50 protein-coding genes (1 of these 50 only partly in view) are annotated in these 57,671 nt (G+C 60.1%); 17 read left to right on the top strand and 33 right to left on the bottom strand.

The features are described from left to right. The 9 genes from bamA to rpsB all read right to left on the bottom strand — a co-directional run. Nucleotides 1-1,460 carry the 5' portion of an outer membrane protein assembly factor BamA gene (gene bamA, locus AC1RPZ_RS09710; protein ID WP_493136826.1) on the bottom strand. It extends 931 nt beyond the left edge of the window, so 1,460 of the gene's 2,391 nt are visible here — the first part of the coding sequence; its start codon is at nt 1,458-1,460; the stop codon falls past the left edge of the window. Nucleotides 1,461-1,534: 74 nt separating this feature from the next. Continuing rightward, a complete protein-coding gene (gene rseP, locus AC1RPZ_RS09705; protein ID WP_493136825.1) occupies nt 1,535-2,887 on the bottom strand; it encodes a sigma E protease regulator RseP in 1,353 nt (450 codons plus the stop codon). A gap of 54 nt (nt 2,888-2,941) precedes the next feature. After that, complete coding sequence (gene ispC / locus AC1RPZ_RS09700) at nt 2,942-4,132, bottom strand: 1-deoxy-D-xylulose-5-phosphate reductoisomerase (protein WP_493136824.1); 1,191 nt, start codon at nt 4,130-4,132, stop codon at nt 2,942-2,944. After that, nucleotides 4,129-4,935: a phosphatidate cytidylyltransferase gene (locus tag AC1RPZ_RS09695; protein WP_493136823.1), complete on the bottom strand. Its 807-nt coding sequence runs from the start codon at nt 4,933-4,935 to the stop codon at nt 4,129-4,131. Before AC1RPZ_RS09695 ends, ispC begins: the two co-directional genes overlap by 4 nt. Next, nucleotides 4,935-5,690 (bottom strand): polyprenyl diphosphate synthase, encoded by a 756-nt coding sequence (gene uppS, locus AC1RPZ_RS09690; RefSeq protein WP_493136822.1) that lies wholly within the window; start codon nt 5,688-5,690, stop codon nt 4,935-4,937. Before uppS ends, AC1RPZ_RS09695 begins: the two co-directional genes overlap by 1 nt. Nucleotides 5,691-5,703: 13 nt before the next feature. After that, complete coding sequence (gene frr / locus AC1RPZ_RS09685) at nt 5,704-6,261, bottom strand: ribosome recycling factor (RefSeq protein WP_305385744.1); 558 nt, start codon at nt 6,259-6,261, stop codon at nt 5,704-5,706. Next, entirely contained in the window at nt 6,258-7,001 is a 744-nt protein-coding gene (pyrH, locus tag AC1RPZ_RS09680; protein WP_489376591.1) for a UMP kinase, read from the bottom strand. The genes frr and pyrH overlap by 4 nt, the downstream gene beginning before the upstream one ends. A 210-nt stretch (nt 7,002-7,211) precedes the next feature. Continuing rightward, entirely contained in the window at nt 7,212-8,075 is an 864-nt protein-coding gene (gene tsf / locus AC1RPZ_RS09675) for a translation elongation factor Ts (protein ID WP_493136821.1), read from the bottom strand. A gap of 205 nt (nt 8,076-8,280) precedes the next feature. Continuing rightward, the gene (gene rpsB / locus AC1RPZ_RS09670) at nt 8,281-9,018 is read right to left on the bottom strand and encodes a 30S ribosomal protein S2 (RefSeq protein ID WP_003219330.1); all 738 of its coding nucleotides are present in this window, start codon (nt 9,016-9,018) and stop codon (nt 8,281-8,283) included. Between the two features lie 372 nt (nt 9,019-9,390). Here rpsB and map point away from each other — a divergent pair, with 372 nt between their 5' ends. The 7 genes from map (at nt 9,391) to AC1RPZ_RS09635 (ending at nt 17,695) form a co-directional block, all read left to right on the top strand. Next, nucleotides 9,391-10,173, top strand: a complete 783-nt coding sequence (gene map / locus AC1RPZ_RS09665) for a type I methionyl aminopeptidase (RefSeq protein ID WP_493136820.1) — start codon at nt 9,391-9,393, stop codon at nt 10,171-10,173. Between the two features lie 44 nt (nt 10,174-10,217). Beyond that, entirely contained in the window at nt 10,218-12,920 is a 2,703-nt protein-coding gene (locus tag AC1RPZ_RS09660; protein ID WP_493136819.1) for a [protein-PII] uridylyltransferase, read from the top strand. A 127-nt stretch (nt 12,921-13,047) separates the two neighbouring features. After that, complete coding sequence (gene dapC, locus AC1RPZ_RS09655) at nt 13,048-14,247, top strand: succinyldiaminopimelate transaminase (protein WP_493136818.1); 1,200 nt, start codon at nt 13,048-13,050, stop codon at nt 14,245-14,247. Between the two features lie 331 nt (nt 14,248-14,578). Next, nucleotides 14,579-14,887 carry an arsenate reductase gene (locus AC1RPZ_RS09650; RefSeq protein ID WP_493136844.1) on the top strand — a complete coding sequence of 103 codons (309 nt, stop codon included), beginning with the start codon at nt 14,579-14,581 and terminating at the stop codon, nt 14,885-14,887. A gap of 33 nt (nt 14,888-14,920) precedes the next feature. Then, nucleotides 14,921-15,955, top strand: a complete 1,035-nt coding sequence (dapD, locus tag AC1RPZ_RS09645; protein ID WP_493136817.1) for a 2,3,4,5-tetrahydropyridine-2,6-dicarboxylate N-succinyltransferase — start codon at nt 14,921-14,923, stop codon at nt 15,953-15,955. Nucleotides 15,956-16,082: 127 nt separating this feature from the next. Then, nucleotides 16,083-17,288, top strand: coding sequence for an aminotransferase class V-fold PLP-dependent enzyme (locus tag AC1RPZ_RS09640; protein WP_493136816.1), 1,206 nt, complete (start codon nt 16,083-16,085; stop codon nt 17,286-17,288). After that, on the top strand, nt 17,285-17,695 hold the full coding sequence (locus AC1RPZ_RS09635; protein WP_493136815.1) for a SufE family protein: 411 nt from the start codon (nt 17,285-17,287) through the stop codon (nt 17,693-17,695). The genes AC1RPZ_RS09640 and AC1RPZ_RS09635 overlap by 4 nt, the downstream gene beginning before the upstream one ends. A gap of 104 nt (nt 17,696-17,799) precedes the next feature. Here the strand turns inward: AC1RPZ_RS09635 and tcdA are convergent, their stop codons facing one another. Beyond that, on the bottom strand, nt 17,800-18,618 hold the full coding sequence (tcdA, locus tag AC1RPZ_RS09630) for a tRNA cyclic N6-threonylcarbamoyladenosine(37) synthase TcdA (RefSeq protein ID WP_493136814.1): 819 nt from the start codon (nt 18,616-18,618) through the stop codon (nt 17,800-17,802). Nucleotides 18,619-18,885: 267 nt separating this feature from the next. Here tcdA and AC1RPZ_RS09625 point away from each other — a divergent pair, with 267 nt between their 5' ends. From AC1RPZ_RS09625 to AC1RPZ_RS09610, 4 genes are all read left to right on the top strand, one after another. Next, nucleotides 18,886-21,477: a glycosyltransferase gene (locus AC1RPZ_RS09625; protein WP_493136813.1), complete on the top strand. Its 2,592-nt coding sequence runs from the start codon at nt 18,886-18,888 to the stop codon at nt 21,475-21,477. A gap of 199 nt (nt 21,478-21,676) precedes the next feature. Beyond that, a complete protein-coding gene (gene dapE / locus AC1RPZ_RS09620; RefSeq protein WP_493136812.1) occupies nt 21,677-22,828 on the top strand; it encodes a succinyl-diaminopimelate desuccinylase in 1,152 nt (383 codons plus the stop codon). Beyond that, complete coding sequence (locus tag AC1RPZ_RS09615) at nt 22,828-23,637, top strand: putative RNA methyltransferase (RefSeq protein ID WP_493136811.1); 810 nt, start codon at nt 22,828-22,830, stop codon at nt 23,635-23,637. The genes dapE and AC1RPZ_RS09615 overlap by 1 nt, the downstream gene beginning before the upstream one ends. Before the next feature lie 99 nt (nt 23,638-23,736). Further along, nucleotides 23,737-24,114: a hypothetical protein gene (locus AC1RPZ_RS09610; RefSeq protein ID WP_054595899.1), complete on the top strand. Its 378-nt coding sequence runs from the start codon at nt 23,737-23,739 to the stop codon at nt 24,112-24,114. Between the two features lie 167 nt (nt 24,115-24,281). Here the strand turns inward: AC1RPZ_RS09610 and AC1RPZ_RS09605 are convergent, their stop codons facing one another. Further along, nucleotides 24,282-24,491: a cold shock domain-containing protein gene (locus tag AC1RPZ_RS09605; RefSeq protein WP_054595898.1), complete on the bottom strand. Its 210-nt coding sequence runs from the start codon at nt 24,489-24,491 to the stop codon at nt 24,282-24,284. Between the two features lie 247 nt (nt 24,492-24,738). Here AC1RPZ_RS09605 and plsB point away from each other — a divergent pair, with 247 nt between their 5' ends. The 3 genes from plsB (at nt 24,739) to AC1RPZ_RS09590 (ending at nt 28,891) form a co-directional block, all read left to right on the top strand. After that, on the top strand, nt 24,739-27,243 hold the full coding sequence (gene plsB / locus AC1RPZ_RS09600; RefSeq protein WP_493136810.1) for a glycerol-3-phosphate 1-O-acyltransferase PlsB: 2,505 nt from the start codon (nt 24,739-24,741) through the stop codon (nt 27,241-27,243). Nucleotides 27,244-27,301: 58 nt separating this feature from the next. Beyond that, nucleotides 27,302-27,991, top strand: coding sequence for a DUF4197 domain-containing protein (locus tag AC1RPZ_RS09595; RefSeq protein ID WP_493136809.1), 690 nt, complete (start codon nt 27,302-27,304; stop codon nt 27,989-27,991). A 528-nt stretch (nt 27,992-28,519) separates the two neighbouring features. Next, nucleotides 28,520-28,891 (top strand): DUF6124 family protein, encoded by a 372-nt coding sequence (locus AC1RPZ_RS09590; protein ID WP_493136808.1) that lies wholly within the window; start codon nt 28,520-28,522, stop codon nt 28,889-28,891. 129 nt (nt 28,892-29,020) lie between these two features. Here AC1RPZ_RS09590 and AC1RPZ_RS09585 read toward each other — a convergent pair whose 3' ends face one another. Together AC1RPZ_RS09585 and AC1RPZ_RS09580 are read right to left on the bottom strand one after the other, a co-directional pair. Then, nucleotides 29,021-32,086, bottom strand: a complete 3,066-nt coding sequence (locus tag AC1RPZ_RS09585) for an efflux RND transporter permease subunit (RefSeq protein WP_493136807.1) — start codon at nt 32,084-32,086, stop codon at nt 29,021-29,023. A gap of 6 nt (nt 32,087-32,092) precedes the next feature. After that, nucleotides 32,093-33,193 carry an efflux RND transporter periplasmic adaptor subunit gene (locus AC1RPZ_RS09580; protein WP_493136806.1) on the bottom strand — a complete coding sequence of 367 codons (1,101 nt, stop codon included), beginning with the start codon at nt 33,191-33,193 and terminating at the stop codon, nt 32,093-32,095. 93 nt (nt 33,194-33,286) lie between these two features. On the opposite strand from AC1RPZ_RS09580, the gene AC1RPZ_RS09575 reads away from it, so the two are divergent. Continuing rightward, complete coding sequence (locus tag AC1RPZ_RS09575; protein WP_493136805.1) at nt 33,287-33,931, top strand: TetR/AcrR family transcriptional regulator; 645 nt, start codon at nt 33,287-33,289, stop codon at nt 33,929-33,931. A gap of 148 nt (nt 33,932-34,079) precedes the next feature. Here AC1RPZ_RS09575 and AC1RPZ_RS09570 read toward each other — a convergent pair whose 3' ends face one another. After that, nucleotides 34,080-34,862 carry a class I SAM-dependent methyltransferase gene (locus AC1RPZ_RS09570; protein WP_493136804.1) on the bottom strand — a complete coding sequence of 261 codons (783 nt, stop codon included), beginning with the start codon at nt 34,860-34,862 and terminating at the stop codon, nt 34,080-34,082. Nucleotides 34,863-34,955: 93 nt separating this feature from the next. Between AC1RPZ_RS09570 and AC1RPZ_RS09565 the strand changes: the two genes are divergently transcribed. After that, complete coding sequence (locus AC1RPZ_RS09565) at nt 34,956-35,576, top strand: energy transducer TonB (RefSeq protein WP_493136803.1); 621 nt, start codon at nt 34,956-34,958, stop codon at nt 35,574-35,576. An 84-nt stretch (nt 35,577-35,660) separates the two neighbouring features. Here the strand turns inward: AC1RPZ_RS09565 and AC1RPZ_RS09560 are convergent, their stop codons facing one another. The 6 genes from AC1RPZ_RS09560 to ppc form a co-directional block, all read right to left on the bottom strand. Beyond that, the gene (locus tag AC1RPZ_RS09560; RefSeq protein ID WP_493136802.1) at nt 35,661-36,482 is read right to left on the bottom strand and encodes an isocitrate lyase/PEP mutase family protein; all 822 of its coding nucleotides are present in this window, start codon (nt 36,480-36,482) and stop codon (nt 35,661-35,663) included. Between the two features lie 33 nt (nt 36,483-36,515). Continuing rightward, the gene (locus AC1RPZ_RS09555; protein WP_493136801.1) at nt 36,516-37,376 is read right to left on the bottom strand and encodes a DUF72 domain-containing protein; all 861 of its coding nucleotides are present in this window, start codon (nt 37,374-37,376) and stop codon (nt 36,516-36,518) included. Further along, entirely contained in the window at nt 37,376-37,684 is a 309-nt protein-coding gene (locus AC1RPZ_RS09550) for a hypothetical protein (RefSeq protein WP_493136800.1), read from the bottom strand. Before AC1RPZ_RS09550 ends, AC1RPZ_RS09555 begins: the two co-directional genes overlap by 1 nt. Nucleotides 37,685-37,900: 216 nt before the next feature. Further along, nucleotides 37,901-38,575 (bottom strand): tRNA (adenosine(37)-N6)-threonylcarbamoyltransferase complex dimerization subunit type 1 TsaB, encoded by a 675-nt coding sequence (tsaB, locus tag AC1RPZ_RS09545; RefSeq protein ID WP_493136799.1) that lies wholly within the window; start codon nt 38,573-38,575, stop codon nt 37,901-37,903. 93 nt (nt 38,576-38,668) lie between these two features. Further along, nucleotides 38,669-39,316 (bottom strand): adenylate kinase, encoded by a 648-nt coding sequence (gene adk, locus AC1RPZ_RS09540; protein ID WP_493136798.1) that lies wholly within the window; start codon nt 39,314-39,316, stop codon nt 38,669-38,671. A gap of 288 nt (nt 39,317-39,604) precedes the next feature. Beyond that, nucleotides 39,605-42,235 (bottom strand): phosphoenolpyruvate carboxylase, encoded by a 2,631-nt coding sequence (gene ppc, locus AC1RPZ_RS09535; protein WP_493136797.1) that lies wholly within the window; start codon nt 42,233-42,235, stop codon nt 39,605-39,607. 195 nt (nt 42,236-42,430) lie between these two features. Here ppc and AC1RPZ_RS09530 point away from each other — a divergent pair, with 195 nt between their 5' ends. Next, complete coding sequence (locus AC1RPZ_RS09530) at nt 42,431-42,775, top strand: pilin assembly protein (RefSeq protein ID WP_493136796.1); 345 nt, start codon at nt 42,431-42,433, stop codon at nt 42,773-42,775. Between the two features lie 54 nt (nt 42,776-42,829). Here the strand turns inward: AC1RPZ_RS09530 and AC1RPZ_RS09525 are convergent, their stop codons facing one another. The 13 genes from AC1RPZ_RS09525 to AC1RPZ_RS09465 all read right to left on the bottom strand — a co-directional run bounded on the left by AC1RPZ_RS09525 (nt 42,830) and on the right by AC1RPZ_RS09465 (nt 57,666). After that, nucleotides 42,830-43,156: a PA3694 family proteiin gene (locus tag AC1RPZ_RS09525; protein ID WP_262114862.1), complete on the bottom strand. Its 327-nt coding sequence runs from the start codon at nt 43,154-43,156 to the stop codon at nt 42,830-42,832. Further along, complete coding sequence (locus AC1RPZ_RS09520; RefSeq protein ID WP_493136795.1) at nt 43,153-44,067, bottom strand: alpha/beta hydrolase; 915 nt, start codon at nt 44,065-44,067, stop codon at nt 43,153-43,155. Before AC1RPZ_RS09520 ends, AC1RPZ_RS09525 begins: the two co-directional genes overlap by 4 nt. Before the next feature lie 148 nt (nt 44,068-44,215). Continuing rightward, complete coding sequence (locus tag AC1RPZ_RS09515) at nt 44,216-45,493, bottom strand: flavohemoglobin expression-modulating QEGLA motif protein (protein ID WP_493136794.1); 1,278 nt, start codon at nt 45,491-45,493, stop codon at nt 44,216-44,218. Between the two features lie 46 nt (nt 45,494-45,539). Continuing rightward, nucleotides 45,540-46,256 (bottom strand): TetR/AcrR family transcriptional regulator, encoded by a 717-nt coding sequence (locus AC1RPZ_RS09510; RefSeq protein ID WP_493136793.1) that lies wholly within the window; start codon nt 46,254-46,256, stop codon nt 45,540-45,542. Nucleotides 46,257-46,358: 102 nt separating this feature from the next. Continuing rightward, nucleotides 46,359-47,861 (bottom strand): lysine--tRNA ligase, encoded by a 1,503-nt coding sequence (gene lysS, locus AC1RPZ_RS09505; protein ID WP_493136792.1) that lies wholly within the window; start codon nt 47,859-47,861, stop codon nt 46,359-46,361. Nucleotides 47,862-47,932: 71 nt separating this feature from the next. After that, nucleotides 47,933-49,028, bottom strand: a protein-coding gene (gene prfB / locus AC1RPZ_RS09500) for a peptide chain release factor 2 (protein WP_493136791.1) whose coding sequence is annotated in 2 segments (ribosomal slippage) — nt 47,933-48,955 and nt 48,957-49,028 — 1,095 coding nt in all. Because the reading frame shifts where the segments join, the coding sequence is not laid out codon by codon here. A 237-nt stretch (nt 49,029-49,265) separates the two neighbouring features. Further along, nucleotides 49,266-50,267, bottom strand: coding sequence for a diguanylate cyclase domain-containing protein (locus AC1RPZ_RS09495; protein WP_493136790.1), 1,002 nt, complete (start codon nt 50,265-50,267; stop codon nt 49,266-49,268). A 42-nt stretch (nt 50,268-50,309) separates the two neighbouring features. Continuing rightward, entirely contained in the window at nt 50,310-51,320 is a 1,011-nt protein-coding gene (locus AC1RPZ_RS09490; RefSeq protein ID WP_493136789.1) for a chemotaxis response regulator protein-glutamate methylesterase, read from the bottom strand. Continuing rightward, nucleotides 51,317-53,620, bottom strand: coding sequence for a hybrid sensor histidine kinase/response regulator (locus tag AC1RPZ_RS09485; protein WP_493136788.1), 2,304 nt, complete (start codon nt 53,618-53,620; stop codon nt 51,317-51,319). Before AC1RPZ_RS09485 ends, AC1RPZ_RS09490 begins: the two co-directional genes overlap by 4 nt. After that, nucleotides 53,617-54,300, bottom strand: a complete 684-nt coding sequence (locus tag AC1RPZ_RS09480) for a chemotaxis protein CheW (RefSeq protein ID WP_493136787.1) — start codon at nt 54,298-54,300, stop codon at nt 53,617-53,619. Before AC1RPZ_RS09480 ends, AC1RPZ_RS09485 begins: the two co-directional genes overlap by 4 nt. Beyond that, entirely contained in the window at nt 54,297-55,571 is a 1,275-nt protein-coding gene (locus tag AC1RPZ_RS09475; protein ID WP_493136786.1) for a CheR family methyltransferase, read from the bottom strand. The genes AC1RPZ_RS09480 and AC1RPZ_RS09475 overlap by 4 nt, the downstream gene beginning before the upstream one ends. Continuing rightward, on the bottom strand, nt 55,568-56,104 hold the full coding sequence (locus AC1RPZ_RS09470) for a chemotaxis protein CheW (RefSeq protein ID WP_493136785.1): 537 nt from the start codon (nt 56,102-56,104) through the stop codon (nt 55,568-55,570). The genes AC1RPZ_RS09475 and AC1RPZ_RS09470 overlap by 4 nt, the downstream gene beginning before the upstream one ends. After that, entirely contained in the window at nt 56,104-57,666 is a 1,563-nt protein-coding gene (locus tag AC1RPZ_RS09465) for a methyl-accepting chemotaxis protein (protein WP_493136843.1), read from the bottom strand. Before AC1RPZ_RS09465 ends, AC1RPZ_RS09470 begins: the two co-directional genes overlap by 1 nt. Between the last annotated feature and the right edge of the window lie 5 nt (nt 57,667-57,671).

The following is a 57,671-nucleotide window of genomic DNA, read 5'->3' as shown; positions in this document are numbered from 1 at the left end:
TTGTAACCCAGGCTCACACCATCGGCAGTCCAGTACGGGTCGACATAACCGAAGTTGTAACGGCTCTGGTATTGGCTACGGGTCAAGCCGATGCTGACCTTGTTACCAGTACCCAGGAAGTTGTTCTGGGTAATCGAACCACCCAGGATCAAACCAGCGCTCTGAGCAAAACCAACGCTGGCGGTAATCGATCCGGAAGCTTGTTCTTCAACGGCGTAGTTCACATCAACCTGGTCATCGACACCCGGTACAGCCGGAGTCTCGACGTTGACTTCCTTGAAGAAGCCCAGACGTTCCAGACGGGTCTTGGACTGGTCGATCAGGTAGGTCGAAGCCCAGCCACCTTCCATCTGACGCATTTCACGACGCAGCACTTCGTCTTCCGACTTGGTGTTGCCGCGGAAGTTGATACGGTTTACGTAAGCGCGCTTGCCCGGATCGACCACAAAGGTGATATCGACCGTGTGATCGTCGTCATGCGGAGTAGGTACACCGTTGACGTTGGCGAAGGTGTAACCCTCGTTACCCAGACGACGGGTAATCAATTCAGAGGTGGTGGTCATCAGCTTGCGCGAGAACACCTGACCTTTTTGCACCAGCAGCAGCGCCTTGACCTGGTCTTCAGGGACTTTCAGGTCACCGCTGAGCTTTACGTCACGAACGTTGTACTTCTGACCTTCGTTGACGTTAACGGTGATATAGACGTGTTTTTTGTCCGGTGTAATCGAAACCTGGGTCGAAGCGATATCCATGTTGATATAGCCACGGTCCAGATAATAGGAACGCAGACGCTCCAGGTCACCGGAGAGCTTTTCACGAGCGTACTTGTCATCGTTCTTGAAGAACGACAGCCAGTTGGTGGTCTTGAGTTCGAACAGGTCGATCAGGTCTTCATCGGGGAAAACCGTGTTACCCACCACGTTGATGTGCTGGATCGCGGCGACAGTGCCTTCATTGATATTGACCTTCAAGCCAACGCGGTTACGCGGCTGAGGAACAACCTCGGTATCGACGGTCGCCGAGTAGCGGCCTTGAGCGACGTACTGACGCTGCAGCTCGTTACGTACGCCTTCAAGCGTCGCACGCTGGAAGATCTCGCCTTCGGCCAGACCGGATTGCTTGAGGCCTTTCATCAGGTCTTCAGTGGAGATCGCCTTGTTACCTTCGATCTCGATGCTGGCGACTGACGGGCGTTCGACTACCGTGATGACCAGGACGTTGCCATCGCGGCCCAGCTGGATATCTTGAAAGAAACCGGTTTTGAACAGCGCACGAGTGGATTCCACCAGGCGACGATCATCCGCCTGTTCACCGACGTTCAACGGCAAGGCACCAAAGACGCTCCCCGCGGATACCCGCTGGAGGCCATTGATGCGAATATCGGAGATAGTGAAGGACTCGGCGTGAACTTCGGCGATCATCAATACGGTGAGAACCGCAGTTAGCAGCAGACGTTTCATGAAGTCCTTTCTTATTCCAACTGGCAATAAACAAACTGCCGCAAAATGCGGCAGATTCGCAATTCAGCGAAGCGTTACAGACGACCCAGATCGTTGACCAGAGCAAGCAACATCACCCCGACCACCAAACTGATACCGATCTGTATCCCCCAACCTTGCACCCGATCCGACAAGGGACGACCACGCGCCCACTCGATCAGATAAAACAACAAATGCCCCCCATCCAGTACAGGAATGGGCAACAAATTCAGAACTCCCAGGCTAATACTCAGATAAGCCAGGAAATTCAGGAAATCAGCGACACCCGACTGGGCAGAAGCGCCCGCCACTTTAGCAATGGTTATCGGTCCACTCAAGTTTTTTACCGAGAGCTCGCCGAACAACATTTTCTTTAGTGAATCAAGGGTCAACACACTCATGGTCCAGGTGCGTCGAGCCCCCTCGCCAATTGCAGCCACAGGACCGAAGCTGACCTCACGAATCATCGCTGGTGGCCAATCGACAGCCTTCACCCCGGCCCCCAGATAACCACTTGCTACTTTCTCTTTGCCACGGGTTGCCAAGGTGACGGGGACGTCGATTTGAGCACCGTCGCGCCCGATGTGCAGCACAATTTTGGTATCAGGACGTACACGGACCCAATCAACCACTTGCTGCCAATCGTTCAGCGCCTGGCCATCAAGCGCCAGCAGACGATCGCCGGTCTTCAGGCCAGCAGCCTGCGCCGGCCCTTTGGGGTCGAGTTCAGCCAACACCGGCGGCAATACCGGACGCCAAGGACGAATACCCAGCGAGCGAATCGGATCCGGCTCATCGGCGCCCTTGAGCCAATGATCCAGGATCAGCTCACGAGGCGAATCCGCGGTAGAGCCCTGTTCGCGCACCAGCAACTGCAAGGAACCGCTTTCACCAAGACGCCGGACCAGTTGCAGATTCACTGCCGCCCAGCCCGAAGTCGGCTCACCGTCGATGGCGACGATTTCCTGCCCAGGACTCAAACCGGCCCTGGCGGCAAGGCTACCGATTTCAACGCCACCAATAACAGGGCGTACCTGCTCGGTGCCCAGCATCGCCAGCACCCAGAAGAACACCATCGCCAACAGAAAGTTGGCAATAGGCCCGGCAGCAACGATTGCAATGCGCTGACGAACGGATTTGCGGTTAAAGGCCTGATCAAGCTGATCGGCCGGCACTTCACCTTCACGCTCATCGAGCATCTTCACGTAACCACCCAAAGGGATGGCGGCGATCACGAACTCGGTACCGCGCCGATCATGCCAGCGCAGCAACGGCAAGCCGAAGCCCACGGAGAAACGCAGAACCTTGACGCCACAGCGACGCGCGACCCAGAAATGGCCAAATTCATGGAAGGTGACCAGCACGCCCAAAGCCACCAGGGTGCCGACAATCATATAGAGCGCGCTCATCTACTTTCTCCGCAATCCTATTCAGTGCTGCAGCGGGCAAACCCGCCGCAACACCTATCGCCCGTGACGACTCAACCAACGCTCGGCCAGGACACGCGCTTTCGCGTCCGCAGTGAAAACCGCATCGAGATCATCGACCGAAACCACAGGTTCGAGGTTTAACACCTCTTCGATGATACTCGCGATCTCCAGGTAACGGACACGTCCATTGAGAAAGGCCGCAACAGCCACCTCATTCGCAGCGTTCAACATGGCCGGAGCACTGTTCCCGGCCTCGGCCGCCTGACGCGCCAGACGCAAGCATGGAAAACGCGCTTCGTCGGGCGCCTGGAAGTCCAGACGCGCGATCGCAAACAGATCAAGCGGCGCAACCCCGGAGTCAATGCGCTCAGGCCATGCCAGCGCATTGGCGATCGGTGTCCGCATATCCGGATTGCCCAGCTGCGCCAATACCGAGCCATCAACGTAGTCGACCAGCGAATGAATCACGCTTTGCGGATGAATCACCACTTCGACCTGCGACGGCTTGGCATCAAACAGCCAACAGGCCTCGATCAGCTCCAACCCCTTGTTCATCATGCTGGCCGAATCGACCGAAATCTTGCGCCCCATCGACCAGTTGGGATGGGCGCACGCCTGCTCTGGCGTAACATGTGCCAACTCAACCATGGACGTCTGCCGGAACGGACCGCCAGAGGCTGTCAGTAAAATCCGTCGAACGCCTACAGCGCCGAGCCCGCGGGAAAAATCTGCGGGCATGCACTGAAAGATTGCGTTGTGCTCGCTGTCGATGGGCAGCAGCACTGACCCGCTCTTGTGCACCGCCTGCATGAACAGAGCGCCGGACATCACCAGCGCTTCTTTGTTGGCCAGCAAAATCTTCTTGCCTGCCTCGACTGCCGCCAGTGTCGGACGCAAACCCGCCGCACCGACAATCGCCGCCATCACCGCATCGACTTCAGCGTCGGAGGCGACCTGACACAAGCCCTCCTCCCCCACCAACACGCGCGTCGAAAGGCCAGCTGCCCGCAGATCGTCTTGCAGACGCCGGGCAGCCACGGGCTCTGGCACCACCGCAAAACGCGGCACATGGCGAACGCACAAGGCCAGCAACTCACTCAGACGAGAGAAGCCACTCAGGGCAAAGACTTGATAGCGCTCAGGATGACGAGCGATGACATCAAGGGTGCTCAGACCAATAGAGCCGGTCGCCCCCAGGACAGTGATCTGTTGTGGGCGGCTCACGATGCAGCCATCCACAGCAATACCGCAAACACCGGAATCGCCGCAGTGAGACTGTCGATACGATCCAGAATGCCGCCATGGCCCGGCAGCAGATTACTGCTGTCCTTGATGCCCGACTGACGCTTGAACATACTTTCGGTCAAATCGCCGACCACCGAGATAAACACGATAATCGCCGCGCCGATCAGCCCTTTCAGCATCTCGCCGGTCGTCCAGTCACGCACCAGACCAACGATGGCGGTGATCACCAGACTCAGCAGCAAACCACCGTACACGCCTTCCCAGCTCTTGCCGGGACTGACCTGCGGAGCAAGCTTGCGCTTGCCGAATGCCCGACCGGAAAAGTAGGCGCCAATGTCTGCTCCCCAGACCAACACCATCACTGCCATGATCAGCCAGTTACCCAGCGGCTCTTGCTTGATCAGGATCAAGCCTTGCCAGGCCGGTAACAGAATCAGCAGGCCGATCATCAACTTGCAGGCCGCACTGGCCCAATGCTCACTGGTCCTGGGATAGGTCAGCACCAGGTAAGTCGCCGCCGCCCACCAGAGCACGGCCGCCCCCAGTACCCAAGGCGAAAGCCCTGGCAGCACGTGCATGACAAACAACATCGCCGCGACCACGGCCGCATAAGCGACGCGAATCGGTTGCGCAGTGAAACCCGCCAAACGCGCCCACTCCCAGGCACCGAGGGTCACGACCGATCCGATAAACAGCGCAAAACCGGAACCCTCGAGCAGAAAAAATCCGCACAGGGCGATCGGTAGCAGGATCAGCGCAGTGATGACTCGTTGTTTAAGCATTAAACCCGGGCTCCAGCCTCGACCTGCTCACTCGTTTTACCGAAGCGACGCTGGCGAGAAGCGAAATCGGCCAATGCATTACGCATGGCTTCGTGTTTGAAGTCCGGCCAGAACAGGTCGGAGAAATACAGCTCGGAGTACGCCAATTGCCACAACAGGAAGTTGCTGATGCGATGTTCGCCGCCGGTACGAATGCACAAGTCCGGCAATGGCAGATCACCGGTAGCCAGACAGGTCTGCAGCAACTCTGGAGTGATGTCATCCGGACGCAAATGCCCGGCCTGAACCTCTCGTGCCAGACGTTGCGCCGCCTGGGCGATATCCCATTGACCACCATAGTTGGCCGCGATCTGCAGAACAAAACGATTGGTGCCGACGGTCATTGCCTCCGCCTCACGCATGGCTGCCTGAAGCTCAGGATGAAAGCGCGAACGGTCGCCGATAATACGCAACGTGATGTTGTTGTCGTTGAGGCGCTTGGCCTCGCGACGCAACGCCTTGAAAAACAAATCCATCAAGGCGCTGACTTCATCGGCCGGACGCTGCCAGTTTTCACTGGAGAAGGCGAACAGGGTCAGTACCTCAACCCCGGCCTCCGCGCACACCTCAATGACCGCGCGCACAGCATCGACGCCAGCCTTGTGCCCGGCAACACCGGGCAAGAAACGTTTTTTTGCCCAGCGATTATTGCCGTCCATGATGATCGCGACATGGCGCGGCACCGAGGACAGCACTGGCTGTTTGGTCTTTTCCATGAAAGCGAGACCCTTATACGGCCATCAGGTCTTTTTCTTTTTGCGCCAAGTCCGCGTCGATTTTAGCCACGTACTTTTTGGTCAAATCGTCAATCTCGCCAGTGGCGCGACGCTCTTCGTCCTCGCTGATTTCCTTTTCCTTGACCAAATCCTTGAGCTGGCTGTTTGCATCGCGACGGATGTTGCGTACCGCAACACGAGCGTCCTCAGCGACGTCACGAGCCTGCTTGGTGAAACCCTTGCGGGTCTCTTCCGTCAGGGCAGGCATGGAAATCAGCAGCAACTCGCCGAGGTTGGTCGGGTTCAGGTTCAGACCGGCGCTACCGATGGCCTTGTCGACGGCACCCAGCATGTTGCGCTCAAAGGCAACAACTTGCAGGGTACGGGCGTCTTTAACGGTGATATTGGCTACCTGCTTGATCGGGGTGTCAGCACCGTAGTACGGCACCATCACGCCTTCCAGAATGCTTGGGTGCGCCTGGCCGGTACGGATACGACCGAAGTTGTGCGCCAGCGATTCCACGGATTTCTGCATGCGCTCTTGAGCGTCTTTCTTGATTTCGTTGATCATTGTTGGCCTTCCTCGATCAGGGTTCCTTCAGCGCCGCCATGCACAATGTTCAGCAGGGCGCCGGGCTTGTTCATGTTAAATACGCGCAGCGGCATTTTGTGGTCGCGGCATAGGCAAATAGCCGTCAGATCCATCACGCCCAGCTTGCGATCCAGCACTTCATCGTAGGTCAGATGATCGAACTTCTCGGCATGCGGGTCTTTGAATGGGTCAGCGGTGTACACACCATCAACCTTGGTCGCTTTCAACACGACGTCAGCATCGATCTCGATCGCTCGCAGGCAAGCTGCCGAGTCTGTGGTGAAGAACGGGTTGCCGGTACCGGCAGCGAAAATGACCACTTCCTTGGCGTTCAGGTGACGCATGGCTTTGCGGCGATCGTAATGATCGGTCACGCCCACCATGGAAATAGCCGACATCACGATGGCCGGGATATTCGCACGTTCCAGCGCGTCGCGCATGGCCAGGGCGTTCATCACAGTGGCCAGCATGCCCATGTGGTCGCCAGTCACCCGATCCATGCCGGCCGCACTCAGTGCCGCGCCGCGGAACAGGTTGCCACCACCGATCACCAGACCGACCTGAACACCGATACCGACCAGCTGGCCGACTTCCAGCGCCATGCGATCCAGAACCTTGGGGTCGATCCCGAACTCTTCGGAGCCCATCAGGGCCTCGCCGCTAAGCTTGAGTAGAATGCGTTTATAGCGAGCCTGATAACCACTGCCCTGCTGAGCCATTGCGAATCTCTCCTGCGGCGTATTTTAAAAAATTCTTTGCGGGCTGTTTGCAGCCTGCGTTCACTCTAACGTGACGCTATCACAGCGCCATCGGAACACGGCTTTGTAAGCCAGTTCCGACGGAAAACCAAATAAATTGGCTTCCCCATCTGAAAAGAGGCTGCGCGCATTAGCGGGCAGCCTCTTCAGGGCGACAGTTGAAAAACTGTCTTACGACTTGGCAGCAGCCAGCTGGGCAGCAACTTCTTCAGCGAAGTTGTCTACTGGCTTCTCGATGCCTTCGCCTACTTTGAAGTAGGTGAAGGAAACGATTTCAGCACCGGCTTTCTTGGCCAGCTCGCCGACCTTGATTTCAGGGTTCTTGACGAACGCCTGCTCAACCAGGCTGGCTTCGGCCAGGAACTTGCTGATACGGCCTTTGACCATGTTTTCAACGATGTTTTCCGGCTTGCCGGCGATCTTGTCAGCGTTCAGCGTCAGGAACACGCCTTTCTCGCGCTCGACCGCTTCAGCGGAAACTTCCGATGGCAGCAGGAATTCAGGGTTGGTGGCCGCTACGTGCATAGCGATGTCCTTGGCCAGCTCAACGCTGCCGCCTTTCAGGACAACTGCAACACCGATCTTGTTGCCGTGCAGGTAACCACCAACAACGTCACCTTCAACGCGTGACAGACGACGGATGTTGACGTTTTCGCCAACCTTGCCGACCAGTACCAGACGATCAGCTTCTTGAGCTTCGATCAGCGGAGCAACATCTACCAGCTTGTCGGCGAACGCTTTTTCAACGCTTGCAGCAACAAATGCCTTGAAGTCGTCCTGCAGGGCCAGGAAGTCGGTCTGCGAGTTCACTTCCAGCAGAACAGCGGATTTACCGTCTTCCTTCAGAGCGATAGCGCCTTCAGCAGCAACGTTGCCTGCTTTTTTGGCTGCCTTGATGGCGCCCGAAGCACGCATGTCATCAATGGCTTTTTCGATGTCGCCGCCAGCCTTGGTCAAGGCTTTCTTGCAGTCCATCATGCCTTCGCCAGTACGCTCGCGCAGTTCTTTGACCAACGCTGCAGTAATCTCTGCCATTTCAAAATTCCTCTTGGATAGGTTATCAACCATTCCACCCGATCGAACGGGCGTTCAATTCTTCCCGAACTACCCTTGTTAGCTGCTGCACATGACAGCTGCAGTAGCGGCGCCCCTAAAAACAGGTGCCAACAAGTGGTTTTCGAGGTGGCAAAAAGGGGGCCAAGCCCCCTTTTTGCTTACTGAGTCAACGCCAAGGCGTCAATTACTCAGCTGCTGCTACCGGAGCTTCTTCAACGAACTGCTCGGTGCCGCCAGCAACGTGGTTGCGACCGCGGATTACAGCGTCAGCCATCGAACCCATGTACAGCTGGATAGCGCGGATTGCGTCATCGTTGCCTGGGATGATGTAGTCAACGCCTTCCGGGCTGCTGTTGGTATCGACTACGCCGATAACCGGGATGCCCAGCTTGTTGGCTTCGGTGATCGCGATGCGCTCGTGATCAACGTCGATAACGAACAGTGCGTCAGGCAGACCGCCCATGTCCTTGATACCACCCAGGGAACGATCCAGCTTTTCCAGGTCGCGAGTGCGCATCAGCGCCTCTTTCTTGGTCAGCTTGGCGAAAGTACCGTCTTCGGCTTGCACTTCAAGGTCACGCAGACGCTTGATGGAAGCACGGATGGTTTTGAAGTTGGTCAGCATGCCGCCCAACCAGCGATGATCGACGTACGGCGAACCGCAACGTGCTGCTTCTTCAGCAACGATCTTGCCAGCGGAACGCTTGGTGCCGACGAACAGGATCTTGTTTTTGCCCTGGGCCAGACGCTCTACGAAAGTCAGAGCTTCGTTGAACATTGGCAGGGTTTTTTCAAGGTTGATGATGTGGATCTTGTTACGCGCACCGAAAATGTATTTACCCATTTTCGGGTTCCAGTAACGGGTCTGGTGACCGAAGTGCACACCGGCCTTCAGCATATCGCGCATGTTGACTTGGGACATGATAGTTCCTTAATAAGTCGGGTTTGGCCTCCACGTATCCCAATGACCAACCAGCAGCATCAGCTGAAGGCACCCAGGTCATCGTGTCGACACGTGTGTGGATTTAGGCTTTTCAGGGTATCCCCGGAAAGCGGCGCATTTTATATCACAAGGAGGGCGAAAACGAAACCCGGATTCTTAAAACCGGATAAGCACTTTTGCCCCCGCCCCTTGGAATCCTCCCAGAATGCGCCATTCTATAGAGAGAAGCGATGCACAGAGGCGCAGATTTGCCGTGATCGTCTGTTAGAATCGCGTTTTTCAGGGCTGCGAGCAGCATCACGCAGAGCCCATTCCGTATAGAAAGCGCCACTGAGCGTAGAGAGAGCCTGTATGACCGTCACCCTCAAAACCCCAGAGGACATCGCAAAAATGCGTATCGCCGGCAAACTTGCCGCCGATGTGCTGGAAATGATTGCCGACCACGTCAAACCCGGGGTCACGACCGAGGAGCTGGACCGCATCTGCCACGACTACATCGTCAACGAGCAGCAAGCCATCCCTGCCCCGCTCAACTACAAAGGCTTTCCGAAGTCGATCTGCACCTCGATCAACCACGTGGTCTGCCACGGCATCCCGAACGAGAAACCGCTTAAAGATGGCGACACGCTGAACATCGACGTCACCGTGATCAAAGATGGCTATCACGGCGACACCAGTCGCATGTTCCATGTCGGCAACGTGCCGGTCTGGGCCGAGCGTCTGTCGCAAGTCACCCAGGAATGCATGTACAAGGCCATCGAACTGGTCAAGCCTGGCTGCCGCCTCGGCGATATCGGCGAAGTCATCCAGAAGCACGCTGAAAAGAACGGCTTCTCGGTGGTTCGCGAGTTCTGCGGTCACGGCATCGGCAAGGTGTTCCACGAAGAACCGCAAATCCTGCATTACGGCCGCGCCGGCACCGGTATGGAACTCAAGGAAGGCATGACCTTCACCATCGAGCCGATGATCAACCAGGGTCGCGCCGACACCAAAGTGCTGGGCGACGGCTGGACCGCGATCACCAAGGACCGCAAATTGTCCGCCCAGTGGGAACACACGCTGCTGGTGACCGCCACCGGCTATGAGATCTTCACATTGCGCCGCGATGACACCATCCCTCGCGTTTCAGCCTGATCTGACGAGCTCCGCACCCAGCCAATAGAAAGGAAAGCCAATCGATGCCGCAGGTGGACCCCGAACTCTTCGACCGCGGCCAGTTCCAGGCTGAACTGGCCCTGAAGGCTAGCCCGATTGCGGCCTTCAAGAAGGCGATACGCCAGGCGCGCGAGGTGCTCGACGAGCGCTTTCGCAGCGGGCGCGATATTCGGCGACTGATCGAGGATCGCGCCTGGTTCGTCGATAACATCCTGCAAAAGGCCTGGGAGCAGTTCGACTGGAGCGAGGACGCCGACATCGCGCTGGTCGCGGTCGGCGGCTACGGTCGTGGCGAATTGCACCCGTACTCCGATATCGATTTGCTGATCCTGCTGGACAACGCCGATCACGAAGTTTTCCGCGATTCCATCGAGCGTTTTCTGACGCTGCTGTGGGACATCGGCCTGGAAGTTGGCCAGAGCGTGCGCTCGGTGGACGAATGTGCCGAACAAGCCCGCGCCGACCTGACGGTCATCACCAACCTGATGGAAAGCCGCACCATTGCGGGCCCCGAGCATCTGCGTCAGCGCATGCTCGATGTCACCAGCACCGAACACATGTGGCCGGCCAAGGAGTTCTTCCTGGCCAAACACGCCGAACAAAAAGCGCGTCACCACAAATACAACGACACCGAATACAACCTGGAACCCAACGTCAAAGGTTCGCCTGGCGGCCTACGGGATATTCAGACGATTCTCTGGGTGGCACGCCGCCAATACGGCACGCTGAACCTGCGCGCCCTCGCTGGCGAAGGCTTCCTGGTCGAAAGCGAAAACGCCCTGCTGGCCTCGTCCCAGGAATTTCTCTGGAAGGTTCGCTACGCCCTGCACATGCTCGCTGGCCGCTCCGAGGATCGCTTGCTGTTCGACCACCAGCGCTCGATTGCCGGGCTGCTGGGCTTCGAAGGCGAGGACGCGAAACACGCCATCGAAAATTTCATGCAACAGTACTACCGGGTGGTGATGAGCATTGCCCAGCTCAGCGACCTGATCATCCAGCATTTCGAGGAAGTCATCCTCGCACCGGAAGATGAAGCGCCGCCGCAACCGATCAACTCGCGCTTCCAGTTGCATGACGGCTACATCGAGGCAATCAACACCAACGTGTTCAGGCGCACGCCGTTTGCCATGCTGGAAATCTTTGTGCTGATGGCCCAACAGCCGGAAATCAAAGGCGTGCGGGCTGACACCATTCGTCTGCTGCGGGAAAACCGGCACCTCATCGATGACGATTTTCGCAACGATATTCGCAACACCAGCCTGTTCATCGAACTGTTCAAGTGCAAGATCGGCATCCACCGCAATCTGCGACGGATGAACCGTTACGGCATTCTTGGGCGCTACCTGCCAGAGTTCGGTTTTATCGTCGGGCAGATGCAGCACGACCTGTTCCATATTTATACGGTCGACGCCCACACCCTGAACCTGATCAAACACCTGCGCAAGCTGCAGTACACTCAGGTGTCCGAGAAATTCCCGCTGGCCAGCAAGCTCATGGGCAAGCTGCCCAAGCCCGAGCTGATCTACCTCGCCGGGCTGTACCACGACATTGGCAAGGGCCGGCATGGCGATCACTCGGATATCGGCGCGGTCGACGCCGAAGCGTTCTGCCAGCGGCATCAATTGCCCATGTGGGACAGCCGACTGATTGTCTGGCTGGTGCAAAACCACCTGGTGATGTCGACCACCGCCCAGCGCAAGGACCTGTCCGACCCGCAAGTGATCCACGACTTCGCGCAGATCGTCGGCGACGAAACCCGCCTCGATTACCTGTATGTGCTGACCGTCGCCGACATCAACGCCACCAACCCGACGCTGTGGAACTCCTGGCGCGCCAGCCTGTTGCGCCAGCTCTACACCGAAACCAAGCGTGCCTTGCGTCGCGGCCTGGAAAACCCGGTCGATCGCGAAGAGCAGATTCGCCAGACCCAAAGTGCCGCCCTGGATATTCTGGTACGCGGCGGCACCGACCCGGACGATGTCGAACAACTCTGGTCGCAACTGGGCGATGATTATTTCCTGCGTCACACCGCTGGCGACGTGGCCTGGCACAGTGATGCAATCCTCCAGCAGCCGGCCGACGGCGGGCCATTGGTGCTGATCAAGGAAACCACCCAGCGCGAGTTCGAAGGCGGCACGCAAATTTTCATCTATGCACCGGACCAGCACGACTTCTTCGCCGTGACCGTGGCAGCGATGGACCAGCTCAACCTGAACATTCACGACGCCCGGGTGATTACCTCCAGCAGCCAGTTCACCCTCGACACCTACATCGTGCTCGACACCGACGGCGACTCGATTGGCGACAACCCGGCGCGGGTCAAGCAGATCCGCGACGGCCTGACCGAAGCCTTGCGCAACCCGGACAACTACCCGACCATCATCCAGCGTCGGGTGCCACGCCAGCTCAAGCATTTCGCCTTCGCACCGCAAGTGACGATCCACAACGACGCCCAGCGCCAGGTGACGGTGCTGGAACTCAGCGCCCCTGACCGTCCAGGCCTGCTGGCGCGGATAGGAACAATCTTTCTCGAGTTCGACCTGTCGCTACAGAACGCCAAGATCGCCACCCTCGGCGAGCGGGTCGAAGACGTGTTCTTCATCACCGACGCGAACAACCACCCGCTGTCCGACCCACAGCTGTGCAGCCGTTTGCAGGATGCGATCGTCGAACAACTGAGCGTCAGCCCCGAGCCCTCTATCGAATTGTCGCGCCTGAGTATTTGAATTAACCCACTTTCCCCTGTGGGAGCGAGCCTGCTCGCGATGGCGTCAGTCCATTCAGCATCGCCAGTGACTGATCTATTGCTATCGCGAGCAGGCTCGCTCCCACATTGAACGAGACCCTGCACCGATGAACAACGCTCTGAACCAGCTCCAGCCTTACCCGTTCGAGAAACTGCGTGCCCTGCTCGGTGCGGTGACGCCAAACCCTGACAAGCGCCCGATTGCGCTGTCCATCGGTGAGCCAAAGCACCGTTCGCCAAGCTTTGTGGCCGAAGCACTGGCGAGCAATCTGGATCAGATGGCGGTGTACCCGACCACGCTTGGCATCCCGGCCCTGCGTGAAGCCATTGCAGGCTGGTGCGAGCGTCGCTTTGGCGTACCGAGTGGCTGGATCGACCCGGCGCGCAACGTACTGCCAGTCAACGGCACTCGCGAAGCGCTGTTCGCCTTCACTCAGACCGTGATCAACCGCGGCGACGACGCACTGATCGTCAGCCCGAACCCGTTCTACCAGATCTATGAAGGCGCAGCGTTCCTCGCAGGCGCCAAGCCGCATTACCTGCCGTGCCTGGATGAAAACGGCTTCAACCCGGACTTCGACGCGGTATCGGACGACATCTGGAAACGCTGCCAGATTCTGTTCCTGTGCTCGCCGGGCAACCCGACTGGCGCGCTGATCCCGGTCGAAACCCTGAAGAAGCTGATCGCCCTGGCCGACGAACACGATTTTGTGATCGCTGCCGACGAGTGCTACAGCGAGCTGTACTTCGACGAACAGACACCACCGCCAGGCCTGCTCAGCGCCTGCGTGGAACTGGGCCGCAAGGACTTCAAACGCTGCGTGGTCTTCCACAGCCTGTCCAAGCGTTCCAACCTGCCGGGCCTGCGCTCTGGCTTCGTCGCGGGCGATGCGGAAATCCTCAAGGGCTTCCTGCTTTATCGCACTTACCACGGCTGCGCCATGCCGGTTCAGACCCAACTCGCCAGCATCGCCGCCTGGAACGACGAAGTTCACGTACGCGCCAACCGTGCGCTGTACCGTGAGAAATACGATGCGGTACTGGAAATCCTCAGCCCGGTCATGGATGTACAGCGCCCGGACGGCGGTTTCTACCTGTGGCCAAATGTTGAAGGTGATGATGCCGCGTTCTGCCGCGACCTGTTTGTTGAAGAACATGTGACGGTGGTGCCGGGGTCTTATCTGTCCCGTGAGGTTGACGGTTTCAATCCGGGTGCAGGCCGGGTACGCCTGGCATTGGTCGCGCCTTTGGCGGAGTGCGTTGAGGCAGCAGAGCGGATTCGCGCGTTCATCCAGCGTCGTCGATAACAACCGCATAGCCCGGAGCTGGCGCAGGCTGCGATCTTTTGGCGTCATCAAGGGCGCCGAAAATCAAAAGATCGCAGCCTGCGGCAGTTCCCACATGAAATCTGTTCAGGGCTCCCAATCAATTGCCGTTGAAGTGCCATATTGGTCGCTTAAGCTGCCTGCTGACAGCTGCCATTGGCAATGCGACAAAGCCCGGTCGTCGCCGACGCCGAACCCGCCCGGTCATGGCATAATCCGTCACCTTTTATTTTCAGCACCTCCAAAGGGGGGCAATTCCTTGACCGCTTCAAGCAAAACGTTGCACCTTTTCGGCATCAAAGCCTGCGACACCATGAAAAAGGCGCGCACCTGGCTCGATGAACACGCTGTCCATTTTGATTTTCATGATTACAAAACGGCCGGAATCGACCGTGAACACCTGACCCAGTGGTGCAACGAGCACGGCTGGCAAGTGGTGCTCAACCGTGCAGGCACGACCTTTCGCAAACTCGACGACGAACGCAAAGCCGATCTCGACCAGACGAAAGCGATCGAACTGATGCTCGCACAACCTTCGATGATCAAGCGCCCGGTGCTCGATCTCGGTGACCGAACCCTGATTGGCTTCAAGCCAGACATTTACGCGGCAGCGCTCAAGTAAGCCAGCCCGTTCAATTTTGTTAGAGGTATAAACATGTCCACTACCCTGTTCAGCCTGGCCTTTGGTGTCGGCACTCAAAACCGTCAAGGCGCATGGCTGGAAGTGTTTTACGCGGCCCCCGTTCTCAAGCCATCGGCCGAGCTGGTCGCCGCTATCGCTCCGATTCTGGGCTACACCGAAGGCAATCAGGCGATCGCTTTCAGCACCGCTCAGGCCGCGCAACTGGCTGAAGCCATGAAAGGTGTCGACGCTGCACAAGCGGCGTTGTTGACCCGTCTGGCCGAAAGCCACAAGCCGCTGGTCGCCACCCTGCTGGCCGAAGACGCACAACTGAGCTCCACCCCTGAGGCCTACCTCAAGCTGCACCTGCTGTCCCATCGTCTGGTCAAGCCACATGGCCTGAACCTGGCCGGGATCTTCCCATTGCTGCCGAACGTGGCCTGGACCAGTCAGGGTGCAATCGACCTGAACGAACTGGCCGAGCACCAGCTCGAAGCGCGTCTGCGTGGCGAGCTGCTGGAAGTGTTCTCGGTCGACAAGTTCCCGAAAATGACCGATTACGTGGTGCCGGCTGGTGTGCGTATCGCTGACGCCTCGCGCATCCGCCTGGGCGCCTACGTGGGCGAAGGCACCACCGTCATGCACGAAGGTTTCATCAACTTCAACGCCGGTACCGAAGGCCCGGGCATGATCGAAGGTCGCGTCTCTGCTGGCGTGTTCGTCGGCAAGGGTTCGGACCTGGGTGGCGGCTGCTCGACCATGGGCACCCTGTCGGGCGGCGGCAACATCGTGATCAAGGTCGGCGAAGGCTGCCTGATCGGTGCCAACGCCGGTATCGGTATTCCGTTGGGCGACCGCAATACCGTCGAGTCGGGCCTGTACGTGACCGCTGGCACCAAAGTGGCACTGCTGGACGCCAACAACACGCTGGTCAAAGTGGTGAAGGCCCGTGAACTGGCCGGTCAAACCGACCTGCTGTTCCGCCGCAATTCGCAGACCGGGGCCGTGGAATGCAAAACCCACAAATCGGCCATCGAACTGAACGAAGCGCTGCACGCTCACAACTAAGTGCCGCAGGCACCTGTGGGAGCGAGCTTGCTCGCGAAGCTTTTGGCGACCTCAAGGACGCCTTCGCGAGCAAGCTCGCTCCCACAGGGTCTGGCCTACACCCGCCCATGTTCACAGGGCCGAACATATGATGATTACTTCGCCCTGGCGCGCCGATTTTCCGGCCATCGCCGCTCTGCATCGGCAAGACCAGACCTATCTGGACAACGCCGCCACCACCCAGAAACCCCAAGCCCTGCTCGACGCGCTGGTGCACTACTACGCCAACGGCGCGGCCAACGTCCATCGTGCGCAACACCTGCCCGGCGCTCACGCCACACAGGCGTTTGAAGACAGCCGCAGCAAAGTCGCGCATTGGCTCAATGCTGGCGAAAGCGGGCAAATCATCTTTACCCACGGCGCGACCTCCGCGCTGAACCTCCTGGCCTATGGCCTGGAACACTCATTCAACCCGGGCGATGAAATTGCCATCAGCGCCCTGGAACACCATGCCAACCTGTTGCCGTGGCAGCAATTGGCCCACCGTCGCGAGCTGAAACTGGTGGTGTTGCCACTGGACGTGGACGGCCTGATCGATCTCGACGCCGCCGCTCAACTGATCGGCCCACGCACGCGGTTGCTGGCGGTCAGTCAGTTGTCCAACGTGCTCGGCGCCTGGCAACCGTTAGCGCCGTTGCTGGCGCTGGCCAAGGCGCAGAACGCCTTGACCGTGATCGATGGCGCCCAAGGCGTGGTCCATGGCCGCCATGATGTGCAGGCACTGGGCTGCGACTTCTATGTTTTTTCCAGCCACAAACTTTATGGCCCGGACGGTCTCGGCGTGTTGTATGGCCGTAACGAAGCCTTGCAACAGCTGCGCCCGTGGCAGTTCGGCGGCGAGATGGTGCTGGACGCCAACTACCACGACGCGCGCTTCCGCCCGGCTCCACTGGGCTTTGAAGCCGGCACGCCACCGATTGCCAGCGTGATTGGCCTCGGCGCGACCCTGGATTATCTGGCAGGACTGGATCAGGACGCGGTGTCTGCCCATGAAGCCGCACTGCATGACTACCTGTTGAAGGGCTTGCAGGCGCGCAATGGCATTCGTCTGCTGGGTAAACCGCAACTGGCGCTGGCCAGTTTTGTCGTCGAAGGCGTGCACAACGCCGATTTGGCGCATCTGCTCACCGAACAGGGCATCGCCGTACGCGCCGGGCACCACTGTGCAATGCCGTTATTGAAAAGCTTCGAGCTGGCGGGAGCGATTCGGGTTTCGTTGGCGCTGTATAACGACTCGGAAGACCTTGAGCGCTTTTTCGAAGCGCTCGATCAAGCGCTGGAATTATTGCGATGAACCTGCCTGCTGATGCCGTTGCGGCCCTGGAAATCTTTCAGGCCGCCGCTGGCTGGGAACAACGCGCTCGCCTGCTGATGCAATGGGGCGAACGACTTGCGGCGTTGAGCGATGAAGACAAGACCGAGGCCAACCGCGTGCACGGCTGCGAAAGTCAGGTGTGGCTGGTGGGCGCGCTGCAAGATGGCCATTGGCAATTTGCGGCCAGCAGCGATGCACGGTTGATTCGCGGGTTGGTGGCGTTGCTGCTGGCGCGGGTCAACGGGTTGTCCGCTGCCGAGTTGCAACAGGTGGATTTGCCGGATTGGTTTAATCAGTTGGGTTTGTCGCGACAACTGTCGCCGTCGCGCAGTAATGGTCTCAATGCCGTATTACAGCGAATGCGGAGCCTGAGCGACGACGCGTAGGAGCTGCCGCAGGCTGCGATCTTTTGATCTTTAGCGCGATCACCTACGCCGAAGATCAAAAGAAAGATCAAAAGATCGCAGCCTGCGGCAGCTCCTACGCGGGCTCAGCTTTCGGCTTGGGGCTTGACCCGATCCGCCGGGCGGCGCACGCCTGCCACGATCTTATCCACAGCCTTGGTCGCGGCGACCATGCCGAAGGTCGCAGTCACCATCATCACTGCACCAAAGCCGCCGGCGCAGTCGAGTTTCACGCCATCGCCGACAAAGCTCTTCTGCAAGCAAATGCTGCCATCGGGTTTCGGATAGCGCAGCTGCTCGGTGGAGAACACGCACGGCACGCTGTAATGGCGGGTCACGGTGCGTGAGAAACCATAATCGCGACGCAGCGTGGAGCGCACTTTCGAGGCCAACGGGTCATTGAAGGTACGGTTCAGGTCACACACCTGGATCAGCGTCGGATCGATCTGCCCGCCTGCACCGCCCGTGGTGATGATCTGGATCTTGCGGCGCTTGCACCAGGCAATCAGCGCTGCCTTGGCATTGACGCTGTCGATGCAGTCGATCACGCAGTCGATATTTGGCGTGATGTACTCGGCCATGGTCTCGCGGGTGACGAAATCCGCCACCGCGTGCACGGTGCATTCCGGGTTGATCCCGCGCAGGCGCTCGGCCATCACCTCGACCTTGGGTTTGCCGACGGTGCTGTCCAGTGCGTGCAACTGACGATTGACGTTGCTGACGCACACGTCATCGAGGTCGAACAGCGATATTTCGCCTACGCCGCAACGGGCCATGGCTTCCGCCGCCCAGGAACCGACGCCACCGACGCCAACAATCGCCACATGGGCCGCGCGCAAACGCGCAAGGCCTTCGATGCCATACAAACGGGCAATGCCAGCAAACCGCGGATCTTCTGTACTCATGACCACTACCCTAAAAACCGGCGCGCATTATAGGGCCGATGCGTGCCAAGAACATCTTTGCGCTATAAACGGCAGCGAGTCCTGCTTTAATTAAGCCAGCACTTGTACATTTTTTGTCACACAAAGAACTTAAGTGAAGTTGACTTGCCCAATGTCGGGCTTTTTTCTGTCTGCTGTACGGTCAGTAGAAGGCCAGTGTAGGATGCGCGCCGATTGGCGCGTGCCAACCGTCCCCTCGTTCCACACCTTTTGGAACCCGAAATAGCTATGTCATCGCGTAAATTTGGACTCAACCTGGTGATAGTGCTGGCGATTGCCGCGCTGTTCACCGGTTTCTGGGCGCTGATCAACCGCCCGGTCACGACCCCCAACTGGCCTGAGCAGATCTCCGGTTTTTCTTACTCGCCGTTCCAACAAGGCCAGTTCCCACAGAAAAACCAGTTCCCGTCCGACGATGAAATGCGTCGCGACCTGGAGATCATGAGCAAGCTGACCGACAACATTCGGACCTACTCCGTCGACGGTACGCTGGAGGACATCCCGAAACTGGCGGAAGAATTCGGCCTGCGCGTGACGCTCGGAATCTGGATCAGCCCGGACCTTGAGCGTAACGAGCGCGAGATCCAGCGCGCCATCGAGCTGGCCAACAGTTCGCGTAGCGTCGTACGCGTGGTGGTCGGTAACGAAGCGATCTTCCGTAAGGAAATCACCGCCGAGCAGTTGAGCGTGATCCTCGATCGCGTGCGCGCATCCGTCAAAGTCCCGGTGACCACCTCTGAGCAGTGGCACGTCTGGGAAGAAAACCCGATGCTGGCCAAGCACGTCGACTTGATCGCGGCCCACATCCTGCCTTATTGGGAATTCATCCCGGTGGACCAGGCCGGTCAGTTTGTTCTGGACCGTGCCCGCGACCTGAAAAAGCTGTTCCCGAAAAAGCCGCTGCTGCTCTCCGAAGTGGGCTGGCCGAGCAATGGCCGCATGCGCGGTGGTGCTGATGCGACCCCGGCTGACCAGGCGATTTACCTGCGTACGCTGGTGAACAAGCTCAACCGCCAGGGCTTCAACTACTTCGTGATCGAAGCATTTGACCAGCCATGGAAAGCCAGCGACGAAGGTTCGGTGGGCGCTTATTGGGGCGTGTTCAACGCCGCGCGTCAGCAGAAATTCAACTTCGAAGGCCCGGTCGTGGCGATCCCGCAATGGCGGGTACTGGCGGTCGGCTCCGGCGTCCTGGCGTTGTTGTCCCTGACCCTGCTGATGATCGACGGCTCGGCCCTGCGCCAGCGCGGTCGGACCTTCCTGACCTTCACCGCTTTCCTCGGCGGTTCGGCACTGGTGTGGATCGGTTACGACTACAGCCAGCAATACAGCACCTGGTTCAGCCTGACGGTGGGCTTCCTGCTCGCCCTCGGTGCGCTCGGGGTATTTATCGTATTGCTGACCGAAGCCCACGAACTGGCCGAGACCGTCTGGACCCACAAGCGTCGGCGTGAATTCCTGCCGGTGGTGGGCGATTCGGACTACCGCCCGAAAGTCTCGATCCATGTGCCGTGCTACAACGAGCCGCCGGAGATGGTCAAACAGACCCTCAACGCCCTGGCCAACCTCGACTATCCGGACTTCGAAGTCCTGATCATCGACAACAACACCAAGGACCCGGCGGTCTGGGAACCGGTGCAGGCCTATTGCGAAACCCTCGGCCCGCGCTTCAAGTTCTTCCACGTCGCGCCACTGGCCGGTTTCAAGGGCGGCGCGCTGAACTACCTGCTGCCGCTCACCGCCAAGGATGCCGAAGTCATCGCCGTGATCGACTCCGACTACTGCGTCGATCCGAACTGGCTCAAGCACATGGTGCCGCACTTCGCCGATCCGAAAATCGCCATCGTGCAGTCGCCGCAGGATTATCGCGACCAGAACGAAAGCACCTTCAAGAAGCTCTGCTACGCGGAATACAAAGGCTTCTTCCACATCGGCATGGTCACCCGCAACGACCGTGACGCGATCATCCAGCACGGCACCATGACCATGACCCGCCGTTCGGTGCTCGAAGAACTCGGCTGGGCCGACTGGTGCATCTGTGAAGACGCCGAGTTGGGTCTGCGGGTGTTCGAAAAAGGCCTGTCGGCGGCGTACCACCACAACAGTTATGGCAAGGGCCTGATGCCCGATACCTTTATCGACTTCAAGAAGCAGCGTTTCCGCTGGGCCTACGGAGCGATTCAGATCATCAAGCGGCACACCGCCAGCCTGTTGCGCGGCAAGGACACCGAGCTGACCCGTGGCCAGCGTTACCACTTCCTCGCGGGCTGGTTGCCGTGGGTGGCGGACGGCATGAACATCTTCTTCACGGTCGGCGCCCTGCTCTGGTCGGCGGCAATGATCATCGTGCCGCAACGGGTCGATCCACCGCTGCTGATCTTCGCAATCCCGCCCTTGGCGCTGTTCGTGTTCAAGGTGGGCAAAATCATTTTCCTCTACCGCCGTGCGGTCGGGGTCAACCTGAAGGACGCATTCTGCGCGGCATTGGCCGGGCTGGCGTTGTCTCATACCATCGCCAAAGCCGTGCTGTACGGCTTCTTCACCAGCAGCATTCCGTTTTTCCGCACCCCGAAAAATGCCGACAACCACGGCTTCTGGGTAGCGATTTCGGAAGCGCGCGAAGAGCTGTTCATCATGCTGCTGTTGTGGGGCGCGGCGCTGGGGATTTACCTGGTGCAGGGCATCCCGAGCAACGACATGCGCTTCTGGGTGACCATGTTGCTGGTGCAGTCGCTGCCGTATCTGGCCGCGCTGATCATGGCCTTCCTGTCTTCGCTGCCAAAACCTGCGCCAGAGACAGAGCCGGCACCTGCCGCCTAAATCTGCGCAAACCACTAAACGGCGGCCTCTGGCCGCCGTTTTGCTTTAAGATATCCGCCATTTTGCAAGCCTTGGTCCTAAAGGCCTGACCCAATACCTGTGGGAGCGAGCTTGCTCGCGATGGGGTTTGTCATACAAACCGTGTCATCGTTCATCGCGAGCAAGCTCGCTCCCACATTGACAGTCTTCGGAGCTTCCCATGACGGCCCACGCCGACCTTTCGCCGACCCTCCAACTCGCCATCGACCTGATCCGCCGTCCGTCCGTGACGCCGGTCGACGCCGATTGCCAGAAGCAGATGATGCAGCGCCTGGGCGATGCCGGTTTTGCGCTGGAGCCCATGCGCATCGAAGATGTGGATAACTTCTGGGCCACCCATGGCAAGCACGAAGGCCCGGTGCTGTGCTTCGCCGGTCACACCGACGTGGTGCCGACCGGCCCGGTGGCGGCCTGGCAGATCGAGCCGTTCAACGCGCTGATCGACGAGCACGGCATGCTCTGCGGCCGTGGCGCGGCCGATATGAAGGGCAGCCTCGCAGCAATGACCGTGGCGGCCGAACGTTTTGTCGCCGACTACCCGGACCACAAGGGCAAGGTCGCGTTTCTGATCACCAGCGACGAAGAAGGCCCGGCGCATCACGGCACCAAAGCGGTGGTTGAACGCCTCGCGGCGCGTAAGGAACGTCTGGACTGGTGCATCGTCGGCGAACCGTCGAGCACCACCCTGGTCGGTGACGTGGTCAAGAACGGCCGTCGCGGCTCCCTCGGCGCCAAGCTCACCGTGCGCGGCGTGCAAGGTCACGTGGCCTACCCGCACCTGGCGAAGAACCCGATCCACCTTGCCGCTCCGGCCTTGGCCGAACTGGCCGCTGAGCATTGGGACAGCGGTAACGCGTTCTTCCCGCCAACCAGTTTCCAGATCTCCAACCTGAATTCCGGCACCGGCGCGACCAACGTGATCCCCGGTGATCTGGTGGCGGTGTTCAACTTCCGCTTCTCCACCGAATCGACAGTCGAAGGCCTGCAGCAGCGGGTAGCCGACATCCTCGACAAACATGGCCTGGACTGGCACGTGGATTGGGCGCTGTCGGGTCTGCCGTTCCTCACCGAACCGGGCGCCCTGCTCGACGCGGTGTCGGTGAGCATCAAGGCCATCACCGGTCGCGAAACCCAGGCGTCCACCAGCGGCGGCACGTCGGACGGGCGCTTCATCGCCACCATGGGCACCCAAGTGGTCGAGCTTGGCCCGGTCAACGCGACGATCCACCAGGTCAACGAGCGAGTGCTGGCCAGCGATCTCGACGTACTGACCGAAATCTACTACCAGACCCTGATCAAGTTGCTCGCCTGATGCTCACCTGCCCTATCTGCAGCGCACCGCTGAACGCGGTCGACAACGGCGTCGCGTGCCCCGCCGGGCATTGCTTCGACCGCGCCCGTCAGGGTTACCTGAACCTGCTGCCGGTGCAGCACAAGAACAGCCGTGATCCGGGCGACAACCAGGCGATGGTCGAAGCCCGTCGCGACTTCTTGAACGCCGGGCATTACGCCCCGGTGGCCAAGCGTCTTGCCGAATTGGCCGCCGAACGTGCACCGCAGCGCTGGCTGGACATCGGTTGTGGCGAGGGTTACTACACCGCGCAAATCGCCGACGCCCTGCCGAATGCCGACGGTTACGCGCTGGATATTTCCCGCGAAGCGGTGAAGCGCGCCTGCAAACGCAACCCGCAACTGACCTGGTTGATCGCCAGCATGGCGCGGGTGCCGTTGGCCGATGCCAGCTGCCAGTTCCTCGCCAGCGTGTTCAGCCCACTCGACTGGCTGGAAGCCAAACGCCTGCTCAGCCCTGGCGGCGGCTTGATGAAAGTCGGGCCGACCAGCGGCCATTTGATGGAACTGCGTGAGCGTCTGTACGACGAAGTGCGTGAATACACCGATGACAAGCACCTGGCGCTGGTGCCGGAAGGCATGATGCTGCAACACAGCGAAACCCTGGAATTCAAACTGAATCTGGTGAGTGGCCAGGACCGCGCCAACCTGCTGGCCATGACGCCTCACGGCTGGCGCGCCAGTGCCGAACGCCGGGCGGCCGTCATCGAACAGGCCGAGCCGTTCGAGGTCAGCGTATCGATGCGCTACGATTATTTCGTTTTGCAGTAATTGTTTGAGAACAACCCTTTAACTTTTGGCCTTGAGCAGTGGCTTGAGGCCGGCTAAATCCGCGAATGGATTTTTCGAAACCCGCAGTGAGGAACATCCATGCGCCAACCCGATATCGAGATTTACCTGAAAGACGCCGACGTCGACTACAAGGCCATCGCCACCTGGCTCGGTGCGGCTCTGGGCCCTTGCACCGACTGGGTTCAGAAAGGTCAGACCTACAAGTGCAAGGCCGGCAACGTGCCCGTGACCTGGCTGCCAAAAGCCGTGGGCAAGTGGAACAGCCTGTACCTGGAAAGCGACCAGACGCCGTGGGACGACGACATCGCCTGCGCCCGCGCAGCCTTTGCCGCGCTGAACGTCGAAGTGCGCTGCGCACCGGGGACCTGGGTCGAGGAAGAAGGTGAAGAAACGGCTGATCGCTGGATTCGGATCAGCGTCGACGGTGAAGAAGAGATCACCTGGAAAACTGCTTAACCCCTGAACCTGTGGGATGCCCAAAATGGCATGCCCAACAGAGATCCAGTGTGGGAGCGAGCCTGCTCGCGATAGCGGTGTAAGGCGCGCGGTAGATATCGCGTCGAATGGCGCCATCGCGAGCGAGCTCGCTCCCTCAGTGGTTTTGTATGAGGCGAGGATCGGGGTTACAAGCCCACCACATCCTCAGCCTGCAAACCTTTCTGCCCATCCACCACTGCGTATTCAACCTGCTGGCCTTCGGCCAACGAGCGGTGGCCTTCGCCACGGATCGCGCGGTAGTGCACGAACACGTCTGCCCCGTCTTCACGCTGAATGAAGCCGTAGCCCTTGGCGTCGTTGAACCACTTCACGTTGCCGGTCTCGCGCGTTGCCATCAATCAATCCCCCATCTTTTTATTATTGAGTCGGCCTGTTCATGGACAAGCCTTGAGAATGTTTGCCAGCGCTCGGTTTACTGTAAAAAACAGCGCCGATAGTGGCAAACGGCTGGCCGAGTATATGACAGCCGCAAAAACTCTCAACTCAAGATTACATCGGCGCTTTTTTGCCGATTTTCGACGAATCCGGCACACTACCGGCCCCGAGCGCTTGCTCGGTTTTTTCAACTAAAGCAGAAGCCGTATGACCCGCTCCCCGTTCCTCCGTCTTGTGTTTGGCACCTTGCGCCGACTGCTTTACCTCTGGGTTCGTTCGGAGACGATCAACCAGTCGTCCTTTACCCTCAACCTCGACCGCAGTCGTCCGGTGTTCTACGTCCTGCAAAATCCTTCGCTGACCGACCTCGCGGTGGTCGATACCGAATGCAGCAAAGCCGGGCTGCCACGCCCGGTGCTGCCGGTATCGGTGGGCAACCTGCTGGAGCCTGCCGCGTTCTTCTACCTGACGCCTGCGCCTGACTGGCTCGGCCGTCAGGACAAACGAGGCGCACCACCGACCCTGACCCGGCTGGTCAGCGCCCTGAGCCAGAATGGCGCCGAAGATGCGCAGATCATCCCCGTCAGTGTGTTCTGGGGCCAGTCGCCGGACAGCGAATCGAGCCCGTGGAAGTTGCTCTTCGCTGACAGCTGGGCGGTGACCGGGCGCCTGCGCCGGCTGCTGAGCATCATGATTCTGGGGCGCAAGACCCGCGTGCAGTTTTCCGCGCCGATCCATCTGCGCGAGCTGATCGAACACAACAAGGGCTTTGAGCTCACCGTGCGCATGGCCCAGCGCATTTTGCGGGTGCACTTTCGCAACCTCAAAGCCGCGGTCATCGGCCCGGACATTTCCCACCGTCGCAACCTGGTCAAAGGCCTGCTGAATCAGCCGCAGGTCAAACAGGCGATCCTCGACGAAGCCGAACGCGAGAACATTTCACCGGAGAAGGCCAAAGCACAAGCGTTGCGTTACGGCAATGAAATCGCCTCGGACTACACCTACACCGCGATCCGCTTTATGGAAGTGGTGCTGAGCTGGTTCTGGAACAAGATCTACGACGGGATCAAGGTCAACCACATCGAAGGCGTGCAGAACGTCGCCCAGGGTCACGAAGTGATCTACGTGCCGTGCCACCGCAGCCATATCGACTACCTGCTGCTTTCCTATCTGCTGTTTCGCAACGGCCTGACCCCGCCGCACGTCGCCGCCGGGATCAACCTCAACATGCCGGTGATCGGCGGCCTGCTGCGTCGCGGCGGGGCGTTCTTCATGCGCCGCACCTTCAAGGGCAATCCGCTCTACACCTCGGTGTTCAACGAATACCTGCACACGCTGTTCACCAAAGGCTTCCCGGTGGAATACTTCGTCGAGGGCGGCCGTTCGCGCACCGGGCGCATGCTGCAACCGAAAACCGGGATGCTGTCGATCACCCTGCGCAGCTTCCTGCGTTCATCGCGCATGCCAATCGTCTTCATCCCGGTGTACATCGGTTACGAACGGGTGCTGGAAGGCCGGACTTACCTCGGTGAACTGCGTGGGGCGAGCAAGAAGAAAGAGTCGATCTTCGACATTTTCAAAGTCATCGGCGCGCTCAAGCAGCGCTTCGGCCAAGTGGCGGTGAACTTCGGCGAGCCGATCAAACTGGCGGAGTTCCTCGACAGCGAACAACCGGATTGGCGTACCCAGGAACTCGGCCCGCAGTTCAAACCGGCCTGGCTCAACGAAACCACCAACCGCCTCGGCGAGCGCGTGGCGCGGCATTTGAACGAAGCGGCGGCGATCAACCCGGTAAACCTGGTGGCGCTGGCCCTGCTCTCCACCAGCCGTCTGGCGCTGGACGATCGCGCCATGGCGCGGGTGCTCGACTTGTACCTGGCGCTGTTGCGCCGCGTGCCGTACTCGCCGCACACCACCTTGCCGGAAGGTGACGGCCGCGCGTTGATCGAACACGTCAAGGACATGGACCTGCTCTGCGAGCAAAGCGATGCGCTGGGTAAGATCCTGTATCTGGACGAGCAAAACGCCGTCCTGATGACCTACTACCGCAACAACGTGCTGCACATCTTCGCCCTGCCGGCGCTGCTCGCGAGCTTCTTCCAGAGCGCGTCACGCATGAGCCGCGAACAGATCCTGCGCTATACCCGCGCGCTGTACCCGTACCTGCAATCGGAACTGTTCATCCGCTGGTCGCTGGACGAGCTGGATGCGGTGATCGATCAATGGCTCGACGCCTTTGTCGAACAAGGCCTGCTGCGTTTCGAGAACAACGTGTACCTGCGCCCGGCGCCAAGCTCGCGGCATTTCGTGCTGCTGACCTTGCTGTCCAAGAGCATCGCGCAGACCTTGCAACGCTTCTACATGGCCATCTCGTTGCTGCTCAACAGCGGCCAGAACACCCTCAGCGCCGAAGAGCTGGAAGACCTGTGCACGGTCATGGCCCAGCGCCTGTCGATCCTGCATGGCCTGAACGCCCCGGAATTCTTCGACAAGAGCCTGTTCCGTCATTTCATCCAGACCCTGCTGAACCTCGACGTGCTGCGTCGCGACGAAGCCGGCAAGCTGAGCCATCACGAACTGCTCGGCGAACTGGCCGAAGGTGCAGCCAAACGTGTGTTGCCGGCGGAGATTCGCTTGTCGATCCGTCAGGTGGCGTTGCATCGTAGTGAAGATGCGGCAGATCAACCCGCACCTGCGCTGCAAGCCGACTAAATTGCTTAAGGCCGTCGACGCGGTCCGTTAATTGTCTTTTTTGAAAAAGGAAGTTGCCATGCTCCGCCCTACCCTTCGCTTTGCCAGCCTGTGCGCAGGCCTGCTGATCTCCGCCAACGCGCTGGCCCTGTCGCTGGGCAGCCTTTCCCAGGGAGAAGCCTCGGGCGGCCTCAAGGACGCCCTGGCCCAGGGGGCCGTCGCGGCCGTCACCACGCTCGGCAAACCGGGCGGTTTCAGCAACAACCCTGACGTGAAGATCGAACTGCCGGGCAAACTGGGCAAGGTCGCCAGCAAGATGAAACAGTTCGGCATGGGGGCCCAGGTCGATCAACTGGAAACCAGCATGAACCAGGCGGCGGAGGCGGCCATGCCGCAGGCCCAGGCCCTGCTGGTGGATGCGGTGAAAAAAATGACCGTGACCGATGCCAAGGGCATCCTCACCGGCGGCAAGGATTCGGCCACCGAGTACCTGAGCAAGACCAGCCGCGAACAAATCCGCGCCAAGTTCCTCCCGATCGTCAAACAAGCCACCGACCAGGTGGGCCTGGCCAAGCAGTACAACTCGTTCGCCGGGCAGGCGGCAACCTTCGGCGTGCTCGATGCCAAGAGTGCCAACATTGAAGGCTACGTGACGGAAAAGGCCCTGGACGGCCTGTTCAAGATGATCGCCCAGAAGGAAGAAGGCATCCGCGCCAACCCGGCGGAAGCCGCGACCAGCCTGGCGAAGAAAGTCTTCGGCTTGCTGTAACCCGCGCCCCCCCCGAAACGGCTCGATCGTTCCCACACGAGAACGATCCCCCTCCCACGTAGGAGCTGCCGAAGGCTGCGATCTTTTGACCTCGATCTTTTTTGAGCCGATAAAGATCAACATCAAGATCAAAAGATCGCAGCCTTCGGCAGCTCCTACGGTTGCGGGGGCATGGTGTTTAATTGCACGGCAACGGTGTTCGTCACAAGCCACAGCGCCTTGCGTTACGGCCTACACCTGCGCCAGAATCCGCCGGCTTGTGCGCCTGAGCGCCGGGCTCTATCGTCTCCAGGTCGCTGAAAATCAGCGATCGGGTTTGGTAGCCCGGTGTTTTCCAAGGCGCACAGCGCCGACATTTCCACACGGTGGGCGCTTTCTTTTGGCCTGCTGTTTGTTATGGCGGCTGTGCGCAGGGCGCCTTCGGGCGCACCGGTTTCCTTGGTGGCCGGGCTACCAACCTGCGTTCAGTCGCCACCCTATTGGTTGGTAGCCCATAGGTTGCGACTCCGCACACTGAGGAGTTTCACCATGTTCAAGCCCACACCCAATCCCCCCGAAGCCAACGCCGAAAGCGTTTCCCCCTACGCGTCCCTCGACTCGAAAGAACTCCACGCCGCCGCCCACCGGGCGCTCGATCATTACCTGTTGTTACCTGAAACCAAGAAACTACTGACCGACCGCCGCCCCAGCTGCATCTTCGTCATCGCCCCGGAGGTCGACAGCGAAACCCTGCTGGCCCACGCCTGCGAAACCCTGGCCTCGGCCAATGTCATGGCCAGCGACCTGGCGTTTGATCTCGACGGTCCTAAACGCAACAGCGCACTGGCGATTCAGCAGATGGTGGCCCTGGCGGAACTGGCGGTGAACCGTGCGCTGGATAGCATCGACACCCCGCCGTAATCCAACCCACACCGAACGGTGGGCCTTTTATCATCGCTGTCTCAAAAACTCATGAAACTGAGTCGGGAGTGCAGCACAGAAGCAACCTTGTCTCAATTTTTCAACAAATTGAGACAAGGCGCTGCCGGCTCAGACCGGTTCTTTCTTGACCCTGAACCACGCCGCATACAGCGCCGGCAGGAACAGCAAGGTCAGCGCCGTCGCGACGATCAACCCGCCCATGATCGCCACGGCCATCGGCCCGAAGAACACGCTGCGTGACAGCGGAATCATCGCCAGCACGGCGGCCAGTGCGGTCAGCACGATGGGCCGGAAGCGTCGCACCGTGGCTTCGATGATCGCTTGCCAGGGTTTGAGCCCGGCACGGATGTCCTGTTCGATCTGGTCCACCAGGATCACCGAGTTACGCATGATCATCCCCGACAGCGCGATGGTCCCGAGCATGGCCACGAAGCCGAACGGCTGACGGAACACCATCAGGAACAAGGTGACGCCGATCAGTCCCAACGGCGCGGTCAGAAACACCATCGCGGTACGTGAGAAGCTGCGCAGTTGCAGCATCAGCAAGGTCAACACGACGACGATGAACAACGGCACACCGGCCTTCACCGAGTTCTGCCCACGGGCTGCATCTTCGACCGTGCCGCCGACATCCAGCAAATAGCCGTCAGGCAGTTCGGCGCGAATCGGCTCCAGCGTCGGGAGGATCTGCTGGACCAGGGTTGCCGGTTGTTCCTTACCGTAAATGTCGGCGCGAACCGTCACGTTCGGCAAGCGGTTGCGGTGCCAGATAATGCCTTCTTCGAAGCCATATTCCAGGGTTGCCACCTGCGACAGTGCGACGCTTTTGCCGTTGTCGGTCGGCACCGCCAGACTCGACAGCAACGACAGCTCGGTGCGTTCGTGCAAGGTGCCGCGCAAGAGGATCTCGATCAACTGATTGTCTTCGCGGTACTGGCTGACGCTGGAACCGGTCAGTGAGCTTTGCAAAAACTTCGACAGGTTTGCCGTGCTCACGCCCAAGGCCCGCGCGCGGTCCTGATCGACGTTCAAGTAGACAACCTTGCTCGGCTCTTCCCAGTCCAGATGCACGTTGGCCACATGCGGGTTCTCACGCACCTTGGCCGCGACTTTACGTGCCAGGGCGCGGACTTCTTCAATGTGTTCACCGGTCACCCGGAACTGCACCGGATAACCCACTGGCGGACCGTTTTCCAGGCGCGTAACCCGCGAGCGCAAGGCCGGGAACTGCTCGTTGAGAGTTTCGATCAGCCAGCTGCGCAGGCTTTCACGCTCCTCGATGGTTTTCGCCAGGACCACAAATTGCGCGAAGCTTGCTGCCGGCAATTGCTGGTCCAGCGGCAGGTAGAAACGCGGCGAACCGGTGCCGACGTAGGCCACATAGTTGTCGATGCCGGCGTGTTCCTTGAGCATCGCTTCCAACCGATTGACCTCTGCGGTGGTATTGCTCAGAGAAGCGCCTTCGGCCAGTTTCAGATCGACCATCAGTTCCAGTCGCCCGGAGGCGGGGAAGAACTGCTGCGGCACAAAACGGAACAGCACCACTGAGGCCACGAACAGCACGATGGTCAAGGCAATCACGGTTTTGCGCCGGCGCACGCACCACTCCACCAGACGCCGCACGCGCTGATAGAACGGCGTACCGTAAGGGTCAGGCTGGCCTGCACCGTGTTTGGCGGCGTGAATTTTCGCCAGATCCGGCAGGAGCTTTTCACCCAGATAAGGCACAAACACCACGGCAGCGACCCACGAAGCCAGCAACGCGATGGTCACGACCTGGAAGATCGAGCGGGTGTATTCGCCGGTGCCGGATTGCGCGGTGGCAATCGGCAGAAAGCCGGCCGCGGTGATCAACGTACCGGTGAGCATTGGAAACGCGGTGCTGGTCCAGGCAAAGCTGGCAGCCTTGAGCCGGTCGTAGCCCTGTTCCATTTTGATCGCCATCATTTCCACGGCGATGATCGCGTCGTCCACCAGCAATCCCAAGGCCAGCACCAGGGCGCCGAGAGAGATTTTGTGCAGGCCTATCCCGAGGTAATACATGCAGGCAAACGTCATGGCCAGCACCAGCGGGATCGCCAACGCGACCACCATGCCGGTACGCAGACCCAGGGAGAAGAAGCTCACCAGCAAGACAATCGCCAGCGCTTCTACCAGCACCTGGACGAACTCGCCGACGCTGGTTTTCACTGCCGCTGGCTGGTCGGAGACCTTGCGCAATTGCAGGCCGGCCGGCAGGTTGTTCTGGATACGCTCGAACTCCTGTTCCAGCGCCTTGCCGAGCACCAGAATGTCACCGCCGTCCTTCATCGCCACGGCAAGACCTATGGCGTCTTCGCCCATGAAGCGCATGCGCGGCGCCGGTGGATCATTGAAACCACGGTGCACGTCAGCCACATCGGCGATTCGGAAGGTCCGGTCGCCGACGCGGATCGGAAAATTCCTGATCTGGTCGACGGTCTGAAAATTTCCCGTGACCCGTAGCTGCAAACGCTCACTGGTGGTTTCGAAGAACCCGGCGTTGGACACCGCGTTCTGCTCTTCCAGCGCTTGCTGCACAGCGGCTAACGGTAAGCCCAGGGTGGCGAGTTTGACGTTGGAGAGCTCGATCCAGATCTTCTCGTCCTGCAACCCGAGCAAGTCGACCTTACCCACATCCTTGACCCGCTGCAGCTGGATCTGGACGCGGTCGGCGTAGTCCTTGAGTACCGCGTAATCGAAGCCCTCACCGGTCAGTGCATAGATGTTGCCGAAGGTAGTGCCGAATTCATCGTTGAAGAACGGTCCCTGGATACCCGGCGGCAAGGTCTGGCGGATGTCGCTGATCTTCTTGCGCACCTGATACCAGAGCTCGGGGATCTGCGCCGAATGCATCGAGTCCCGGGCCATGAAGGTCACCTGGGATTCACCGGGGCGAGAGAACGAGACAATCCGCTCGTACTCGCCGGTTTCCATCAGCTTCTTTTCGATGCGTTCGGTGACTTGCCGCGAGACTTCCTGGGCGGTCGCGCCCGGCCAATTGGTCTTGATCACCATGGCCTTGAACGTGAACGGCGGGTCTTCGCTCTGGCCCAGCTTGGTGTAGGACAACGTGCCGACGACCGCCAGCAAAATCATCAGGAACAGTACGATCTGGCGGTTATGCAGCGCCCATTCAGAAAGGTTGAAACGCATCGGGGATTACTCCTTGACCGCCAGATTGACCACGCGGTTGGAGCGATCCACCGGCCGCACTTGCTGGCCTTCATGGAGCACGTGAACGCCGGCCGCCACCACCCAGTCGCTGGGACTCAGGCCTTCCAGCACCGGCACGGTTTTCTCACCGAAGGCGCCGACGCGAACCGAGGCTTTTTTCAGGGTGTTGTTGGCACCCACGACCCAGACGTACGTCGCGCCGTTTTCTGCGGTGAGCGCCGAGAGCGGCACCGACAGCGGCACTACGTCAGCGATTTGAATGTATACCCGAGCGCTTTGGCCAAGCTCGGCCGGGACCTTGCCAGCGGTAAACGTAATGCGAGCGGCAAAGGTCCGCGACTTTGGATCGGCGGCCGGCGACAGTTCACGAATGCTTCCGGCGAACCGCTGACCTTGCTGGGTCCACAGTTCAACCGTGACGGGCTGGCCGACCTTGAAACGGCCAAAGCTTTGCTCTGGCAGGCTGATCAGCACTTCACGCTCGCCGTCGGTGGCCAGGGTAAAGACGGTTTGCCCGGCGGCCACCACTTGCCCGACTTCCACGGCGCGCTTGGCCACGACACCGTCATGCGGCGCACGCAACACGGCGTAACTGGCCTGATTGCTGGCAACGTCAAACTCGGCCTTGATCTGCTTGAGTCGCGCCTCACCGGATCGGTAGAGGTTTTCAGAATTGTCGTACTGCGAGCGACTGACCATCTGACGTTCCATCAGGGTCTTGTAGCGATCACGCTCGGCACGCACCAGGTTCAGGTTGGCCTCAGCGGCGGCAACCTGGGCGCGAGTCGCTTCCAGTTGCAGACGGACGTCCTGGGGATCGAGTTCTGCCAGCGGCTGATTCGCCTTGACCCGCTCGCCTTCCTCGACCAATCGTCGGCTGACTTTGCCGCCAATACGGAAGGCCAGCTCTGGCTCGTAACGCGCACGGACTTCGCCGGGATAGCTGTCCATCGCCTGCGCGGAAGGTTCTGGCTGAACCACCATGGCCGGACGCACGGTGACTTGCACCGGCTCTTCATGGCCGCACGCAGACAACAAAAACGCCAGACTGACTGGCAAGGCGAGGGGCAAGGCATAGCGGAACATGGTGAACGACCTTTCGCTAATGGTGCGCGGAATATTTATACTGGCCGGTATGTTATTAATAGCAAACTCACCAGTCCAGTATTAAAGCGAAAAATGTCCAACAATCTTCCTGCACCCAACGGCCCCGGCCGCCCGAAGGATCTCGCCAAGCGCGAGGCGATTCTTGACGCGGCGAAACGTCTTTTCCTGAGCAATGGTTACGCGAGCACCAGCATGGACGCGGTGGCGGCTGAGGCCGGCGTGTCAAAGCTGACCGTTTACAGTCACTTCAACGACAAGGAGACGCTGTTCTCCTGCGCCGTGATGGCCAAATGCGAAGAGCAATTGCCCACATTGTTCTTCGAACTGCCCGACGGCATGCCGATCGAGAATGTGCTGTTGAACATCGCCCGAGGCTTTCATCTACTGATCAACAGCAATGAATCGGTGAACCTGCATCGCCTGATCATGACGCTGGGGAGTCAGGACCCGAAACTCTCGCAGATCTTCTTCGAAGCAGGTCCCCAGCGGATGTTGCAGGGCATGGAGCGCTTGCTGACGAAAATCGACCAGATCGGCGCCTTGAGCATCGACAAGCCGCTCAATGCCGCCGAGCATTTTTTCTGCATGCTCAAAGGCGCAGCGAATTTTCGTTTGCTCTACGGCTGCGGCGAACCCTTGACCGGCGATGCGGCCGAGGCTCATGTGCAGGAAGTGGTGGGGTTGTTTATGCGGGCGTATCGGCCGGATTCGGCCTGATAGGTTTTTAGCGCCTGGGCTGACGCTATCGTCGGATCGCCGCCCGGAGCAAGCTCGCTCCCACAATGGATCGGTGCTGACCACAAATCCTGTGATCAACCGATAACCCTGTGGGAGCGAGCTTGCTCGCGATGCGGACGACGCGGTCCTAAGGCTTGAGCGCTTTCTTGGGGTAGATGTCGTACCGGCTGGATTTGCCATCCAGCGCATGGCTCGGCTTTGGCCCTTCGATGCACGGTGCCTTGCGCGGGCGTTTGACCACCACCCGGTGGCTGGCCAGTGCGAGTGCGGCTTCGAGCAGGGCCGGCGCGTCCGGATCATCGCCTACCAACGGGCGAAACAGGCGCATTTCCTTCTTCACCAACGCAGTTTTCTCACGATGCGGGAACATCGGGTCGAGGTAGATCACCTGCGGCGGCTCGCCTTCCCAGTTGCGCATCAACTCGATCGAGTTACCCTTGAGCAACGTCATCCGCGCCACAATCGGCGCCACCTCAAAATCTTCCGCCGCACGGGCCAAACCATCCTCCAGCAACGCGCCGATCAACGGCTGACGCTCGATCAGGCTCATTTCACAGCCGAGGCTTGCCAGCACGAAACCATCCTTGCCCAGCCCCGCCGTGGCATCCAGCACCTTCGGCCGCACGCCTTGAGCGACACCGACAGCCTTGGCGATCATCTGACCGCTGCCGCCGCCATACAACCGGCGATGGGCGGCGCCGCCCTCGACGAAGTCCACCCGCACCGGTCCCGGCGCGTCCGCGCCGAGCTGTTGCAACTGCAAGCCCTGCTCGCCCACTTGCAACGCGAACTCGGCATCCTCCAGCAGCAGCGGCAAGTTCAATCGCTCGGCCCAGTGCTCGGCGCGTGCCTGAAACGCCTCGGCCAGGGCCTGGACTTTGATGCGGCTGGCCGCGGGTTGCTCACTCATCAGAAAACACACTCAAAAAATTAATGATCGGCAAAAACGGCCGATAACAAAACTATCGAGCATTTTGCCAGAGCTGAGCGTCGACCGAGAGAAATGTCAGACATTCAACGCACATCAGTAGGCTACATTTCGCGTCACGGCGATTATGGCCTGCGTAATTCCCAAGCACTGAGCGGCGTCAGTCACCTGTGGCAGGATTTTTTTGCCCAGGCGCTGGCCGATCATGTGGGCGACGCTGCACCGGCTCCTGGCAGTTACCCACCCGTCGCCGTCGATGGTCCGCTCGAACCGACCGTTGGCGCCGAGCTGCTCGAACACATCGTCACGCAACGCGCCTGCGACGTGAAGGACACCGCGATCCGCCCGCCTGAGCCGTTGTTCCTGCCGATTGCCGAGTTCGAAATGGACCTGGCCGACAAACCGGCTCCGCCGTTCCCGCCGGACGAAATCGTCGCGCAACAGAAACAACAAGACTTCGAAAGCGCTTGGGTGCGCCCGATCGTCCTCGCTGCCGGTCAGCCACTGCCTGCGCCAGGCCCGGCACCGCAACCGCGCCCATTGCACTTGCCGATTGCCGAGTTCGAACTCGATCTGCTGGACAAACCGGCAACCCCCTACCCGCACGCAGAGCTGGTCGAGCAACAAAAGCAATTCGACTTCGATAACGGCTGGGCTCGCCCAATCGTCTTGCAAAACCTGCGCATCGCCGCTTAAGCCTCAACCTCAGCGACAAACCCACCACAACCCGACATTCAGATAAAAGTGATTGCGATGGGCAGCGCTGTAGCCCCCAGCCAATCAACCTTTGAACAATTGATTGATCTGCCCGAACGGCATGGCGTGGTCGGCGAAGCCGAAGGTTCCTTGACCCTGAATTTCCTGCGCGGCCTGATAAAACGCACCGTAGGCGGCACGGGCCATGGCCGAGCCGACACTGATCCGTTTCACGCCCATTTCACTGAGCTGCGCCACGCTCAGCTTGAGACCGCCGGACATCAACACATTGACCGGTTTCGGCGCCACCGCACGGACCACCGCCAGCACCTCTTCAGCGCTGCGCAGCCCCGGCGCATAAAGCACATCGGCGCCCGCCTCGGCAAAGGCCTGCAAGCGGCGAATGGTGTCGGCCAGATCCGGATTACCGTGCAGGTAATTCTCGGCACGCGCGGTCAGGGTGAACGGGAACGGCAAACTGCGCGCTACTGTGACAGCTGCTTCGATGCGGGCGACGGCGTGTTCAAAGCAATAGATCGGGCCGTCTTCACGGCCGGTGGCGTCTTCGATAGAGCCACCTACCGCGCCAGCAGTGGCGGCGCGCAGCAGGCTCTCGGCGGACGCCTGCGGGCTGTCGGCGAAACCGTTTTCCAGGTCAACCGCCACCGGCAGATCAGTCGCGGCGACAATCGCCCGAACGTTGACCAGTGTCTCTTCGAGTTGTACCGCGCCGTCCGGGCGGCCCAGCGAAAAAGCATAACCGGCACTGGTGGTCGCCAGCGCCTGGTAACCCAGACTCGCGAGCATTTTTGCCGAACCGGCGTCCCACGGATTAGGAATCACAAAAGCTCCCGCACCTTCGTGCAAGGCCTTGAACGCCTGAGCTTTAAGGGTTTGCGCATCCATTGGCTCACTCCTGTAGAAGGGAAAAACCCGTCGTCAGAGCAACCCAAGCTGCTCGGCGGCGGGCTCTCTGTATAGCTCAGGCAGCGCCGGCAAGCCAGGCAAACGCGCCATCAAGCGAGTATGAAAGCGTTGCGCCAGGGCGGCGGCCAGCAGGTTGTCGGCGGTGTGCAGGAAGATGTACGGCGTGCGGCCCTCTTCGATCCATTGGGCGATTTTCTCGACCCACGGCGACAGGAACGAATCGTTGGCTTCAAGCACCGGATGGCCGATGAAACGCACTTGCGGGAACTGGGTGAAGGCCGCCGGACGCGGTGGCACCTTGGGCTTTTTCGCTTGCGCATGAAGCACCGAAGGTTCAGTCGACGTGCAGCTGAACAGCGCCCGTGGATCGAGGCAAATGCGCTCCACGCCACGATCCAGCAACAGGCGATTGAGCTTGCGCTCGGCATCGCCTTTGGCGAAGAAATCCCGATGCCGCACTTCAACCGCCAGGGGCCGCTGTAGCCCATCGATGAACCCGGCCAGTTCGGCCAGTCGTTGCGGGGTAAACGCTGCCGACAGCTGCAACCAAAGCGGTGAAACCCGTTCGCCGAGCGGGCTGAGCAATTGCACGAAAGTTTCGGCGGCGCTCAGTTGCTCGCGCAGGTCGCCACCGTGGCTGATGTCACCGGGGAATTTGGCGGTAAAGCGAAAGTCTTCGGGCATCGCCTGCGCCCAGCGCTCGACCGTCGCCGGTGCTGGGCGCGCATAAAACGTGGTGTTGCCTTCAACGGCGTTGAACACCTGCGAGTACAGGCCGAGAAACTCGTTGGGACGGGCGCTTTGCGGATACAGGTACTCGCGCCAGGCGTTTTCGCTCCAGGATGGGCAACCGAGGTAGTAAGGCAACCGCATCAGATGTGCAGGTCGAGACCCAGCACTTCCATATCCCAATCGACGAAAGCTGCGGTGCTCAGGTAGCTGGCCAGGGCCATCGCCACGCTTTTGCTCATGGCGCGGTGGTAGATCATGTCCTGCTGACGGGCGGGGAGATTGCTCAGACGTTGCGCAGAAGCCTTGGCGGCGCGGGCAGCCAGTTGCTCTTCAGAAGGGAAATCCTGCTCGCCATCGATATCCTCAAGGGACTCGTCCACCGACACATTGCCTTTGCGGGGCTTGCGCTTGATGGGGTAGGACTGAGAGGAAAAGCCGTCTATGCGCATAGGTACAAACTCGCTATCGATGATGGCAATTTAGCGGCACTTATCAGTGTTCGCAAACTCCCAAGTGATAACTAGAGCACATAAACCGGAAAAGGTTTAAAAGCGCGCGGTAGAAACTGACAATTGGCAAAGATCGCAGCCTTCGGCAGCTCCTACAGGTGATCCGCGTACTCCCGTAGGAGCTGCCGCAGGCTGCGATCTTTTGATCTACGAATCCTAACGGGCCTTGGGGGTCGCCACTTTGTCGCGCAGGTAAACCGGTTGTGCGTCGTCCGCCGGGATGCCTTCGCCGCGTTCCCAGGCGAAACGGGCCAGGGTCAGCAAGTCTTCGGCGTGAGGCAGCATGCCAGCGTCCTGACCGGTCAGGTTGACGGCGATTCGCTCGCCATAACCCCAACCGGTGCCCGCGCCGAACCAGTCACCCGTGGCATCTGCCGGCAATGCAGCCACTTGCGGTGGCAACACCGCTTCAGCCCCCACCAAGCGCATTTCGCCGGCGGTTTCGCGGTAGCAGCCCCAGTAGACTTCATCCATCCGTGCATCGATGGCCGCCGCAACTTGATGTGCACCGTGCTCACGCAATGCGCGCTGCGCCAGCACCGCCAGGTTGGACACCGGCAACACCGGACGATCCAGGGCAAACGCCAGGCCTTGAACCACGCCGATGGCAATTCGCACACCGGTAAACGCCCCCGGGCCGCGACCAAAGGCAATCGCGTCGACCGCTTGCAAGGTGGTACCCGCATCAGCCAGCAACTGCTGGATCATTGGCAGCAACTTCTGCGCATGCAGGCGCGGGATCACCTCGTAATGGCTCGTGACCTTGCCGTCATGCAGCAAGGCAACGGAGCAAGCTTCAGTCGCGGTGTCCAGGGCCAGCAAGGTGCTCATCGATGTTTCCGTCAGAGAGGTAGAAAAAAGTGCACCAGTATAAACAACAACGGCCCGCAAGCGGGCCGTTGAACGTAAAGCAAATCAGCTTTCTCAGCTCAGCGCTTCAAGCACCTTGCCGGTGATGGCTTCAACCGAGCCAACGCCCGCGATGTGGCTGTACTTCGGCTTGCCGTGAGCAGCCGACAGCTGCTGGTAGAAATCCACCAGTGGCTTGGTCTGGGAATGGTAGACCGACAGACGATGACGCACGGTTTCTTCGGTGTCGTCTTTACGCTGCACCAGCGCTTCGCCAGTGATGTCGTCCTTGCCCGCGAGTTTCGGCGGGTTGTAGACGGTGTGGTAAACGCGGCCGCTGGCTTCGTGTACACGACGACCGGCGATACGCTGAACGATTTCTTCGTCATCGACGGCGATTTCAACCACGTGATCCAGCTCGACGCCGGCCTTCACCAGCGCTTCGGCCTGGGGAATGGTGCGCGGGAAACCGTCGAACAGGAAACCGTTGGCGCAATCAGCCTGGCTGATGCGTTCCTTGACCAGATTGATGATCAGGTCATCGGATACCAGACCGCCGCTGTCCATGACGCTCTTGGCGATCAGGCCCAACTCGGTGCCAGCCTTGACCGCGGCACGCAGCATGTCGCCGGTGGAGATCTGTGGAATAGCGAATTTTTCAGTGATGAACTTAGCCTGAGTACCTTTACCGGCCCCGGGAGCTCCCAGCAGAATGACGCGCATCGATGTGCTCCTCAATTTTTTATTAATAAACGATCGGATTCGCCGCGTGGGGCCAATCTCAAAATAGGGTCGTGGACCGCCCAAACGGCCAAAGGCTGATCAAGATACACAGCAGGCCCTGACCACACAAGCCGCCGAAAGTCGGAGGAACCCGCGCCTGTTACGCCCTGGCGACAAGGTGATCCAAGTCGCAACCCCATAACAAAGTGTCGCCCGACAACCGCGACCGGCCCTCGGGGACCGGTCGCTTGAAGCGGTAAAGCCGCTTGCGACATCCCGTAAAAGACCTTAGCCGGTATTACGCAAACCGGCGGCAATCCCCGCCACAGACACCAGCAACGCCTGTTCCACCGGGCTGCCCTGCGCCACTTCCGGCTGACGCGAGCGGGCCAACAGTTCGGCCTGCAATAGATGTAGCGGGTCGAGGTAGGTGTTGCGTAAACGGATGAACTCCAGGGTATCAGGGCTATGGGCCAGCAGTTGCGACTGACCGGTCAGGCCAAGGACCACCGAACACGCCTGCGACAATAGGTCGCGTAAATGCACACCCAAAGGTAACAAATCAGGCGTCACCAATCGCTCATCGTAGGACTGGGCGATGTCCGCGTCGGCCTTGGCCAGCACCATCTCCAGCATGTCGATGCGCGTGCGGAAGAACGGCCATTGCTCACGCATCTGCGCCAGCAACTCACCCTCACCGCGCGCCAGTGCCTTGCTCAGCGCTGCTTCCCAGCCGAGCCAGGCCGGCAGCATCAGACGAGTCTGGGTCCAGCCGAAGATCCACGGAATCGCCCGCAGGCTTTCGATCCCGCCGGCACGCCGCTTGGCCGGACGGCTGCCCAGCGGCAGACGCCCCAGCTCCTGCTCGGGAGTGGATTGACGAAAATACTCGACGAACTGTGGATTTTCTCGCACCACGGCACGATAAGCGCTGACACCATCGGCCGCCAATTCGTCCATCAAGCCACGCCACGCGGGCTCCGGCGGTGGCGGCGGCAACAACGTCGCCTCCAGCACCGCGGCCAGGTACAGGTTGAGGTTCTGCTCGGCGATGTCCGGCAGGCCGAATTTGAAACGAATCATTTCCCCCTGCTCAGTGGTGCGGAAACGCCCGGCCACCGATCCCGGCGGCTGCGACAGAATTGCCGCGTGCGCCGGACCACCGCCACGGCCCACCGTGCCGCCGCGACCGTGGAACAACAGCAACTCGACTTGCTGCTCGCGGCAGATATCCACCAAACGCTCTTGCGCCCGATACTGAGCCCAGGCCGCCGCCGTGGTGCCGGCGTCCTTGGCCGAGTCGGAATAGCCGATCATCACTTCCTGTGGGCCCTGCAAACGCGAGCGATAGCCCGGCAGCAGCAACAGTTTCTCGATCACCGGGCCGGCGTTGTCCAGGTCGGCGAGGGTTTCGAACAGCGGCACCACGCGCATCGGCCGCAACACACCCGACTCTTTAAGCAGCAGTTGCACGGCGAGCACGTCCGAAGCAGCGCCGGCCATGGAGATCACATAAGAGCCCAGCGACGCCCCCGGTGCCGCGGCAATTTCGCGACAAGTCGCCAGGACTTCGGCAGTGTCGGCCGAGGGTTTGAAATATGCCGGCAACAGTGGCCGACGATTGTTCAACTCGCCCATCAAGAAGCGAATACGCGCGTCCTCGTCCCAGTCTTCATAGCGACCGAGGCCCAGATAATCGGTGATTTCGGTCATCGCCGCCGAATGCCGCGACGAGTCCTGACGCACATCCAGCCGCACCAGGAACAGGCCGAAGGTCACCGCCCGACGCAGACAATCAAGCAACGGACCGTCGGCGATCACGCCCATGCCGCATTCATGCAGCGACTGATAGCACAGCTCCAGCGGATCGAGCAGCTCGCGGTTGTTTTGCAGCACCTCAGCCGGTGCCGCAGTGGTCTCGGTCAAGGAGGCCTGCGCCCAGTTACGGGTCGCGCGCAGGCGTTCACGCAGTTGTTTGAGCACCGCGCGGTAAGGTTCTGCGCTGTCCCCGGCCTTGGCCCGCAACGCGGTGCTGGCCTGCTGCATCGACAGATCGGCGGCCAGATGATCGACATCGCGCAGGTAAAGGTCGGCCGCCATCCAGCGCGCCAGCAGCAAGACTTCACGGGTAACGACAGCGGTCACGTTTGGGTTGCCGTCACGGTCGCCGCCCATCCACGAGGCGAAACGAATCGGCGCCGCCTCCAGCGGTAAACGCAGGCCGGTAGCGGCATGCAGGGCCTGATCGGCCTTGCGCAAGTAGTTGGGGATCGCCTGCCACAGCGAATGCTCGATCACCGCAAAGCCCCACTTGGCTTCATCGACCGGGGTTGGTCGGGTGCGGCGGATTTCTTCGGTGTGCCAGGCTTCGGCGATCAGGCGTTGCAAACGCTGCTGGATCTGCTCGCGTTCGGCAGTCGTCAGGTCGCGGTGATCCTGAGCGGCCAGTTGCGCGGCGATGGCGTCGTACTTCTGGATCAAGGTCCGGCGGGCGACTTCGGTCGGGTGCGCCGTCAGCACCAACTCGATCTCCAGCCGCCCCAGTTGCCGCGCCAGCGCGGCGCTGCCATGGCCTTCAGCCCGCAGGCGGGCGAGCAGTTCGGGCAGCACCCGCGCCTCGAACGGTGCTGGCTGGGACTCTTCGCGGCGATGAATCAGCTGATATTGCTCGGCGATGTTCGCCAGGTTGAGGAACTGGTTGAACGCCCGCGCCACCGGCAGCAGTTCGTCTTCGCTCAACTGATTGAGGCTGGCACGCAGCTCAGCGTCCGTCGAGCCACGGCGGTCCGCCTTGGCGCCCTTACGGATCAGCTCGATCTTGGCGAGAAAACCATCCCCGTACTGCTCACGAATGGTGTTACCCAACAACTCACCCAGCAGGTGAACATCCTCGCGCAAGCGTGCATCGATATCAGTCATCAGCAGTTCTCCAGCGAATGGCAGTCGGCTTCAAGAGTGCCGCCCGCAGCGGGTTCTTACAAGTCGGACGACGAATCGACTTTAAACCTTGAAGGTAAAGGCTAGTCTCAAAGGTAAGCCGTACAGAGGCTTGCCACCGGCAACGGCCGGGCACTCATCCCCTCCTGCCAAGAGCAGGTGCCTATTGAGGTCATTATGAAAATCCGTGAATTAGCCCAACATTGGGAAGAAACCGCCACAGGCCGTTTGACCAAGACCGGCTACACCATTCACCTGGACGTCGAAGCCGCAGCGCGACTGGCGGCGATTACCGAGATGTACCCCAAACGCCACCCTGAAGAACTGCTCGGCGAACTGATCGGTGCGGCGCTGGAAGAGCTCGAAGCGAGCTTCCCTTACGTCAAGGGTCAACAGGTGGTCGCGACCGACGAGGAAGGTGACCCGCTCTACGAAGACGTCGGGCCTACGCCGCGTTTTCTTGAGTTGTCGCGGCGCCATTTGCATGATTTGTCAGCCCAGAGCGGCAAGCAAAAACACTGAAGACCTGTGGCGAGGGAGCTTGCTCCCTCGCCACAAAGGTTCACGTCGCTGGGATTATTGCTCCAGCTGCGGCGTCTCTTGCCCCATGCAACGCACGGCTTTTTTCTGGTTGTTGACCAGCACACCGGTCAGGCCTTTCTGTTCGGTGTCGAACAGCACCAGCACACCATCGACGCACTGGGCGACTTGCGCGGCCGGCTCCAGGGAGACTTTGTAGTCTTCGCCCGGTACGGTCTTAAGCATGGTGAAGTCGTTGAGCAGCAGCGCGTCTTCCGGTTTGGCGAAATGCAGGTAACCGTAGAACCACAAGGCCCCGACAGTGCCGAGGATGCTGCAGATACCGGTGATGATCAGCGGGATGGCGTTACGTTCTTCACTCATTGCGGACTCTCTGGAGGTTCAATTTCTGAATTCTGGGGTGCCGGGTAATTGGGCGTTTCGCCCAAGCGGCGCAGGCCGTTGAAGTGCTGCGGGTCATCGAGAAAGCGCAGCATGACGGTGCGCCAGGTCGGGACGCCGAAGGTCTGCACATGCCCGCCTCGGGTCAGTTGCAGGACCCTCGGCGGGGGCGCAGCTTGATACAGTCGGATGCCATTGGAAAGCGGCACGAGCGGATCGTCGATGCTGTGGTAGATCAATTTCGGCACGCCATTGAGCTGCGGCATCGCATTGATCGCGCTGTCGGCGTCCGGCACCAGCCAGGACAACGGCACCTGAAACGGCCAGGTCATCCACGACGTACTCAAGGCAAATTGCCCGACATCCCGGTAACTGGCCGGCACGCCGTCGAGGACCAGCGCTTTGAGCTGACGCTGACGCTCGGGGTGTTCAACCAGATAATGCACGACCAGCGCGCCACCAAGGCTCTGCCCAAGCACGATCAGCGGTTTACCCTGAACTTCAGGCGCCTGGTCCAGCCATTTGAATGAAGCGTCGATGTCCTGATAGATCGCCGGCAAGCTGGGTTTACCCTGCGACAGGCCATAACCGCGATAGTCCACCAACAGCACCTGATAACCCTGCTTCGGCAGCCACCAAGTGGCGCCCAGATGCCCGGCGAGATTCCCGCCATTGCCGTGCAAATGCAGCACCGTGCCCTTGACCGCCACGCCTTTTTTGGCCGGCAGCCACCAGCCGCGCAATTTCAGGCCATCGGCGGTGGTCAGGGTGACGTCGCGGTACTCAAGCCCGGCTTTCTCCGGGGTAAACGGCAGACCAGGTTCAGGGAAGAACAGCAAGGAACTGCAACCGCCGAGGGTCAGGAGAAGGCAAAGGATGCCGAGGATTCTCATCCGTTTGAAGCCTCGCAAAAAAGGAGTTGAAACACACGACCTGTGGGAGCGAGCTTGCTCGCGATGGCGTTCTAACATTGAGCATTGATGTTGACTGTGACACCGCTATCGCGAGCAAGCTCGCTCCCACATTTGGACGGCGTGATCCTTACAAAATGTTCGAGTAATCCGCTTCGATCCGGTCCAGGCTCAGGTGGTTGAGGAAGTTGGAGAAACACATCCAGGCCGACAGGGCGTTCATGTCACGGAACTGGTCCGGCAGGTACTTGGGTGGTTCCACCAAGCCTTCATCCACCAACTGACGCAGGGTTCGCATGTCTTCCAGGGTGGTTTTGCCACAAAACAGTAAAGGGATCTGCTCAAGCTTGCCTTTACGCACGGCCAACTGAATGTAGTTGTAAACCATGATAAAGCCCTTGAGGTAGGACAAGTCTTTGGTAAATGGCAGACCATTTGGCACCGATCCACGGAAAACCCGGCTGGCGTTGCTATAGCTTTCAGCCATCTCGAAGCCTTGTGCGCGGAAGAACTCGAAGATCTGCAAGAAGTCCGCGCCCTCCTCGGCCATGTGAATCGCGCGGGTACGGTTGGTCAGTTTGCGCAGACGACTCGGATAAGAGGCAAAGGTGATGATTTCCATCAGGATCGCCAGGCCTTCCTGGGTCACGGTCGACGACGGTGGACCTTTGGAGAGGAAGGTGCAGATCGGCTGGTTCAGACCGTTGAGGGTAGTGCCGACGTGCACCAACCCTTCATGGACTTCCAGGGCACGCACATCGCGGTCATTGAACATCGCGTCAGCGCGGATCTTGATGTAGTCGGCACCGGCCGCCGCATCCGCGACGATACCGTCGGACTCGAACACCCGAATGGTTTCCTCGGTTTCGCCAAAAACCTTGTTCAAGCGGGTTTGCAGCAAGTGCACTGCTTCTTTGGCCGTGAGAATCTTCGGCTCGTCCTTGAGGTCGCCCCGGCCATCGATGTTGTTCAGGTAGTCGGACATCATCAGGCCAAGGTCGGCCAGGGTCGGATCACCGGCGTGGAACGCATCGGACGCGGCGCCGTAAAGCTCTTGGGAAATCAACCCGAAATCTTCGGTGCCACGCGCTTCGAGCATCCGCACCACCATGCGGTATTCCTTGCACATGCGCCGCATGATCTGCCCGACCGGGTTGAACTGACCGAGCTGGCGGGTGATGTCGCGCTCGATGTTCTGGAATTCCAGCTTCACTTTGCTGGAATCGAAAGACAGTGGCCGATTGAGGTAGTAGTCGCGGTCCACGGCCGGCATTTCCTTGCCTTTGGCCTTGAGGAAACCCTTGCGGACGTTGTCGTCCCACTTGACCGCATCGAGTACCCGAATCGGCGTCTGCGCCAGCACTATGCGATCGGACAAGGTGCGTATCGTCTGCTGGTATTCGTCCACCTGGTGCTCCTGTTTAAAACCGTTCAATGTGGGATAGTGCCGATCGTTATACCGACGCCAATACCAGATGCATGTAGCGGTTCAAAATGCCGAGCATCTCTTGTTCAGCCAGCGGCTCTGCGTCGTTGAGCAGCCCTTGATATTCCATCCGGCCGACAATCGCCGTCAACACTTTGGCATCCTGCTGTGGCTCTCGGGAACCCAATACCTGGAAAAGCTGGCAGGTGCCCTGTAGGAGAATTTGCTGATGCGAACGCACCAACAGGGCCAGGCGCGGATTGAGCAAGGCTTCCTGGCGGAAGGCCTGCTCGGCCATCAAGTGCTCACGGCGGTTGCTCAGTTGCCGTTGGACATAGTCAGCCATCAGCCGTGCAATATCGTCAGCCAACCGCGAGCGGGACTCGGGGCTGCCATCACCGCTAACGACCAATTCGCGCAACAGGCCTTCGTTGTTGGCCCACAACCTGGCCATGAAGGCGGCGCTGCGCTCGACGTATTGAGCAAAGGTATCGGTAAGCAGGTCATCGATATCCTTGAAATAGTAAGTCGTCGCCGACAACGGCACACCGGCTTCGGCGGCGACTGCACGGTGACGTACCGCACGGACACCGTCGCGTACGACGATCCGCATCGCGGCATCAAGAATGTCCTGTCGACGCTGCTCACTTCCCTGTCGGCTGGCCTTTCGGCCTTGGTACTGAACGCTTTCAGCGACCGCAGTGGCGATACCCGCTGCACCTTCTTGAGCACTTGCACGATTCACGGCAGGTATTCCTCTCTAACGTCAAAAGTAACCAATTGATACGTTTGTACCAGACAGGCAATAAAAAGCCGCCTGTTATAGGCGGCTTTTTTATTGAAACATTTACGCTTGCGGCCGCATGTGCGGGAACAGGATCACATCGCGAATCGACGGTGAGTTGGTCAACAGCATCACCAGACGGTCGATACCGATACCTTCACCGGCGGTCGGCGGCATGCCGTATTCCAGTGCGCGAACGAAGTCAGCGTCGTAGTGCATGGCTTCGTCGTCGCCGGCGTCCTTGTCGGCCACCTGAGCCATGAAGCGCTCGGCCTGGTCTTCCGCGTCGTTCAACTCGGAGTAGGCGTTGGCGATTTCGCGGCCACCAATGAACAGCTCGAAACGGTCGGTGACGTTCGGGTTCTCGTCGTTGCGACGGGCCAGCGGCGACACTTCAAACGGGTACTGGGTGATGAAGTGCGGCTGCTCCAGCTTGTGCTCGACCAGTTCTTCGAAAATCATCACCTGCAACTTGCCCAGACCTTCGAAGCCGAGCACCTTGGCGCCGGCCTTTTTGGCGATGGCGCGAGCCTTGTCGATGTCCTGCAGGTCGGCAGCGGTCAGGTCCGGGTTGTACTTGAGAATCGAGTCGAACACCGACAGACGCACGAACGGCTCGCCGAAGTGGAACACCTTGTCGCCGTAAGGCACGTCGGTGCTGCCCAGAACCAGCTGAGCCAGTTCACGGAACAGCTCTTCGGTCAGGTCCATGTTGTCTTCGTAGTCGGCGTAAGCCTGGTAGAACTCCAACATGGTGAATTCAGGGTTGTGACGAGTCGAGACGCCTTCGTTACGGAAGTTGCGGTTGATCTCGAACACCTTCTCGAAACCGCCAACCACCAGACGCTTGAGGTACAGCTCCGGCGCGATACGCAGGAACATTTCCATGTCCAGCGCGTTGTGGTGAGTCTCGAAAGGCTTGGCCGCAGCACCACCCGGAATGGTTTGCAGCATCGGCGTTTCAACTTCAAGGAAGTCGCGCTTCATCAGGAAGCTGCGGATGTGCGCGATCACTTGCGAACGCACGCGGAACGTCTGGCGCACCTCATCGTTGACGATCAGGTCAACGTAACGCTGGCGGTAGCGCTGCTCGGTGTCGGACAGGCCGTGGTGCTTGTCTGGCAGCGGACGCAGGGACTTGGTCAGCAGACGCACGTTGGTCATTTCAACGTACAGGTCGCCTTTGCCGGAACGGGCCAGGGTGCCTTCGGCAGCAATAATGTCGCCCAGGTCCCAGGTCTTGACCGCGGCCAGGGTTTCTTCCGACAGGGTTTTACGGTTGACGTAAACCTGAATGCGCCCGGACATGTCCTGGATCACCATGAACGAGCCACGGTTGAGCATGAGACGACCGGCAACCTTGACCGGAATCGCAGCCTCTGCCAGCTCTTCCTTAGTCTTGGCAGCGTACTGTTTCTGCAAATCTTCGCAGTAGGCGTCGCGGCGGAAGTCGTTGGGGAAGGCCTGGCCCTTGGCGCGCTCGGCAGCAAGCTTTTCCTTGCGCAGGGCGATCAGGGAGTTTTCTTCCTGTTGCAGGGCTTGCGGATCGAGTTCTAGGTCGCTCATGTCTTTAAATTTTCCATCACAGGTTCGTTGCCCCCGCCGATGACAGGGGACTTAAGGTCTTGACTGGCGGTTTACAGCCCTTGTTTCAGGCTCGCCACCAGGTATTCGTCGATATCGCCGTCGAGCACCTTGTCGCAGTCGCTGCGTTCGACGTTAGTCCGCAAATCCTTGATTCGCGACTGGTCGAGCACGTACGAGCGAATCTGGTGACCCCAGCCGATGTCCGACTTGGTGTCTTCCAGAGCCTGGGAGGCGGCATTGCGTTTCTGCACTTCCTGCTCGTACAAGCGCGCCCGCAACATTTTCATCGCGGTGTCTTTGTTGGCGTGCTGGGAACGTTCGTTCTGACAGCAGACCACGGTGTTGGTCGGTACGTGGGTGATACGTACGGCCGAGTCGGTGGTGTTTACGTGCTGACCACCGGCACCCGAGGAGCGGTAGGTGTCGATGCGCAGGTCCGACGGGTTGATGTCGATTTCGATGTTGTCATCGATTTCCGGCGACACGAACACGGCCGAGAACGAGGTGTGACGACGGTTACCCGAGTCGTACGGGCTCTTGCGCACCAGACGGTGCACGCCGATTTCGGTCCGCAGCCAGCCAAAAGCGTATTCGCCCTTGATGTGCAGGGTGGCGCCCTTGATCCCGGCGACTTCACCGGCGGAGAGCTCCATGATGGTGGCGTCGAAACCGCGTTTATCCGCCCAGCGCAAGTACATGCGCAGCAGGATGTTGGCCCAGTCCTGGGCTTCGGTACCGCCGGAGCCGGCCTGGATGTCCAGGTAGGCGTTGTTGGCGTCCATTTCACCGCTGAACATGCGACGGAACTCAAGCTTCTCGAGGGCTTCGCGCAGACGCTCGACTTCGGCAGCGACGTCATCGACGGCGGCCTGGTCTTCTTCTTCGGCGGACATCAGCAGCAGGTCCTTGGCGTCGGCAAGGCCGCTGTGCATCTGGTCGAGGGTTTCGACGATCTGCGCCAGCAGCGAGCGCTCGCGGCCCAGTTCCTGAGCGTACGACGGGTTGTTCCAGACATTCGGATCTTCAAGCTCGCGATTGACTTCAGTCAGACGCTCATGCTTTTGATCGTAGTCAAAGATACCCCCGAATAGTTTCGGAGCGCTCGGACAGGTCCTTGATACTGTTAAGGATCGGGTTGATTTCCATGGCGGGCAGCACTCGTTGGCGAACTTTTGAAAGCCGGCGAGTATAACGTAATCAAGCTGTCACGGCAGCCCGCCTGGCGGCTTTAGGGCGAATGGTTTTTGGCTGAACACCATGTAGACGTTGCACTCCGAACTGTAGGAGCTGCCGAAGGCTGCGATCCTTTGATCTTCGCCTTTAAAGCAACATCAAAAGATCGCAGCCTTCGGCAGCTCCTACAGGGCATCGTGTTTCAGCGGGTTACTCAATCCCCACCTGATTGCGCCCATTGTTCTTCGCCAGGTACAACCCCTTGTCCGCCGCCGAGATCAATTGACGGCAATCCGTGCCCGACTGCGGGGTCATGGTCGAGAGGCCGATGCTGATGGTCAGGCTTGCACCTTCGGCCGGGAAAACATGCGGAATTTTCATTCCGGCCACAGTCTGTCGGAGTTTTTCCGCGACCAGACGCGCCCCGCCCGGCGAGGTATTGGGCAATACCAGCACGAACTCTTCACCGCCATAACGCGCCGGCAGATCGGAAGGCCGGCTGCTGGCATCGCGGATTGCCGTGGCGACTTTGCGCAGGGCTTCGTCGCCTTCCAGGTGGCCGAAGTTGTCGTTGTACAACTTGAAGTGATCGACATCGATCATCAACAGTGACAGCTGCGCCTGATCACGCAAGGCCCGGCGCCATTCCAGCTCGAGGTATTCGTCGAAATGGCGGCGGTTCGACAGGCCGGTCAGGCCGTCTGAGTTCATCAACCGCTGGAGCACCAGGTTGGTATCGAGCAACTGCTGCTGGCTGACCCGCAACGCCCGGTAGGCCGCGTCGCGCTGGATAAGGGTGGTGTAGGAACGCGAGTGGTAACGAATGCGCGCCACCAGTTCGATGTTGTCCGGCAGCTTGACCAGGTAATCGTTGGCCCCCGCGGCAAACGCCGCGCTCTTGATCAGCGGGTCTTCCTTGGTCGAGAGCACAATGATCGGAACGTCCTTGGTCGCCGGGTGGTTGCGGTATTCGCGCACCAGCGACAGGCCATCCAGACCGGGCATGACCAGGTCCTGCAGGATCACCGTCGGCCTGATGCGAATTGCCTGGGCGATGGCCTGGTGCGGATCGGCGCAAAAATGGAAGTCGATGTTCTCTTCGTTCGCCAGCCCGCGGCGCACGGCTTCACCGATCATGGCCTGGTCGTCGACCAGCAGCACCATCGCGGCGTTCTCATCGGCTTTAAAAGCGTCGAGCTGTAAATCATCCATGTGCGTTCACCTGAGTCAGGCAATAACAGCGGCAATGATGAGTCATTTTGCGAATATCTCCAGCAATCGTGGCGCTATCTTGTCCAGCGGGCGAATTTCCACAGCGGCGTCGATGGCGGCGGCCGCTTTCGGCATGCCATACACCGCACTGCTGCGCTGATCCTGAGCAATGGTCAGGTAGCCCTGCTGGCGCATCAATTTAAGTCCCTGGGCGCCATCGCGCCCCATACCGGTCAGCAGCACACCCACTGCATCACCGTTCCAGTAAGTGGCCACGCTTTCGAAAAATACGTCGATCGAGGGTCGGTAGATCTCGTTGACCGGCTCGGCGGTGTAGGCCAGCGTACCGTTCTTCACCAAACGAATATGGTGGTTGGTGCCTGCCAGTAAAACCGTCCCGCTTTGCGGCGGCTCACCTTCCTCGGCCAGGCGGACTTTCAGGCCGCTAGCGCTGCTGAGCCATTCAGCCATACCCGTCGCGAACACCTGATCGACGTGCTGAACCAGCACGATGGCCGGCGCAAAATCGCGTGGCAGGCCCTTGAGCAAGACTTCCAGTGCCGCCGGCCCACCGGCAGAAGAACCAATGGCCACCAGGCTCTGGCGCAGTCCGGAGCTGCGCGGATGGGTCGGCGCTGATTGCACGCGGTTGCCGCGCTCGCCGATCAGCCAGCCGATATTCATGATCTTGCGCAGCAGCGGCGCGGCGGCCTCTTTCGGATCACCCGCGCCAAGGGCCGGGGTATCGACCACATCCAGCGCGCCGTGGCCCATGGCCTCGAACACTCGATGGACATTCTGCTGCCGATCCACCGTGACGATGACGATAGCGCACGGGGTCTCGGCCATGATCCGCCGGGTCGCTTCGACGCCATCCATGATCGGCATGATCAGGTCCATCAGGATCAGGTCCGGGGTCAGCTCGGCGCAGCGTTGCACCGCCTCGGAACCGTTGCTGGCGACCCAGACCACCTCATGCGCCGGTTCGAACGCCAAGGCTCGACGCAGGGCCTCCACGGCCATGGGCATATCGTTGACGATAGCGATCTTCATGTCCGCGCGCCTCCTATGAGCTCAACCACTGCATCGAGCAGCGCATCGTCATGAAAGCTGGCCTTGGCTAAATAGTAGTCGGCTCCAGCGTCCAGTCCACGACGACGGTCTTCTTCACGATCCTTGTAGGACACCACCATCACCGGCAGCGATTGCAACCGATTGTCACGTCGCAACAACGAAACCAGCTCGATCCCGTCCATGCGCGGCATATCAATGTCGGTAATCAGCAGATCAAAATCTTCGGCACGCAGCGCGTTCCAGCCGTCCATGCCGTCAACTGCAACGGCCACGTCATAACCCCGATTGAGCAGCAGCTTGCGTTGCAACTCACGAACCGTCAGTGAGTCATCGACCACCAGAATGCGTTTGCGCGCAACGATGGCGGCCTGTTGGCTGTGCCGGGTGATCCGCTCCAGGCGACCGGTATTGAGCAGTTTGTCCACCGAACGGAGCATGTCCTCGACGTCGACGATCAACACCACTGAGCCGTCATCGAGCAAGGCCCCGGCAGAAATGTCCTGCACCTTGCCCAGGCGCTCATCCAGCGGCAGCACCACCAACGTGCGCTCGCCGATAAAGCGCTCGACGGCCACCCCGTACACCGCGTCGCGCTCACGGATGACCACGACTTTGAGGGTCGCCGGGCTGTTCTGACTCGCCGGGCGGTTCAGCAACTGGCTGGCCGCGACCAGGCCAACGTGTCGACCTTCGTGCCAGAAGTGCTGACGACCTTCCACCTGGACGATATCGTCCGACGCCAGATCGCACATGCGCTCGATGTGCGCCAGTGGAAAGGCATACGCCTCCTCGCCCACTTCCACCACCAGACTGCGCACCACCGACAACGTCAGCGGCACCTCAAGATGGAAACGACTGCCCTCGCCTGCTTTCTGCTCCAGCACCACCGCACCGCGCAACTCGCGGGCCATGTGCTGAACCGCGTCCAGGCCAACGCCACGCCCGGACACCTCAGTGACCGTGTCGCGCAGGCTGAAGCCCGGCAGGAAGAGGAACGTCAGCAGCTCATCTTCGCTCAACTGCGCCGCGGTCTCGGCCGGTGACAATTGACGTTCGACGATGCTGCGGCGTACCTGTTCCAGGTCCACGCCATTGCCGTCGTCGCTCAATTCCAGCACCAGCAACCCGGCCTGGTGGGACGCGCGCAAGCGAATCAGCCCTTCGGCAGGCTTGCCGGCCAGCAGGCGCTGTTCGGGCATTTCGATGCCGTGGTCGACGGCGTTACGCAGCAAATGGGTCAGCGATGCTTCGAGCTTTTCCAGCACGTCGCGGTCGACCTGGGTCTTTTCGCCCTCGATCTCCAACCGCACTTGCTTGCCCAGGCTGCGGCCCAGATCGCGAACCATCCGCGCCTGACCGGTCAGCACATCGGCAAACGGCCGCATACGACAGGCCAATGCGGTGTCGTACAGCACCTGAGCGCGCTGACTGGCGTGCCAGGCGAACTCATCGAGCTCAGCGGTTTTTTCCGCCAGCAGTTGCTGGGATTCGGCCAACAACCGCCGCGCATCGCCGAGCGCCTCCTGGGCCTCAAGGCTCAGGGTTTGCTCTTTGAGGTGGACATTGAGGTTTTCCAGGGCGCGCAGGCTGTTGCTCTGTGTGCGTTTGAGGCGCTGCATCGTCGCCAGGTACGGCTTGAGACGCAGGGTTTCCACCAGCGATTTGCTCGACAGGTCGAGCAGGCTGTTCAAGCGCTCGGCGGTGACCCGCAACACCCGCTCGCCGCCCTCGGTGACGCGTTTCGCTCTACGCGATGCCTCTACCGACGCCTCTACCGATGCAGCGAGCGACGACTCGAGTTCTGACACAAGGTCTGGCGATTCGACCCGCTGTGTCGGCGGCTCGAGTGGCAATGAGGGCTGCGCTACAGCAGGTGCAACGATTGCCGAAGGATCCAGCAAACACCCCATCAACGCCACGTACGCTTCGATGTCGCCTGGCCCCACGTTGACACTGCCTGGCGTGGCGATGCGCATCAGCAAATCCGTGCCTTGCAGCAGCGCGTCAATGTGTTCGGGGCGCAGAAAAAGTCGACCTTCCTGCGCGCTGACCAGGCAATCTTCCATCACATGGGAAACGCTGACCCCGGCATCCACACCGACAATCCGCGCCGCGCCCTTGAGCGAATGCGCGGCGCGCATGCAGGCTTCCAGATGATCGGCCTGAGTCGGGTCACGTTCCAGCGCCAGCAGCCCGGCGCTGAGCACCTGGGTCTGAGCCTCGGCTTCAAGACTGAAGAGTTCCAGCAGTGACGCGTCGCGCATTTGCTCGGGGGTCATGTCAGGCTCCGGGTCACGGCGGACAACAACTGCTCTTCATCCAGCCAGCGCAGACTGCGACCTCTGAATTGCAGCACGCCACGGGTGTATTTGGCGCTGGCCTGCTGGCCTGATCGGGACGCGGCGTTGAGAATCCGCTCATCAATGGCGTGAATCCCGTCCACCTCATCCACCGGCACCACCACCGGACCGCCGTGAGCGGCGATGATCAACATGCGCGGCATGATCCGCGCACCCGAAGCGACCCCCGTGGTCGCTTCCAGCCCCAGCAACTCCACCAACGACAGGCAGGCCACCAGCGCACCGCGCACATTCGCCACCCCCAGCAAGGCCCTCGAACGCTGATGCGGTAGCGAATGAATCGGCTGCAAGGGCGCGACTTCCACCAGGCTGCGGGTGGCCAGGGCGAGCCATTCTTCGCCGAGGCGAAACATCAACAACGAGCGCGTGAGCACATCCGTTTCGATGGCAATGGCCGTTTGCGCGCGGTCGTCCTGCTGCAAGGCATAACGATCCAGCAAACGCGTCGCCGCGGCGGAATACACCGCGCAATTGCGACAGTGAATGTGTTCGATCAGCAATGGGCAGGACTTGTCGCCGTGGATACCGATACGGTTCCAGCAGTCGTCGATGGCCTGAGCATCTGCATGGGTCACGTTCAACGAAACAGAACCGGTCATCGTTTACGCTCACTGTCAGCGGCGCGCTCACTGCGGGCGGCGCGCTCCTGTAATCGACGGGCCCCGACCGCATCGCCCTGGGACGCCAGCAACACTGACAGGTGCATCAGCGCTTCGGGGTGCTGCGGTTGTAAATAAAGCGCCTTGCGATAAAAGCCCTGGGCTTCCAGCACGCTGCCGGCGACATCGCTGAGCAGCCCCAGCCAGTAAAACACCTGCGCCACCGGCTCGTGGCTGCGCAGGTACTGCTCGCAGGCCGCCCGTGCGTCCAGGCTTTTACCTTCGTTGGCCAGGGTCGCAATACTCGCTAGCAGAACGGTGGCATCAGTGTTCGACACCGTCTCCTGGCTCGCACGCGACGCAGGTGCAACGGCGGCAAAAGGTCGGTTGCGTACCGGCGGCGGAACGCTGCGCATAAGCAAACTCACCGGCAACGGTGGTGCAATGAACACCGGCAGCGGTTCGGGTTCAGGCTCGCTGTGACGGCTGAAGGCGAAGGATTGTGGAATACCGATCGAACGCATGCCCAGACGCCCCAGCAGACTGCCTTCGGCCGGGCCGATAAACAGCACGCCCTCCACGTGGGTCAGGCGCTTGAGCACCTCAAAAACCTGCGTCTGAGTAGGCTGATCGAAATAGATCAGCAAGTTGCGACAAAACACGAAGTCATAGGGCGGTTCATTGGCCAGCAGGGCCGGATCCAGCAGATTGCCCACCTGCAAACGTACCTGTTCGCGCACCTGATCGCTGAGGCGGTAGCCCTCGTCTTCGGCACTGAAATGACGCTCGCGGAAATCGCTGTGTTGCCCTCGAAAGGAGTTTTTTCCATACAGCGCACGCTTGGCCCGCTCAACCGACAGCGGGCTGACATCTAACCCTTCGACCTTGAACTGGTGTGGCGCCAGCCCGGCATCGAACAACGCCATGGCAATCGAATACGGCTCTTCGCCGGTCGAGCACGGCAGGCTGAGAATCCGCAGCGCGCGCATCCCCTTGATCTCGGCCAGACGCTTGGTCGCCAGTCTGGCCAAGGTGGCAAAGGACTCCGGATAACGGAAAAACCAGGTTTCCGGGACGATCACTGCTTCGATCAGCGCTTGCTGTTCGTCTCGCGAGCCTTGCAGCCGCTGCCAGTACTCATCCGACGTTTCCACCTGCTGCGCCGCCGTGCGCTGGCGCACCGCGCGCTCGATGATCGCCGGGCCGACGGAGCTCACGTCGAGGCCGATGCGTTCTTTGAGGAAGTCGAAAAAACGCTGGTCGCTGCTCATGGGCGCTCCTCAAGCGACGCCAGGTCGAGCGGCGGTGACGGGAACAGCAACGCGCGCACCTGAGCATCCAGCAAGTCCGCGACGCGCACCCATTGCAGCAGCCCTTGCGCGTCTTCACGCACCGGCCCCAAATACGGCGTCTGACGATTGTCCAGACCATAAGGCTGGAAGTCCGCCGGGTTGCAACGCAGGGTGTCGGTGGCCTGCTCAAGAATCAGTCCGAGCAATTGCACGGGCGTAGCGTTATCCGGTTGATAGTGCACCAACACCAATCGAGTACTGGTGCGCGCCTGGGCCGGCTGACCGAACGCCAGGTCGCCGACATCGATCACCGGTACCACCGCGCCGCGATAGGCAAACACCCCCGCGACCCAGGACGGCGCCCTGGCAATCGGTTTGAGTGCCAGGCGCGGCAGCACTTCAGCCACCTCGGTGGCTTGTAGTGCATAGCGCTCGTCGCCGATGCGAAACACCAGAAACAATGACTGCCTGGGCGCCATGCCTGCACCCCGTTTCGCCACGAGTTCGCTCATCAGACTTTGAATCGCGAGACGCCGCTGCGCAGCCCCACGGCCACCGAACTCAGCTCGTCGATCGCGGAACTGGCCTGACGCAGGGACTCGACCGTCTGGCTGCTGGCATCGCCCAACTGCACCAGCGCATGGTTGATCTGTTCGGCGCCCGTGGCCTGGGCCTGCATGCCCTCGTTGACCATCAACACCCGCGGCGCCAGCGCCTGAACCTGGTGGATGATCTGCGACAGCTGCTCACCAACCTGCTGCACTTCGGACATGCCGCGGCGCACTTCTTCGGAGAATTTGTCCATGCCCATCACACCGGCCGACACCGCCGACTGGATCTCGCGAACCATCTGCTCGATGTCGTAGGTGGCGACGGCCGTCTGGTCCGCCAGACGTCGTACTTCGGTGGCGACCACGGCGAAACCACGACCGTATTCACCGGCCTTTTCGGCCTCGATGGCGGCGTTCAGCGACAGCAGGTTAGTCTGGTCCGCGACCTTGACGATGGTCACCACCACCTGATTGATGTTGCCGGCCTTCTCGTTGAGGATCGCCAGTTTGGCGTTGACCAGATCGGCCGCGCCCATTACCGAGTGCATGGTCTCTTCCATGCGCGCCAGCCCTTGCTGTCCGGAGCCGGCCGCCACCGAAGCCTGATCGGCGGCGGTGGAGACTTCGGTCATGGTACGCACCAGGTCACGGGACGTCGCGGCGATTTCGCGCGAAGTGGCGCCGATTTCGGTGGTGGTGGCGGCGGTTTCAGTGGCGGTCGCCTGCTGCTGTTTGGAAGTGGCAGCGATTTCGGTCACCGAGGTGGTCACCTGTACCGAGGAGCGCTGAGCCTGGGACACCAGCGACGTCAGTTCGGTCATCATGTCGTTGAAGCCGGTTTCCACCGCGCCGAATTCGTCTTTGCGGGCCAGGTTCAGACGGTTGCTGAGATCGCCGGTGCGCATGATGTCGAGGATCTGCACGATGCGGTTCATCGGCGCCATGATCGCGCGCATCAACAGCAGACCGCAGAGGCCGGCGGCGAGAATCGCGACCAGCAAAGAGAGGCCCATGCTGATTTTTGCCGCGACAACCGCATTGCGGATTGCCTGAGTGGCGGCATTGGATTGATCACGATTGGCGTCAATCACAATATTCAACTGCTTGCGGCCATCGACCCACGCGGGTGTCAATTCCTGCTCCAGCGCTATGCGGGCCTGTTCGTATTGTTTGTGCTGATACAGATCGACGACTTTATTCAGCACCTTATTGAACGCTTGATGACGCACTTCGAACACGTCGAAATCGGCCTGATCCCGAGCATCGAAGATGGTTTTTCGATAGTTGCCCATCTCCTCTTCAATACGCGCCTCGTAGCTCTTGTACAGCTCCAGGTCAGCGGCGGTCATGTCGCGATGTTCAGAGAGGCCAACGATCCGCTGGGTCAGGACATAACCGTCGACCCAGGCGCTGCGAATCATCGAACTGTAATACACCCCCGGAACGGCATCCTTCTGGACCGTTTCCTCACTGGACTCAATCTTCAGCAGACTGGAGAACGAGACCATGACCATCAACAGCATGATCG

Source organism: Pseudomonas sp. GW822-FHT02D10 (assembly GCF_058802345.1).
The sequence above is the reverse complement of the archived record's forward strand: the minus strand, read 5'-3'. Positions and strand labels throughout refer to the sequence as shown.

Coding starts and splice junctions, on each gene's coding strand:
- rseP (WP_493136825.1), bottom strand. CDS start 2,887: ATGAGCGCGCTCTATATGATTGTCGGCACCCTGGTGGCTTTGGGCGTG.
- AC1RPZ_RS09695 (WP_493136823.1), bottom strand. CDS start 4,935: ATGCTTAAACAACGAGTCATCACTGCGCTGATCCTGCTACCGATCGCC.
- uppS (WP_493136822.1), bottom strand. CDS start 5,690: ATGGAAAAGACCAAACAGCCAGTGCTGTCCTCGGTGCCGCGCCATGTC.
- frr (WP_305385744.1), bottom strand. CDS start 6,261: ATGATCAACGAAATCAAGAAAGACGCTCAAGAGCGCATGCAGAAATCC.
- pyrH (WP_489376591.1), bottom strand. CDS start 7,001: ATGGCTCAGCAGGGCAGTGGTTATCAGGCTCGCTATAAACGCATTCTA.
- tsf (WP_493136821.1), bottom strand. CDS start 8,075: ATGGCAGAGATTACTGCAGCGTTGGTCAAAGAACTGCGCGAGCGTACT.
- rpsB (WP_003219330.1), bottom strand. CDS start 9,018: ATGTCCCAAGTCAACATGCGCGATATGCTGAAGGCCGGTGTGCACTTC.
- map (WP_493136820.1), top strand. CDS start 9,391: ATGACCGTCACCCTCAAAACCCCAGAGGACATCGCAAAAATGCGTATC.
- AC1RPZ_RS09660 (WP_493136819.1), top strand. CDS start 10,218: ATGCCGCAGGTGGACCCCGAACTCTTCGACCGCGGCCAGTTCCAGGCT.
- dapC (WP_493136818.1), top strand. CDS start 13,048: ATGAACAACGCTCTGAACCAGCTCCAGCCTTACCCGTTCGAGAAACTG.
- AC1RPZ_RS09650 (WP_493136844.1), top strand. CDS start 14,579: ATGAAAAAGGCGCGCACCTGGCTCGATGAACACGCTGTCCATTTTGAT.
- dapD (WP_493136817.1), top strand. CDS start 14,921: ATGTCCACTACCCTGTTCAGCCTGGCCTTTGGTGTCGGCACTCAAAAC.
- AC1RPZ_RS09640 (WP_493136816.1), top strand. CDS start 16,083: ATGATGATTACTTCGCCCTGGCGCGCCGATTTTCCGGCCATCGCCGCT.
- AC1RPZ_RS09635 (WP_493136815.1), top strand. CDS start 17,285: ATGAACCTGCCTGCTGATGCCGTTGCGGCCCTGGAAATCTTTCAGGCC.
- tcdA (WP_493136814.1), bottom strand. CDS start 18,618: ATGAGTACAGAAGATCCGCGGTTTGCTGGCATTGCCCGTTTGTATGGC.
- AC1RPZ_RS09625 (WP_493136813.1), top strand. CDS start 18,886: ATGTCATCGCGTAAATTTGGACTCAACCTGGTGATAGTGCTGGCGATT.
- dapE (WP_493136812.1), top strand. CDS start 21,677: ATGACGGCCCACGCCGACCTTTCGCCGACCCTCCAACTCGCCATCGAC.
- AC1RPZ_RS09615 (WP_493136811.1), top strand. CDS start 22,828: ATGCTCACCTGCCCTATCTGCAGCGCACCGCTGAACGCGGTCGACAAC.
- AC1RPZ_RS09610 (WP_054595899.1), top strand. CDS start 23,737: ATGCGCCAACCCGATATCGAGATTTACCTGAAAGACGCCGACGTCGAC.
- AC1RPZ_RS09605 (WP_054595898.1), bottom strand. CDS start 24,491: ATGGCAACGCGCGAGACCGGCAACGTGAAGTGGTTCAACGACGCCAAG.
- plsB (WP_493136810.1), top strand. CDS start 24,739: ATGACCCGCTCCCCGTTCCTCCGTCTTGTGTTTGGCACCTTGCGCCGA.
- AC1RPZ_RS09595 (WP_493136809.1), top strand. CDS start 27,302: ATGCTCCGCCCTACCCTTCGCTTTGCCAGCCTGTGCGCAGGCCTGCTG.
- AC1RPZ_RS09590 (WP_493136808.1), top strand. CDS start 28,520: ATGTTCAAGCCCACACCCAATCCCCCCGAAGCCAACGCCGAAAGCGTT.
- AC1RPZ_RS09585 (WP_493136807.1), bottom strand. CDS start 32,086: ATGCGTTTCAACCTTTCTGAATGGGCGCTGCATAACCGCCAGATCGTA.
- AC1RPZ_RS09580 (WP_493136806.1), bottom strand. CDS start 33,193: ATGTTCCGCTATGCCTTGCCCCTCGCCTTGCCAGTCAGTCTGGCGTTT.
- AC1RPZ_RS09575 (WP_493136805.1), top strand. CDS start 33,287: ATGTCCAACAATCTTCCTGCACCCAACGGCCCCGGCCGCCCGAAGGAT.
- AC1RPZ_RS09570 (WP_493136804.1), bottom strand. CDS start 34,862: ATGAGTGAGCAACCCGCGGCCAGCCGCATCAAAGTCCAGGCCCTGGCC.
- AC1RPZ_RS09565 (WP_493136803.1), top strand. CDS start 34,956: ATGTCAGACATTCAACGCACATCAGTAGGCTACATTTCGCGTCACGGC.
- AC1RPZ_RS09560 (WP_493136802.1), bottom strand. CDS start 36,482: ATGGATGCGCAAACCCTTAAAGCTCAGGCGTTCAAGGCCTTGCACGAA.
- AC1RPZ_RS09555 (WP_493136801.1), bottom strand. CDS start 37,376: ATGCGGTTGCCTTACTACCTCGGTTGCCCATCCTGGAGCGAAAACGCC.
- AC1RPZ_RS09550 (WP_493136800.1), bottom strand. CDS start 37,684: ATGCGCATAGACGGCTTTTCCTCTCAGTCCTACCCCATCAAGCGCAAG.
- tsaB (WP_493136799.1), bottom strand. CDS start 38,575: ATGAGCACCTTGCTGGCCCTGGACACCGCGACTGAAGCTTGCTCCGTT.
- adk (WP_493136798.1), bottom strand. CDS start 39,316: ATGCGCGTCATTCTGCTGGGAGCTCCCGGGGCCGGTAAAGGTACTCAG.
- ppc (WP_493136797.1), bottom strand. CDS start 42,235: ATGACTGATATCGATGCACGCTTGCGCGAGGATGTTCACCTGCTGGGT.
- AC1RPZ_RS09530 (WP_493136796.1), top strand. CDS start 42,431: ATGAAAATCCGTGAATTAGCCCAACATTGGGAAGAAACCGCCACAGGC.
- AC1RPZ_RS09525 (WP_262114862.1), bottom strand. CDS start 43,156: ATGAGTGAAGAACGTAACGCCATCCCGCTGATCATCACCGGTATCTGC.
- AC1RPZ_RS09520 (WP_493136795.1), bottom strand. CDS start 44,067: ATGAGAATCCTCGGCATCCTTTGCCTTCTCCTGACCCTCGGCGGTTGC.
- lysS (WP_493136792.1), bottom strand. CDS start 47,861: ATGAGCGACCTAGAACTCGATCCGCAAGCCCTGCAACAGGAAGAAAAC.
- AC1RPZ_RS09495 (WP_493136790.1), bottom strand. CDS start 50,267: ATGGATGATTTACAGCTCGACGCTTTTAAAGCCGATGAGAACGCCGCG.
- AC1RPZ_RS09490 (WP_493136789.1), bottom strand. CDS start 51,320: ATGAAGATCGCTATCGTCAACGATATGCCCATGGCCGTGGAGGCCCTG.
- AC1RPZ_RS09485 (WP_493136788.1), bottom strand. CDS start 53,620: ATGACCCCCGAGCAAATGCGCGACGCGTCACTGCTGGAACTCTTCAGT.
- AC1RPZ_RS09480 (WP_493136787.1), bottom strand. CDS start 54,300: ATGACCGGTTCTGTTTCGTTGAACGTGACCCATGCAGATGCTCAGGCC.
- AC1RPZ_RS09475 (WP_493136786.1), bottom strand. CDS start 55,571: ATGAGCAGCGACCAGCGTTTTTTCGACTTCCTCAAAGAACGCATCGGC.
- AC1RPZ_RS09470 (WP_493136785.1), bottom strand. CDS start 56,104: ATGAGCGAACTCGTGGCGAAACGGGGTGCAGGCATGGCGCCCAGGCAG.
- AC1RPZ_RS09465 (WP_493136843.1), bottom strand. CDS start 57,666: ATGCTGTTGATGGTCATGGTCTCGTTCTCCAGTCTGCTGAAGATTGAG.